The sequence below is a fragment of the Collinsella sp. AM23-17 genome, assembly GCF_003470945.1.
GTDB lineage: Bacteria > Actinomycetota > Coriobacteriia > Coriobacteriales > Coriobacteriaceae > Collinsella > Collinsella aerofaciens_O.
Map to the genome: position 1 here is coordinate 1 of NZ_QRHU01000017.1, position 49,485 is coordinate 49,485.

43 protein-coding genes are annotated in these 49,485 nt (G+C 60.9%); 14 read left to right on the plus strand and 29 right to left on the minus strand.

Features of this window, described 5'->3' with window-relative positions; translation table 11 throughout:
* Window positions 1-137: 137 nt before the first annotated feature.
* From groL to DW645_RS07245, 3 genes are all read right to left on the minus strand, one after another.
* Window positions 138-1,775 carry a chaperonin GroEL gene (gene groL, locus DW645_RS07235; protein WP_006234938.1) on the minus strand — a complete coding sequence of 546 codons (1,638 nt, stop codon included), beginning with the start codon at window positions 1,773-1,775 and terminating at the stop codon, window positions 138-140.
* Between the two features lie 96 nt (window positions 1,776-1,871).
* Window positions 1,872-2,165, minus strand: coding sequence for a co-chaperone GroES (groES, locus tag DW645_RS07240; protein WP_022094351.1), 294 nt, complete (start codon window positions 2,163-2,165; stop codon window positions 1,872-1,874).
* 423 nt (window positions 2,166-2,588) lie between these two features.
* A complete protein-coding gene (locus tag DW645_RS07245) occupies window positions 2,589-4,226 on the minus strand; it encodes an amidohydrolase (protein WP_233540738.1) in 1,638 nt (545 codons plus the stop codon).
* Between the two features lie 168 nt (window positions 4,227-4,394).
* On the opposite strand from DW645_RS07245, the gene DW645_RS07250 reads away from it, so the two are divergent.
* Window positions 4,395-5,858, plus strand: coding sequence for a M20 family metallopeptidase (locus DW645_RS07250; RefSeq protein ID WP_118227078.1), 1,464 nt, complete (start codon window positions 4,395-4,397; stop codon window positions 5,856-5,858).
* A 140-nt stretch (window positions 5,859-5,998) separates the two neighbouring features.
* On the opposite strand, the gene DW645_RS07255 is transcribed toward DW645_RS07250, so the two are convergent.
* The 11 genes from DW645_RS07255 to DW645_RS07300 all read right to left on the minus strand — a co-directional run bounded on the left by DW645_RS07255 (window position 5,999) and on the right by DW645_RS07300 (window position 16,399).
* Window positions 5,999-7,309 (minus strand): zinc-ribbon domain-containing protein, encoded by a 1,311-nt coding sequence (locus DW645_RS07255; RefSeq protein ID WP_158568700.1) that lies wholly within the window; start codon window positions 7,307-7,309, stop codon window positions 5,999-6,001.
* Between the two features lie 150 nt (window positions 7,310-7,459).
* Window positions 7,460-8,482, minus strand: coding sequence for a YitT family protein (locus DW645_RS07260; protein ID WP_117584120.1), 1,023 nt, complete (start codon window positions 8,480-8,482; stop codon window positions 7,460-7,462).
* Between the two features lie 206 nt (window positions 8,483-8,688).
* Entirely contained in the window at window positions 8,689-9,204 is a 516-nt protein-coding gene (locus tag DW645_RS07265; RefSeq protein WP_055251999.1) for an Asp23/Gls24 family envelope stress response protein, read from the minus strand.
* A 44-nt stretch (window positions 9,205-9,248) separates the two neighbouring features.
* Window positions 9,249-9,626, minus strand: a complete 378-nt coding sequence (locus DW645_RS07270; protein WP_231500738.1) for a DUF2273 domain-containing protein — start codon at window positions 9,624-9,626, stop codon at window positions 9,249-9,251.
* Window positions 9,619-10,164 carry an alkaline shock response membrane anchor protein AmaP gene (locus DW645_RS10115; protein WP_233540739.1) on the minus strand — a complete coding sequence of 182 codons (546 nt, stop codon included), beginning with the start codon at window positions 10,162-10,164 and terminating at the stop codon, window positions 9,619-9,621. The genes DW645_RS07270 and DW645_RS10115 overlap by 8 nt, the downstream gene beginning before the upstream one ends.
* 166 nt (window positions 10,165-10,330) lie before the next feature.
* Window positions 10,331-11,137 (minus strand): YebC/PmpR family DNA-binding transcriptional regulator, encoded by an 807-nt coding sequence (locus DW645_RS07275; protein WP_117584122.1) that lies wholly within the window; start codon window positions 11,135-11,137, stop codon window positions 10,331-10,333.
* A 164-nt stretch (window positions 11,138-11,301) separates the two neighbouring features.
* Entirely contained in the window at window positions 11,302-13,485 is a 2,184-nt protein-coding gene (locus DW645_RS07280) for a DUF6020 family protein (RefSeq protein WP_233540740.1), read from the minus strand.
* 76 nt (window positions 13,486-13,561) lie between these two features.
* Window positions 13,562-14,383 carry a prolipoprotein diacylglyceryl transferase gene (gene lgt, locus DW645_RS07285; RefSeq protein WP_118227082.1) on the minus strand — a complete coding sequence of 274 codons (822 nt, stop codon included), beginning with the start codon at window positions 14,381-14,383 and terminating at the stop codon, window positions 13,562-13,564.
* A 108-nt stretch (window positions 14,384-14,491) separates the two neighbouring features.
* Window positions 14,492-14,770 carry a NifU family protein gene (locus tag DW645_RS07290; RefSeq protein WP_035137589.1) on the minus strand — a complete coding sequence of 93 codons (279 nt, stop codon included), beginning with the start codon at window positions 14,768-14,770 and terminating at the stop codon, window positions 14,492-14,494.
* Between the two features lie 170 nt (window positions 14,771-14,940).
* Complete coding sequence (locus DW645_RS07295) at window positions 14,941-15,465, minus strand: dCMP deaminase family protein (protein ID WP_117584124.1); 525 nt, start codon at window positions 15,463-15,465, stop codon at window positions 14,941-14,943.
* An 82-nt stretch (window positions 15,466-15,547) separates the two neighbouring features.
* The gene (locus tag DW645_RS07300) at window positions 15,548-16,399 is read right to left on the minus strand and encodes a type III pantothenate kinase (protein WP_117635703.1); all 852 of its coding nucleotides are present in this window, start codon (window positions 16,397-16,399) and stop codon (window positions 15,548-15,550) included.
* 192 nt (window positions 16,400-16,591) lie between these two features.
* Here DW645_RS07300 and DW645_RS07305 point away from each other — a divergent pair, with 192 nt between their 5' ends.
* The gene (locus DW645_RS07305; protein ID WP_118227084.1) at window positions 16,592-18,295 is read left to right on the plus strand and encodes an OPT/YSL family transporter; all 1,704 of its coding nucleotides are present in this window, start codon (window positions 16,592-16,594) and stop codon (window positions 18,293-18,295) included.
* A gap of 215 nt (window positions 18,296-18,510) precedes the next feature.
* Window positions 18,511-19,650 (plus strand): DUF389 domain-containing protein, encoded by a 1,140-nt coding sequence (locus DW645_RS07310; RefSeq protein ID WP_117756877.1) that lies wholly within the window; start codon window positions 18,511-18,513, stop codon window positions 19,648-19,650.
* Between the two features lie 126 nt (window positions 19,651-19,776).
* Here DW645_RS07310 and DW645_RS07315 read toward each other — a convergent pair whose 3' ends face one another.
* From DW645_RS07315 to DW645_RS07350, 9 genes are all read right to left on the minus strand, one after another.
* Window positions 19,777-20,226 carry a hypothetical protein gene (locus tag DW645_RS07315; RefSeq protein ID WP_118227086.1) on the minus strand — a complete coding sequence of 150 codons (450 nt, stop codon included), beginning with the start codon at window positions 20,224-20,226 and terminating at the stop codon, window positions 19,777-19,779.
* Window positions 20,227-20,496: 270 nt separating this feature from the next.
* Window positions 20,497-21,456, minus strand: a complete 960-nt coding sequence (locus tag DW645_RS07320) for a 3-hydroxyacyl-CoA dehydrogenase (RefSeq protein ID WP_118227088.1) — start codon at window positions 21,454-21,456, stop codon at window positions 20,497-20,499.
* A 415-nt stretch (window positions 21,457-21,871) separates the two neighbouring features.
* Window positions 21,872-26,650, minus strand: a complete 4,779-nt coding sequence (locus tag DW645_RS07325) for a 2-hydroxyacyl-CoA dehydratase (protein WP_118227090.1) — start codon at window positions 26,648-26,650, stop codon at window positions 21,872-21,874.
* Between the two features lie 11 nt (window positions 26,651-26,661).
* Window positions 26,662-27,372, minus strand: a complete 711-nt coding sequence (locus DW645_RS07330; protein ID WP_040358972.1) for a TetR/AcrR family transcriptional regulator — start codon at window positions 27,370-27,372, stop codon at window positions 26,662-26,664.
* Window positions 27,373-27,610: 238 nt separating this feature from the next.
* Complete coding sequence (locus DW645_RS10175) at window positions 27,611-27,736, minus strand: hypothetical protein (protein WP_255413348.1); 126 nt, start codon at window positions 27,734-27,736, stop codon at window positions 27,611-27,613.
* Between the two features lie 474 nt (window positions 27,737-28,210).
* Window positions 28,211-29,068, minus strand: a complete 858-nt coding sequence (locus DW645_RS07335; RefSeq protein ID WP_118227092.1) for an HAD-IIB family hydrolase — start codon at window positions 29,066-29,068, stop codon at window positions 28,211-28,213.
* An 87-nt stretch (window positions 29,069-29,155) separates the two neighbouring features.
* Entirely contained in the window at window positions 29,156-29,269 is a 114-nt protein-coding gene (locus DW645_RS07340) for a P-II family nitrogen regulator (protein WP_233539702.1), read from the minus strand.
* Window positions 29,270-29,328: 59 nt separating this feature from the next.
* Window positions 29,329-30,348 carry a putative ABC transporter permease gene (locus DW645_RS07345; protein ID WP_233540741.1) on the minus strand — a complete coding sequence of 340 codons (1,020 nt, stop codon included), beginning with the start codon at window positions 30,346-30,348 and terminating at the stop codon, window positions 29,329-29,331.
* Window positions 30,349-30,351: 3 nt separating this feature from the next.
* A complete protein-coding gene (locus DW645_RS07350; protein WP_118227094.1) occupies window positions 30,352-30,909 on the minus strand; it encodes an HD domain-containing protein in 558 nt (185 codons plus the stop codon).
* A 228-nt stretch (window positions 30,910-31,137) separates the two neighbouring features.
* On the opposite strand from DW645_RS07350, the gene DW645_RS07355 reads away from it, so the two are divergent.
* From DW645_RS07355 to DW645_RS07380, 6 genes are all read left to right on the plus strand, one after another.
* Window positions 31,138-32,919 (plus strand): 1-deoxy-D-xylulose-5-phosphate synthase, encoded by a 1,782-nt coding sequence (locus DW645_RS07355; protein WP_118227096.1) that lies wholly within the window; start codon window positions 31,138-31,140, stop codon window positions 32,917-32,919.
* A gap of 455 nt (window positions 32,920-33,374) precedes the next feature.
* Window positions 33,375-34,367: a glutamate ABC transporter substrate-binding protein gene (locus tag DW645_RS07360; protein ID WP_117584137.1), complete on the plus strand. Its 993-nt coding sequence runs from the start codon at window positions 33,375-33,377 to the stop codon at window positions 34,365-34,367.
* A 138-nt stretch (window positions 34,368-34,505) separates the two neighbouring features.
* A complete protein-coding gene (locus tag DW645_RS07365) occupies window positions 34,506-35,165 on the plus strand; it encodes an amino acid ABC transporter permease (RefSeq protein ID WP_022094657.1) in 660 nt (219 codons plus the stop codon).
* Window positions 35,162-35,995 (plus strand): amino acid ABC transporter permease, encoded by an 834-nt coding sequence (locus DW645_RS07370; RefSeq protein ID WP_118227097.1) that lies wholly within the window; start codon window positions 35,162-35,164, stop codon window positions 35,993-35,995. Before DW645_RS07365 ends, DW645_RS07370 begins: the two co-directional genes overlap by 4 nt.
* A 36-nt stretch (window positions 35,996-36,031) precedes the next feature.
* Entirely contained in the window at window positions 36,032-36,796 is a 765-nt protein-coding gene (locus tag DW645_RS07375) for an amino acid ABC transporter ATP-binding protein (RefSeq protein WP_118227099.1), read from the plus strand.
* A 51-nt stretch (window positions 36,797-36,847) separates the two neighbouring features.
* Entirely contained in the window at window positions 36,848-37,657 is an 810-nt protein-coding gene (locus DW645_RS07380) for a gamma-glutamyl-gamma-aminobutyrate hydrolase family protein (protein WP_022094660.1), read from the plus strand.
* 105 nt (window positions 37,658-37,762) lie between these two features.
* On the opposite strand, the gene DW645_RS07385 is transcribed toward DW645_RS07380, so the two are convergent.
* The 3 genes from DW645_RS07385 to DW645_RS07395 form a co-directional block, all read right to left on the minus strand.
* A complete protein-coding gene (locus DW645_RS07385) occupies window positions 37,763-38,119 on the minus strand; it encodes an Hpt domain-containing protein (protein ID WP_022094661.1) in 357 nt (118 codons plus the stop codon).
* A 24-nt stretch (window positions 38,120-38,143) separates the two neighbouring features.
* Complete coding sequence (locus DW645_RS07390) at window positions 38,144-40,024, minus strand: diguanylate cyclase (protein WP_118227101.1); 1,881 nt, start codon at window positions 40,022-40,024, stop codon at window positions 38,144-38,146.
* A 211-nt stretch (window positions 40,025-40,235) separates the two neighbouring features.
* The gene (locus tag DW645_RS07395; protein ID WP_117758378.1) at window positions 40,236-41,033 is read right to left on the minus strand and encodes an alpha/beta fold hydrolase; all 798 of its coding nucleotides are present in this window, start codon (window positions 41,031-41,033) and stop codon (window positions 40,236-40,238) included.
* Between the two features lie 219 nt (window positions 41,034-41,252).
* Between DW645_RS07395 and DW645_RS07400 the strand changes: the two genes are divergently transcribed.
* The 3 genes from DW645_RS07400 (at window position 41,253) to DW645_RS07410 (ending at window position 44,154) form a co-directional block, all read left to right on the plus strand.
* Window positions 41,253-42,035: a radical SAM protein gene (locus tag DW645_RS07400; protein WP_233540742.1), complete on the plus strand. Its 783-nt coding sequence runs from the start codon at window positions 41,253-41,255 to the stop codon at window positions 42,033-42,035.
* A 160-nt stretch (window positions 42,036-42,195) separates the two neighbouring features.
* On the plus strand, window positions 42,196-43,083 hold the full coding sequence (map, locus tag DW645_RS07405) for a type I methionyl aminopeptidase (protein WP_118227103.1): 888 nt from the start codon (window positions 42,196-42,198) through the stop codon (window positions 43,081-43,083).
* 135 nt (window positions 43,084-43,218) lie between these two features.
* On the plus strand, window positions 43,219-44,154 hold the full coding sequence (locus tag DW645_RS07410) for a D-2-hydroxyacid dehydrogenase (protein WP_118227105.1): 936 nt from the start codon (window positions 43,219-43,221) through the stop codon (window positions 44,152-44,154).
* A 237-nt stretch (window positions 44,155-44,391) separates the two neighbouring features.
* Here DW645_RS07410 and DW645_RS07415 read toward each other — a convergent pair whose 3' ends face one another.
* The 3 genes from DW645_RS07415 to DW645_RS07425 all read right to left on the minus strand — a co-directional run bounded on the left by DW645_RS07415 (window position 44,392) and on the right by DW645_RS07425 (window position 46,856).
* Window positions 44,392-44,883, minus strand: a complete 492-nt coding sequence (locus DW645_RS07415; RefSeq protein ID WP_118227107.1) for a PIN domain-containing protein — start codon at window positions 44,881-44,883, stop codon at window positions 44,392-44,394.
* The gene (locus DW645_RS07420) at window positions 44,876-45,256 is read right to left on the minus strand and encodes a translation repressor RelB (RefSeq protein WP_118227109.1); all 381 of its coding nucleotides are present in this window, start codon (window positions 45,254-45,256) and stop codon (window positions 44,876-44,878) included. Before DW645_RS07420 ends, DW645_RS07415 begins: the two co-directional genes overlap by 8 nt.
* Window positions 45,257-45,470: 214 nt before the next feature.
* Window positions 45,471-46,856 (minus strand): M18 family aminopeptidase, encoded by a 1,386-nt coding sequence (locus DW645_RS07425; protein WP_195535549.1) that lies wholly within the window; start codon window positions 46,854-46,856, stop codon window positions 45,471-45,473.
* 161 nt (window positions 46,857-47,017) lie between these two features.
* On the opposite strand from DW645_RS07425, the gene DW645_RS07430 reads away from it, so the two are divergent.
* Both DW645_RS07430 and DW645_RS07435 read left to right on the plus strand, forming a co-directional pair.
* Window positions 47,018-48,103 (plus strand): carcinine hydrolase/isopenicillin-N N-acyltransferase family protein, encoded by a 1,086-nt coding sequence (locus DW645_RS07430; protein ID WP_118227111.1) that lies wholly within the window; start codon window positions 47,018-47,020, stop codon window positions 48,101-48,103.
* Between the two features lie 140 nt (window positions 48,104-48,243).
* Window positions 48,244-49,323, plus strand: a complete 1,080-nt coding sequence (locus DW645_RS07435; protein ID WP_118227113.1) for a 6-phosphofructokinase — start codon at window positions 48,244-48,246, stop codon at window positions 49,321-49,323.
* Window positions 49,324-49,485 lie beyond the last annotated feature (162 nt).

The window sequence follows — 49,485 nt, forward strand, 5'->3', positions numbered from 1 at the left end:
CTTCGAGGCCGAGCGCAAAATGGATTCTAAAAAACACCTTGCCAAATAGGAGCCTCTTTGCATGTCCGAGGACGTTCCGGAGAGAAGACCCCGTCACGCCCCCGGATTCCCGGTGGGAGTTCTAGACCTTGTCGGCCTTAGTACATACCGCCGCCCTGCTGACCAGCGGTAGCAGCAGCGATAGCGTCCTCAAGCTGAGTGTTTTTGGGCACATCGGAGACGGTAGCCTCGGTGATGAGGATCAGGCTGGCGACAGAAGCAGCGTTCTGCAGGGTGACGCGGCTGACCTTGACGGGGTCGAGGACGCCCATCTCGATCATGTCGCCCCACTCGCCGTTGGCAGAGTTGAGACCCTGGCCGGCGGGCAGCTCGGCAACCTTGTCGACCACGACAGCGCCCTCAAAGCCAGCGTTCTTGGCGATAGTAGCGACCGGAGCGGTCAGAGCCTTCTTGACGATATCGACGCCGATCTTCTCCTCGGGGTCGTCGATCTCGACAGCATCGAGCGCAGGAGCAGCGTCCATGAAGGCGACGCCGCCACCAGCGACAATGCCCTCCTCGACAGCAGCGCGGGTAGCCTGCAGGGCATCCTCGACGCGGTGCTTGATCTCCTTGAGCTCGGACTCGGTAGCAGCGCCGACCTTGATGACGGCAACGCCACCGGAGAGCTTGGCCAGGCGCTCCTGGAGCTTCTCACGGTCGAAGTCAGAGGTGGTGTTCTCCATCTCGCCCTTGATCTGAGCGATGCGGGCGTCGATGGCCTCCTTGGAGCCAGCGCCGCCGACGACGACGGTGTTGTCCTTGGAGATAGTGACGGACTTAGCGGTACCGAGCATATCGGCGGTGATGTCAGCGACCTTCACGCCCAGCTCGTCCAGGGCAGCCTGGCCACCGGTGAGGACGGCGATGTCCTCGAGGATGCGCTTGCGGCGATCGCCGTAGCCCGGGGCCTTGACGGCGCAGACGTTGAGAGCGCCACGAATCTTGTTGAGGACCAGGGTCGGCAGAGCCTCGCCGTCGATGTCCTCAGCGATGATGAGCAGGCCACGGCCGGCGCGCTGGACAGCCTCGAGAACAGGCATGATGTCCTGAACGCTGGAGATCTTCTGGTCGGTGATGAGGATGTACGGATCCTTCATCACGGCCTCCATGCGGTCGTTGTCCGTGACGAAATAAGCGGAGACATAGCCCTTGTCGAACTGCATGCCCTCGACGGTGTCGATGGTGATGTCGAACGTCTGGGAATCCTCGACGGTGATGACGCCGTCCTTGCCCACGACCTCCATGGCCTCGGCGATCTTCTCGCCGACCTCGGGGTCACCAGCGGAGATGGTGCCGACGGAAGCGATCTGCTCCTTGGTCTCGACCGGCTTGGCCTGCTTCTTCATCTCGGCGACGGCGGCGTTGACGGCCTTGTCGATGCCGCGACGGATGGCCAGCGGGTTGGCGCCAGCGGCGACGTTGCGCAGACCGTCGTTGACGATAGCCTGAGCGAGCAGGGTTGCGGTGGTGGTGCCGTCACCCACGGTGTCGTTGGTCTTGGTGGCGACCTCCTTCACCAGCTGAGCGCCCATGTTCTCGATGTTGTCCTCGAGCTCGATCTCCTTAGCGACGGAAACGCCGTCGTTGGTGATGGTCGGGGCACCGAACGTGCGCTGCAGCGCAACGTAGCGGCCCTTGGGGCCCATGGTGACGGTAACGGCGTCGGCCAGAGTGTTGACGCCCTTGGCGAGCTTGGCGCGGGCATCGGTGTTGAACGTAATGTTCTTTGCCATGGTAGGTAATCCTCCAAAAGAAATGTGACTCGCGTCGCCGCTTCCGAGTCCTATGCGACGATCGCGTTCAAAGACGAATCAGAGATTCTGACGAGACTAGGCCTCGACGACAGCGTAGATGTCGTCGGCGCGCATCAGCAGATACTTCTCGCCGTCGACCTTGACCTCGTTGCCACCGAACTTACCGTAGATGACAACGTCACCGACCTTGACGTCCATGGGGATGCGCTCACCCTTGTCGTTGACCTTGCCGGCGCCAACGGCAACGATGGTGCCGCGCTGCGGCTTCTCCTGGGCGTTGCTGGCGATATACAGACCAGAAGCGGTCTTCTGCTCGGCCTCGTCGGGCTTGACCAGAACACGATCTGCAAGCGGCTTCAAAGACGACATGCTTGTCTCCTCCTTTTTGGGCCGCGTGGTTATGCCACGCGAATTAACCCTTTTTGTTTGCGTACGCGTTGAATGGTACCCACGAATGGCGGGTTATACAACACGGAGTCAAAAAATCTTATTTTTTGGCACTTAGATTTTCTGAATGCCGGGGGATAACCTAACGGTGGCTCCCGGGGCGGACCGGAGGGCATGTAGTTTGCTGCTCTACAGTCCTGCGCAAGACGGAAAGCACATTAAGTGCTTTCCTTTGCGTGCGGAACTCGCGACAAACTTCATGCCCTCCGGTCCGCCCAGGGAGCCAGGTTAACTAATTCGGGCCCGGCATTCAGAAAAGTCAGTGCAGCAAAATGGCGATGCAGATGGTGCGAACAAGAAAGGGGCACGTTGCAGAAACGCGCCCCTTATGGGTGGGGTATGGGGCTAGCGCTCGTAGATCAGGTTGCCGGCTAGGTAGGTGGCTTGGACTTTGGTGGCTTGGAGTTCTTGGGGGTCGATGGTGAGTGGGTTTTGGTCCAGGACTACCAGGTCGGCGTATTTGCCGGGTTCTAGGCTGCCGAGGTTTTGCTCGTCGCCCGCTGCATAGGCGCTGCCCAGGGTGTAGTTGCGCAGAGCCGTTGCCGCATCGATACGCTCGCTCGGCAACCAGCCGCCCTCGGGCCAGTGGCTTTTGGGGTCTTGGCGCGTAATAGCCGTGTAGAGCACGTTCATGCTGGTAACAGGCGTGATGGGGCTGTCGGTACCGAAGGCTTGGCGAATGCCGCGCTGCTTATAGGTTGCAAACGGCCACATGATGCGGCTGCGCTCCATGCCCAAATCGCGCTCGGGGCCGCCCGGATCGAGCGTGATGTGGCAGGGCTGGCTCGAGGCGACCACGTTGAGCTTGCGCAGGCGGTCGATGTCCTCGGGCAGGAGGTTCTCCAGATGCTCGAGTGTGTTATGGCCGTGCTGGGGCAGGCCGTACAGGTCGGCGGCCTCCTCGAAGATATCCAGCGCGGCATGAATCGCACCGTCGCCGATGACGTGGATACGCACAGTGTGGCCGCGCTCCGCAGCCGCCAGAACCAGCTTACGCATGCGCTCGGCAGGAACTGTCAGACGGCCCTGGTCGCCCGGGAAGCGCGGGTTGGTATAGGGCTCAGTGAGGTATGCGGTATGCTCGCTCGACACGCCGTCGAAGAACTGTTTAAAGCCTGGCGCCGAGAGCAGCGCGTTGTTCGCGTAGCGGGTCTGGAGTTCTTCCAAGCGCGACTGGTCATCCAGCAGCGTGGGAAACAGATGGGCGCGGATGCCCAGCTTGCCGGAGGCCTGCAGCTTGTCGTAAACATCGTCGCGAATAAAGTCGCAGCCCGGCATGGGCATGAGCGACATATCGCAGATTGAGGTGATGCCTTGCTCGGCCATACGCTTCATCTGGTCGGCGTAAGCGCTCGCGATGCGGTCCTCGCCCAGCCACTCCAGGCAGCGCGGCAGCAGCTGCATAGCAGCCGCCTCGTGGGCGATACCCGTAAGCTCGCCATTTGCATCTTTGTCGTAACTGCCACCCGCCGGAGGCTCGCTGTCGCGCGTAACGCCGAGCGCCTCGAGTGCGCGGCTGTTGAGCCACAGCGTGTGCCCGTCGCCCGAGTACATAACGCAGGGACGATCGGGAAATGCCGCATCGAGGGAGGCCTTGGTAGGGTGCTCGGGCGGATCCCAGCGGTAATCGCGCCAACCCTGGGTCACGACCCAGGCGTCATCTGGCAAGCCTTTGGAAAACTCGAGCGCATGCTGCACCAATGCTGCCTCGGACGCGCCCATATCCATGAGCATGTACGGCGAGGAGCCAACCGAAGTATGGAAGAAATGCAGGTGCGCATCGTGGAAACCGGGGCAGACAAACTGCTCGCCGTAGTCGATAACCGGCGTGGCGGCAGGCGCGGCGGCAATCACGTCATCGGGCGCACCGACTGCGACGATACGGTCGCCTGCGATGGCAATCGCCAGCTCGCGGGCGGTATCGATGCCGTCTTGCGCGGTAAAGACGTTCTTAGAGCGGATAATCCGATCGATATGTTGCATGGGCATCCCCATCTCTGGCAGGAAATTCAACACCCCCGAGTGTACTCCCCCGCCCTTGTAACAAAACCCCAAGCGGCAAACGGCAACTTTACCAGCCCTAGCGGCAGGTGGCATACTGGAGAGAGCCTGTACGATTTTGCGATCAACCCAGCAAGGAGCAAATCGACCATGACGAAGACCAAGGCACAGCAGATTATGGCGGCGACCGAGGCTCGCGCGGCTGACGACGTCACCGCAGCCATCAAAGATATCGCTACCGAGTTTGAACCCTATATCATCAAGCAGCGCCGCCACTTCCATAAGCACCCGGAGCTGAGCCTTGCCGAGGAGCGCACGACTTCTGACATCGCCAACCAGCTCGACGCCATGAATATCCCCTACGAGCGTCCCCTTAAGACGGGCCTTGTGGCAACCCTTCGCGGCACCGCGCCCGACGCCTATCGCGAGGACGGCACGCCACGCCGCCGCATCCTGCTGCGCGCCGACATCGACGCCCTGCCCGTCACCGAGCAGACCGGCGAGGAGTTTGCCAGCGTCAACGAGGGCTGCATGCACGCCTGCGGCCACGACTGCCACATCGCCATGATGCTCGGCACGCTGCAAATCCTGCGCCATATGACCGACGACATCCACGGCGAAGTCCGCATCGTCTTCCAACCCAGCGAGGAAAACGGCCAGGGCGCCAAGCTCATGATCGGCACGGGCGTGCTCGACGGCGTCGATGGCGCCTACGCCGCGCACATCTGGAGTGAGGTCGACGCCGGCACCGTGAGCTGCGAGCCCGGGCCGCGCATGGCCAATACCGACTGGTTCCGCATCGACGTCCGCGGCACCTCGTGCCACGGTGCCATGCCCCAGCGCGGTCACGACGCCGTTATGGTTGCCGCCGAGATCGTCAACGCTCTGCAGACCATCGTTTCGCGCGAGATCAGTCCCTACGAGCCGGCCGTCATTACCGTCGGCGAGCTGCACGGCGGCACCGCGCGCAACGTTATCGCCGGCACGGCCTATCTCGCCGGCACGGTGCGCACCTACGGAGATTCGACCCACGAGGAAATGCCGGAGCTCATGCGCCGCATCGTGGAGCATACCGCGGCCGCCTTGGGCGCCGAGGCAGAGCTCACCGACTACACCATCGCCAATTACAAGGTCGAAAACGATGCCGCCTCGAGCGAGCGCTGCCGCCAGGCAGTAATCAAATGCCTGGGCCCCACCGGCCAAGGCCATTATCGCGGCACACTCTCGGGTGAGGATTTTTCGGAGTACCTGCGCCGCGTACCGGGCGTGCTCGCCTTTGTTGGCACGCGCAACCCCCAGATTGGCGCCACGTACGCCCAACATTCTTGCTTCTACAAGATTGACGAGTCGGTACTGGCCAAGGGCTCCATGGTGGCCGCCCAATATGCCATCGACTTTTTGGCCGAGCCCACACAAGAAGAGCTCGACGGCCCCACGATTGCCGCGGTCGCCGAGACCAATCCCGACCTGGCAGCCAAACTGCGCTCTGCCAAGGCCACGGCCGCCGAGGCCCGCGACGCCATGCACGATGCCCGCACCGCCCGACACGCCGCAATCAAGGGCATCCACGACGCTCGCGCCGCCGCCCGCCGCGAGGAGAAGCACGACGAGTAGTCGATCCACGACCATCTCGCAGTCATAGCCGCATCGCGATATCAAAGCGGGGGCGGACGCTTCGGCACGTCCGCCCCCGCTTATTTGTCAAGCGCTATTTCTACCGTTTCTACCCCGTCCCCAAATGGCAGGTGGCAGGGTTACTCGTCCTGCGGGTCCTCGTCGGAGCTTGGCGCAGGCTCGGGCTCAGGTGCAGGCTCGGACTCCGGTTCCGGCATGGGCGCGGGCTCGGGCTCAGGCACGGGCGCGGGCTCAGGCTCAGGCTCAGGCTCAGGCACGGGCTCGGGCTCGGGCTCGGGCGCAGGCGCCGGCGCCGCAGCGGAATCGGATACGGGCGCTGCGTCGGCGCTAAAACCAGCCGGAGCAGACTTCTTCTCAAACGGCAGCACAAAAGTCAGGACGTCGTCCTTGTCCTCGTCGGCCCACTCGCTTGCGTAGCGCGCAACCCAATAGCCAACGGCACGATGCTTGAGCATCTTGCCAAAGACTGTGAGGAATACCGTGACAAACGCCGTCAGCACCAAGAACAATACGAGCGTGATGCCACCGCCGGTAACAAGCGCCTCAATAGCCGAAGGACGGTAGTAGTAGCTATACATACCGACAGAGGCAATGGTGCCAAAGACGAGCGTCAGGATCCATGTGACAACGTTGGCGACCAGGCCCGTCAAAAACTCGGGAAGGAACGAAGCGCAGAACAGTTTGGTCTTGTTGTGCTTAAAGGCCGCCCAGACCTTATCGAGCGAAAACGCGCTCTCGACACGACCGGTCACCGCAAAGTGCATCACGGCAATGTCGGCGAACATCTTAAAGAAGACCCCCAAGACCGCCGTGGCAATCATAGCCAGGACAAGCAGGCCAAGCGAGCCAAACAGCGCCGCCTCGAGTGCATAAGAGCCGTAATACGAATACGAGCCCGCGGCGCCAATTACCACGCTCTCCACCAGCGAAAGCACTACACCGATAACGGGAATGGCAGCAATAACCTCGAGCACGACCGAGATAACGCTCGAAAAGACTCCGAGGCCAAACGACGTGGAACGCATGAGTGGACGATCCATACCGTCATCAACCTTGAGCGACAGATCGCGACCCCACTCAATACCAAAGCCGGAACCACACACGCTCGCAATGCAAGCTGCCAAAAAGCCGATGGCAGCTGCAATGCCGCCAATAACGGGAATAAACAGCACGAGTACCGACACAACACAAATCAGCGCCGGTAAAAAGGCAATCTGGCACACGCGCTGCAGCACGCCCGGAGTCTTGGTCATATCCTCAAACGCCTGAGCCACACAGCCCTTGGACGCATTCGCCACGGGCGGTTGCGGAACAAACTGCTGGGGCTGACCCTGAGGGGCAGAGGCTGCGGCACCGGCATTGGGGGCACCACACGCGCCGCAGAACTTGTCGTTATCGCCCATGGGGGCACCACACTGCGAACAGAACATCGAGATCATCCCTTCGTATCTTGAGCGAATCATCTGGATCGCAAACGATGTCTTTGGCATCATTATCACCCAATGTGGGGACAAATACTCCAACATGACGCATTTGCAATGCGCAGGGCGCTATTCGATTGTTTGATGAGCTCGACCGCGTTAGTTCGTTCCGCGGAAACCCTTGCCGACGATCTCGGAGCTGTCGACGATCGTGATAAAGGCACCCGGATCGACTTCGCGCGCATAGCGGCGCAGTTGCACGGCCTCGCGACGGCTTAGCACGCTCATGATCACCGTCACGCACTTGCCCGAGAAAGCACCGTAGCCGCGGCTGATAGTCGCCGTACGGTTGAGATGCTTGACGATAAACTCCTCGACCTTAAGGGGCTCGGAGCAAATGACCGTGCAGACTTTACGCAGGTGAATGCTCTCGATGGCTTTGTCGACCACAAGCGTCTTGGCAAACAGGCCGAGCACGCAATACAGACCGACGCGCGGGCCGTACAAGAAGGCCGCGATGGTCACGATGCCGATATCGACCAGCAGCAGCGCACGGCCGATCTCAAGCGTCGTGCGGCGTTTGAGAATCATGGCGAGGATGTCCGTGCCGCCCGTCGAGGCACCAATATCAAAGACGATGGCGCTGCCGAGCGCCGGCAGAATCACGGCAAAGCACAGGTCGAGCCACATATCGCCCGTCATCGAGACATCGGTCGGAATAAAGAGCTCAAACAGCGAAACATAGGCGGACAGCGCAAACGAGGCAAAGACACTCCACAGGATTGCCTTGCGCTCCAAAAAGATAAAGCCCAGAACGACCAGGACCGCATTGATAATCCACATAAAGACGCCGACGGGCAGGGTCGGGAACAGCGTGGACAGAATGACCGACACGCCCGAGGTGCCGCCAAAAGCAAAGTGATTAGGGGTTTTAAACGCAACGATGGCAAAGGCCGTGAGGATCAGGCCCAAATTGAGCTCGGCAAAAAAGCGCGGAAAGCCCGGCTCCTGGCTGCGCTTGCGACCAGCGCGCTCGCCCCGCTCGATAACATCGCGATCGACCACGCGCTCCATCGGCACTACGGGAGGACGATGCACCTCCTCGGCAGCACGCGACGCCGCCTCTGCCGCAGCGGCCTCAATTGCCCATGCCTTGCTTTCTGTTTCGTGCTCGTCGGCCATTACGGCAACCCCTCGTTAACAATTTGGAAACAATGTGCCCATTAGAGTAACGCGGAACGTGGGGATTGCAACCCTTAGTTAGACGAGCGGTATGACTATATCGGGAGCGTACAAAAACGGCCGGCCACACTTTTGCTTGCGCGGTCGGCCGTTTAATGTTTTCGCAGATAAAACCTGCCAAAACAAACCTGTCCCTTTTTGGAAGGTTATTCGTGCTGGCTGGTGCGGTGCTCGTACTCCTCGGGGGTGATGACATCCTCGATGCGCAGGTTGACGCCCGCCACCTCAAGGCCGGTCATCGCGGCAAGGCGCTCGGTGACACGTGCCTTAACATCGTCGAAGATCGCGGGCGCATAGGCGCCGTACTCGATGATGACGGAGATGTTGACGACCACGCGATTATCGTCGGTGACCTCGACCGTCACGCCCTTGGTCAGATTCTCGGCACCAAACTGCTCCTGCACAAAGTGCATGAGGTTACCCTTCATGCCCAGAACGTGCGGAACCTCGCGGGTGGCCATGGCAACGATCTTCTCGATCACGCCGTTGGAATAGGTCAGCGAATCCTCGGACTCATCCGCTTCCTCGTCGTCCTCATCCGTATCGGACTCGGCCTCGACGAGAGCCTCATCCTCGAGCGTCACATCCTCTGCTTCGGCGACGACCGCCTCGTTCTCCTCGAGCTCGGTATCGGCTACATCGACCTTCGTATTAAAAGCCATGGTTCCTCCTTATGCCTGCCGCGGATGCGACAGTCGAATACATATTAGCGGCCGCTAAACAGACGGCCGAAGAAGTTGACGATCCCGTTCTCGCCGTCGCGAATTTGGCCGATCACAGCGCCGATCAGCACGAAGAATGCAATGACGAGCGTGTCCCACAGGCCCAACGTGAGCACCAACACGGCGAGGATAAAGCCAGCGACGGCACCGAGCGTGGTGTTGGGATGACGCACAGCATAGCTCCAGATGGCAGCGCCCGTACCCTTGATGAGACCCATAGCCTCGTCAAAATCCGCGGCTGCCGCGTCTTGTAACTCGGTTGCCTCTGCTTTGGAATCAACAGGTTCGCTCGCCGACGTGGCGCTCTGGTCAATCGTCAGGCGCGGCGTACGAGCGGTCTTATCTTGATTGGTATCACTCACCGGAAACCTCCACGGTCTGGACGGTAGTCTTGGACGGCAAAAAACGGACACGCGCGGTCGTACCCGGCGTGCCGAGCATGGTGTCGCAGGCCTTCTCGATGCGCTGCTGCATCGAGGTGGCAAGAGCGGCAACGTCCTTATCATCGAGCGCGATGGCCTCGACCTTAAAACGGACGTGCGAATCGTCGGGGCCTTGGACGCGGGCCTCGATATGCTCAACCATCACGCGGTCGTCGCGCTCGGCAGCAGCCCTGGCGCACGAAGAAAGCGCCGCAAGGGTAACCTCGATATTGCACTCCCCCGCCGGATGCACGCAGGACGGCTCGCGACGGGCGAACATCAGGCGGAAAAAGCTCAGCAGTACGCCAAGCGCCACGACGCCGGCGCACACCGTCACGACGATGCGCGGCATGGGGTCGCGCATCAGCAGCATAAAGCGATACGTATACGGCCCCCAAAACTGGCAGACAAGCGTACCCAGCGCCACGATGGTGGCGGCAAGATACACGATCGCTAGGGCTCGTTTGAGTACGCGCACGCGGCGCTCCCTTCAAATCTCGGCTCTCGAAATGCAAAACGGTTCGCATCATTATAAAAGAGCCGGGTCCGGTGCTCTACGCACGCGGATCCGGCTCATCTATTCCACGAGGCTTGCATGCTCGCTTCATTATGCCCAGATATGCACGGCTCAATCCGTGCTGGCGCTACTCCTCCTCGAGGGCAGCGATGACCTCGTCGGTCATGTCCATGGTGCTGTAGACGTCCTGGACGTCGTCGAGCTCCTCAAGACGGTCGATGAGGCGCTGGACCTTCTTGGCGTCGGCGCCGGAAACCTCGGTCGGGGTGGTCGGGACCATGGTGGTCTCGGAGCCCTTGACCTGGACACCCTGCTCCTCGAGCGCCTTGGAGACAGCCATGACCTCGTTGGCAGCAGTCCAGACGATCCACTCCTCGCCGGCATCCTCGTAGTCCTCGCCACCGGCCTCGGCGATAGCCATCATGAACTCATCCTCGTCACCGGCAGCACCGTTGGCGATCATGGTCTCCTTCTTGGCGTTCTCATCCAGGATCTCCTTGGCGACGACGATCTGGCCCTTGCGCTCAAACTGGAAGGCGACGGAGCCGGAGGTGCCCAGGTTGCCACCAGCGTGGGAGAAGGCGGAACGGACATCAGCGGCGGTACGGTTGCGGTTGTCGGTCAGGCAGTCGACGTAGACGGCGACACCGGCGGGACCGTAGCCCTCGTACACGATGTTCTCGTAGACGGCGGCGTCAGCACCCGAACCAAAAGCCTTGTCGATAGCGGACTTGATCTTGTCCTTAGGCATGGACTGAGCCTTGGCCTTGGCAACGGCAGCGGCGAGGCTGGCGTTGTTCTCGGGCAGCGGGTCACCGCCGAGACGGGCAGCAACAGTGATGTTGCGGCTGAGCTTGGAGAAGAGGGCGGAACGCTTGGCGTCCTGCGCGCCCTTACGATGCTTGGTTGTGGCCCACTTAGAGTGTCCGGACATACGTGTCTCCTATCGGTTTCGACCTAAAGCCCAGCGCAGATGCTCGGGCAATATAAACAAACGTCGTTATGATATACCTACTAGCCTGCGAGATAAACCCCAAAATGAAGGCGTCGTGATGATGTCCCCTTTGGTGCAAAGAAACCTGACCCCAATGCACCAAGTTAGGACCAGAGGAAGTCGCTGCGGGTGACGGTGGCGCCGATGGCGAAGGGCATGCAGGCGATGACCGGATACAGGTAGCGCATGTAGGTCGAGCCGTTGCACGGACCAATCAGGCACACGGCGAGCACGCCCAACAGCGGCACCCAGATCGCCAGCGCACGCCATGAATGACGACGCAGCAGGTAGACCACCACGGCAATCATGATCCACACATAGGTGGCCGAGCTCATGGTGAGCGAAATAAACGGGATGCGTTGTACTGCCACGCGATACAGGTTAATCAGGTGGTCGCACCAGCGCACAACCTTGCTATCGACCGGATGGAAGTCGAAGTACTTGAGATTATCGGGGCGCGCCATAATCTCGGCACTGCGCGCCGTGCTGTAGACCCACGCATCGCGGGCACTCGGATAAAAGTAGCCGTAATAGTTATTGATGAGCGCCGAGATATAGCACTCGGGATCCTTTTTGAACATCTGGGCCCATACCTCAAAATAGGCCTTGATGTCCTCCTGCGAGGCGTACTCGTTAAAGCAATTTTTGACGGCATCCGACTTATCCGGGTTGTAGCGGCGGCCCAGATTCTCGTACTTGAGCACACGGTCGATCACGGCACGCTCTTCGTCGGTCACCAAGCCGTCGCAAGGAGCCTCCACGATGGTGCCGTCCTCCTTAACCGTAGGGTTGACGCCCGAGTTGAGGCCGTCGTGCTTTTGGACGAAACGAGCCGTCTGCTGGAACGGAATCGAGAGGATTTCGCGCTTGGAGCCGGGCGTAATGTCGTGCGCCGGCATAAAGACCTTGGTGAAGTACATATTAGAGGCAAGGCAGAGCGCGAGCACCGCGAGAACGCCAACCCAGCGGAAACGCGGGATGGCGCCCGAAGGCGCAGCACCAGTCTGCTTGGCTGCACGACGAGCCACATGCACGTCCCATACGCAAAACGCCGCCGCAATCACGCAGGCCGCCAACGGAAAGACCAGACCGCCATTGCGCAAAAACGTGGAACCCATGGCAGCCAGCGCAAGCAACAGCCAGTCGTGGCGCGCAAAGAGCACGGGCCTCTGTTCGCCCGCACGCTCGGCATTGGCATCACGACGGGGCAAGCCACATGCCACGAGCTTGACGGTCTGTACCAGCAGCACCAAAAACGCGTCGGCAAAGAGCACGTCTTTGGTGAGCAACGCCGCGTAGTTAGAGAACATCGGCATAAACGCAAAGAACAGCAGGATCGCACCGCGAACCGGCAGGCTCACGCCCAGTTTGCGCAGCGACGAAATGGAATAGGCCATGCAGGCAGCCGTGATGACAAATTGAGCGCAGGTATAGATGATGAGGCCCGCGTTAGCGCTGTTGAACAGCGAAAGCCCCAGCTGAACGCACGAGCCGATAATGGCCGTGTGCACTACGGGATGATGCCCGTTGAGCAGCACGTTGGGGTTGAGTAGGCGCAGGTAGTCGCTCGTGCCATTGGGATAGTTGAACCACTGGCGAATCTGCGCACCCGTATCTCCCATAAAAAGGCCGGGCAGCGAAGCGATGAGCGTGGGCGCCCAGGCGATCATAAGCACCAGGAAGGGCCCGGCAAAGGGATGGACCGAGAGCACGGCGTGAGCCACACGCCATACGCGGCCAAAGTGCGCTTCGGAAAACGGAATGCGCCGAGAGCTCAGCCAATCCAGGCACTCAAAAGCCAGATAGAAGGCCACGATCGCTAGGAGCATCCAGCCCGCGCCGCCAATCCAGGCGCAGATGATGCGGGCCTTGTCGCCAAGAACAATCTCGGCCGAGTCGATAAGGTCGTAGCTGCGGCCGAACACCATGCAGATGGCGAAAAACAGCGACGGCAGAATAATCGATGGGCGCCAGGTGTCGCCACGGCCAAAGAACACGTAGCGAAACGGCAGCGTGAGCAGGCAGGCAAGCGCAAGCAGCATGACCGCGTCGGTATGGCCGGCAAACGAGAGGAGCACCTCGTAGCACACGTACAGCATGCCCGAGGCTTTGGGGTCAATCGCCAAGACTGCGTTGCTCGACACCGGGGCGGGATCGATGGAAAACGCCGTGGTCGCCAACAGCGCGAGCAGAAATGCGATGAGCGTCTGCTTGGCGGGGTAGCGCTTAAACCAGACGATGCGGGCAGCGTCGCGCGCAGCCGTTGTGGAGAGATCGGAATCCTTCACAGTCCGAAAGCCTTTCTAGAAACCTATCAAACTCAGCAAAACCACCACAAAGGTGCCTGTGTCCCCTTTGTGGTGGTTAGGCGTCGAGGTAGATGCGCTGGGGACGGTTGCGGTGTCGCGCGAAGATGATGAGCGCCAGGCCGGCGATCACGAGCGGAAGACTCAGCAGCTGCCCCATCGTGATGACGCCGCCCAGCAGATAGCCAAGCTGGGCGTCGGGCACGCGCACGAACTCGACGAGGAAGCGGACGATGCCGTATCCCATCACGAACACGCCCATAAACGTACCCTGAGGCAGCAGCGGCTTTTTGCGGCTGAGCACCTGCAGAATGCAAAAGAGCACGATGCCCTCAAGAAATGCCTCGTAGAGCTGGGAGGGGTGACGCGGCATATCGCCCGCAGTCCCGCCAAAGACCACACCCCAGGGCAGATCGGTCGGCTTGCCCCACAGCTCACCGTTGACAAAGTTGGCACAACGGCCCAGGCACAAGGCCAGCGGCGCGCCGATGACGGCAAGGTCTGCCAAAGTCCATGCGTCGAGCTTATACATGCGGCACACGATGATGCCGCCGATAATACCGCCCACCAAACCGCCATGGAAGCTCATGCCGCCCTCGTTGGTGGCAAAGATCTCGAGCGGGTGCGCCCAGTAGTAGCCATCACCGTAAAAGACGACGTAGAACAGGCGCGCACCGATAATGAGGCCAAAGACCACGCCGACCACGACACTCGTCAGGTCGTCAATCGTGATGTTAAAGCCCCAACGACGCTGCGTGCGGTACATAACGACCGCCGTGAGCAGGGCGCCGACCACGTAGGCCAGGCCGTACCAGTAGATCGTGATGGGGCCCGCCGAGATCGCGACGGGATCAAGCATATGGTAGAGGTCGTTGAGCATATCGATCCCCTGCTCCCTACATACAAATGCGGCCGCGGGCCTTACGCTCGCAGCCGCATATTTGGACGTAACGTCTATGCGGAGCGTACCGTCCGCAGCTTTCGCGTCTTAGAACGGCGCGTACTCGTCGTACAGGTCCTCGGCCTCGCCGGAAGCATTGACCTGCTCAACGCGGGTAACGCCGGGCACATGCTCCTTCAGGATGCGCTCGATACCCATGGAAAGGGTTAGCGAGCTCATGGGGCAGCCGGCGCAGGCGCCCTGCAGCTCCAGCTTGACAACACCCTCGTCGTCGACGCCCACATACTCCATATCGCCGCCATCGGCCTGCAGGTTGGGGCGAATCTCTTCAAGAACCTTCTTAAGCAGCTCTTCGTTAACAGCCACAGGGGCTCCTTTCTCACAATAACGCGGGCACGCCCGCGGACAGGGGCTATGTTACTACAGCCATGTACCCGCTTAGGCGCCAGCCATGCGTGCGGACACGACTTTCACGAGCAGTCAATTTGGGACGGGGCTCTTTTGGCTGTTTTGCCGCCAGCTGGCGTTGGCACGCGCTACTGCCGAGCCTGTCCCCCGGTACCAATCTGGACATCGACGATGACCTGGCGGTAGCTGATGCCGCAGGAGTCGAGAATGCGGCGGCTGATACGGCCGTCATCGGTGTCGGCGTACTTGTTGTCCAGGTAGACAACCTCGCCCACGCCCACCTGCGCCAGGATCTTGGCGCAGTCGTGGCACGGGAACAGCGTGACGTAAACCGTGGAACCCTCGAGGTCCTTGAGCGAGCCACGGTAGTTGAGCACGGCGTTGGCCTCGGCATGGACCACGTAGTTGTGCTTGTCCTGCAGCGGGTCATCGCTCGTACCCCACGGGAAAAAGTCGTCGTTGAGCGCCGAGGGCGTGCCGTTGTAACCCACCGAAAGGATGCGGTGGTTGGTGCTGGCGATGCACGCTCCCACCTGCGTGTTGGGGTCCTTGCTGCGGCGCTGCGCGGCGATGGCCACGCTCATAAAGAACTCGTCCCAGCTAATAACGTCGCGGCGCTTGCCCGACGCGGTTTGATGAAGATCGTCCGACATGGCAGACACCTCCGCAATCGCAATAGTTTGGCCCATTGTAGCAGGTGAAAGGTAGGGGCGCTTATCCCACCAGCCCCTCGCCCTACGCGCGGCGGGGCTTTTGGTTGATGCGGTAGAGCTCGGCGAGACCCCGCAACGTCAGCGCGTCGTCTACCGTCAGGCTATGGCCGACCAGCGCCGCAAGTGCCTCGGCATCGTCGCCGGTAATGACGATGGGCACATCGCCCTCCCCCGCGGCCTTGGTCGCGCGCATCTCGGCAAGCACCATGTCGAGCATTCCGTCGATGCGGGCTACCTCGCCCAAAACCACACCCGAGCGCATGGCCTCACGCGTGTTGCGTCCGATGACGTGCGTTGGCGCCGAGGGCTCAACCTGGGGTAGGCGCGCTGCTGCCGCCGAAAGCGAACGGGCGCCGAGGGCCAGGCCTGGCGCGATAACGCCGCCCACAAAGGTACCGTGCACGTCGATGACCTCGATATTGGTCGTCGTGCCCAGGTCAATCACGATGCACGGCGAGCCGTAGACGGCGCGGGCCGCCACGGCATCGGCGATGCGGTCGGGGCCGATCTCGGCCGGATCGTCGTAGTGCACGGGTATGCCGGTCTTAAGTCCCGGCCCCACGGTGAGCACGCGCCCCGTGCAGGTGCGGGAAAGTGCCGCCTTCCACGGGCGCTCGAGCGCCGGGACTACACAGCTCAGCACGGCCGCGGCGGGTGCAAGCACCCCGGGCACACCTGCATCGGCGGCGAGCGCGCCCATGACCTGCACAAGTCGCATGCGCGCTTCGTCGGCCGTAATGCTCGACGGCGTCGTGATCTCGCATGTCGCAAGCGGACATTCCTGCGCCGCGGCCGAATCCTCTGCAAACAGGCCAAAGCGAATGAACGTGTTGCCCACGTCGACCGTCAATATATATGCGCACCCATTAAGCATCGTCGGCGCTCCTTTCGTCTGCCCAGCAGTATATCGCCTACCTAAACCAGTCATCCCAAAATGACTAGCTTGCGGCTATACTGGTGCGCGGTCGTTTGCGAGCTCACGCGGCGGCCCTTGGTAACCCGACTTCCCGCGCCGTATCCGTAACGGCGCTCCCGGGGGAAGCGGATATACGCAAAGGAGTTTTATATGAGCAATCCCTCGAACCGCGCTTCGATGCGCGGGCAACTCACGCTGCGCGGCGTCGTCATCGGCGTCCTTGGCTGCGTGATCATCACGGCAAGCTCGGCCTACACGGCCCTCAAGATGGGTGCACTCCCCTGGCCGATTATTTTCGCTGCCGTCATCTCGCTGTTCTTCCTGAAGCTCATGGGCAACGCCAGCCTCAACGAGGCCAACGTCACCCACACCATCATGTCCGCGGGCGCCATGGTCGCCGGCGGCCTGGCGTTTACCATCCCGGGCGCCTGGATGCTGGGCTATGCCGACCAGATCAGCTGGCTCGACATGTTTATCGTGGCACTCGCCGGCACCATCTTGGGCCTGCTGGCAACGGCGCTCATCCACCGCCACTTTATCGTGGACGCCGCGCTGGAGTTTCCCACCGGCAATGCCGCAGCTCAGACCCTGCGCGCCACCGAGGCCGGCGGCAAGACCGGCAAGCAGCTCTTTGGCTCCATGGCCATCGCAGGCATCTACAGCGTGCTTCGCGACGCTCTGGGCGTGGTGCCCAGCATGCTGTGCACGCTCAATATCCCCGGCGTGACCTTTGCCATCTATAACTCGCCCATGCTGCTCTCCATCGGCTTTTTGGTGGGCTTCGCCCCGGTTGCCTTCTGGTTTGCCGGCGCGCTGCTAGGTAACTTTGGCATCATCGTGGGCGGCACCGCTGCCGGTCTATTCGACGTTGTGACTGCGCAGGGCATCGTCAAATCACTCGGCATGGGCCTCATGATGGGCTTTGGCGTCGCCGTCGTCCTCAAGGACATCCTGCCGCAGGTCGCCGGCATCGCCCGCGGCCTCGCCGCCGACAGCTCCAGCGACACCGACGAGCAGTCGCTCATCTCGGGCTCGCTTAAGCTCGACGCCGGCATCATCGGCCTGGGTACTGCCGCCATCGCCGTGATCGTCGCCATCGCGCTCGACCTTGGCCCCGTCCCGGCCGTCATCGTCACGCTGTTCACCTTTGTCACCACCATCATGAGCGCGCAGAGCTGCGGCCAGACGGGCATCGACCCCATGGAGATCTTCGGCCTCATCGTCATGCTCATCGTGGCTGCCTTCGCACAGATCGCCCAGGTCAAGCTGTTCTTTATCGCCGGCATCGTGGCCGTGGCATGCGGCCTTGCGGGCGACGTCATGAACGACTTTAAGGCCGGCGCCGTGCTGGGCACCAATCCGCGTGCGCAGTGGATCGGCCAGGCCATCGGCGGCATTGTGGGCGCCCTGGTCGCCGCTGCCGTCATGGTCGCGCTCGTCACCGCCTATGGTCCGGACGCCTTCGGCCCCGACAAGAGCTTTGTGGCCGCGCAGGCAAGCGTGGTCGCCACCATGGTCTCGGGCATCCCGAGCGTGCCGTGGTTCGCAGGCGGCTTTATCGCCGGCATCGTCATGTACTGGCTCGGCATTCCGGCCATGATGATCGGCCTAGGCGTGTACCTGCCGTTCTACATGTCGCTCACGGCCTTCTTGGGCTCCTGCGTCAAGCTCGCCTACGACAAGTGGGCCGCACGCCGCGACGCCGCTGCCGGTCTTTCGGACGAGGAGAAGGCCTCCAAGGATGCCGCCTTCCAGGAGCAGGGCCTGGTCGTCGCCAGCGGCCTGCTCGGCGGCGAGTCCATCGTCGGCGTTATCCTGGCGTTTGTCTCTGTTGGTCTGAGCCTGCTAGGGTAGGCTGAACAACAACGCACCAGCGCAGAGCGCGGGGTCGGAATCAAACCGGCCCCGCGCTTTTTTGTCTATTTGACTCTTATGATCCTCACGGCGTTTTAGCCATGTCGATTGGCCTGACTTCCAGGTCAACAAACCTTGTCTGACACCTCGCCTAACGCGGTGTAGAGTAAAGACGACAGACGCAAGAAGCGGCTCAGAAGCTAAACGAGGTAAGCATGGAACTCGACAAACAACAGATCAAGCGGCTGCGCGAGCGTCATCATCGTCGTCACGGTATACGCCCTGCACACAGCGAGGCCATGGAGAATGCCACCCGTTTCCTTAAGCAGGCGTTCAACATACGCGAGGGACGCGCGCCCTATCACGTGATTCGCAAGCGCTTTGTAAACGGGGCGCGCCTGACTGGCTCACACTTATGCATCCTGATCATTGCCATGTTGATCGCGAGCATCGGCCTCGATATCGACTCGGACATTGCCATCGTGGGCGCCATGCTCATCTGTCCGCTCATGGGCTCGGTCCTTGCCATGGCATACGGCATCGCCACGCTCGACCGCGAGATTGCCGTCGAGGCAATTGCCGGCCTCGCGCTGCAGATGGTCTTTTGTCTAATCACGTCCACGCTGTACTTTAAGCTCTCGCCCCTTGGCACCACCACGGCCGCCATCATCGACAACTCGACACCGACTGTGTGGGACCTTGCCGTCGCGCTCGCGGGCGGCTTTGCGGGCGGACTGGGCAACTCGCGCGACCAGGAACCCGCCACGCTCATCGCCGGCGTGGCCGTGGCGACCGCGCTCATGCCGCCCCTGTGCGCGGCGGGCTATGGCATCGCCATCGCGAGCGGGTCGCTGTTTCTCTCGGCCCTCTACGAGTTTGGCATCAACGTCGTCTTTATCGCGCTGGCGGCCGAAGCCGTACTACTTCTTTTGCGCGTGCCGCTCAAGCGCGACCTCAACGGCGACGGCATTGTGACCGCCGAGGAAAATGCCGAGGTCGATGAGCTGTCACACAAGGTGCGCCGCCGCATCATCGTGGGTACGGTGATCTTTGCCATCCCCTGCATCGTCATGACCGCGGGGTCCATTGGCTCGGCACAGGCCGGCGTGCAGGACGGCTACGGCGTCACCGAAACCACGCGCGAGCTTGCCGCGGTGCTGCCGGGCTTTAAGGATTACACCGTTGCCGTCGAGACCTCGGCCACCGAAGGCGAGGAGGAGGGCCTTGTCGAGCGCGAGGTTGTCGCCCACGTGACGACAAGCGAGGCGCTTGGGGCACACGACCGCCGTGTAGCCCGCAAGCTCATCGACCTCAATGTGCCCGAGCTCGATCGCGTGGAGTTTGATGTGCAGTAATACGCGACGTGGGATGGATGCGCGCAGCCGCGAGTCACGACATGGCGCAGACGTGACGCGGGCCACGAGCAAATAGCGGGGCGCGGTCCATGGCCGCGCCCCCGCTCGCTGATTTATTGCCGTGAATCATCTGTCCGCATCGACATCGCCAGACTCCACTGTAAACGCCGGACCGGTACTCACCAGATAAAAACGGGTCACCCTGGTATCTCTAAATAGGTAGAGCAAGCCCTGATCGCGTCGGCGCGAAATATACGCCACGTGGACCGTACCGAATTCTTCGCCGTTTTCCTTCTTTAATATCAGGATGTTGGGGTCATCCGTACGCTTAAACTGCCCGTCTGTGCAGATTCCGTCTTGGTCGACCAGCTGCCATCGACAGTTGTCCTCCTCAAGAAAAGCCAGGGTTTCCCGACTCGTTTTGTCATCCCGATAGTAACCGTCAATGGCAAAGCCTTCGGAAACGCATTCCTGCATATAGGATGTTTCTCGATTTATAGCAAACTGCCCTGCAGCGCCCAGGAGCACAGCCAGGCAGACCACTGCGAGGGCTATCGAGATAGTACGGCGGTTCATGTCAACCAGCCCGATACTTGTTTAACGGAGTGCAAAACATACTTGGTACCTCCGGTATCATGACGAACGTCACCTACGGCCTGCCGGCAATCATATGTTTACAACATCAAACCATATGGCAACCACTCGCGAGAGGAGTATCGGCGAACGGTGCATTTTTGCGTTCTATTGGCCAAACGTCAACGCGCGCTACGGCTCTTGCTCGACCTATTCAGATCTTGTCGCATACTACCGTAGATCCCCAACGCTTCCGCCCCCAAGAGATCATTTTTAGTACGTAAAGAAGCCCTCGCCCGAGCTTTCGCCCAGCTTACCTTCGTCGAGCATCTTCTTGAGGACGGACGCCATAGCCTTAAAGTTGTAGGGCATCATCATCTTCTTGAGCAGCGGGCTCACCAGGCCCGGCACCTTCTGATACTGCATGACGATGTTGTAGGCCGTCTGGATACCCACCGTGTCGAATACGCGGAACGGGCCCTTGGGAGCGCCGGTGCCACGCGTCCACGCGAGGTCAATGCTCTTGGGGTCGCTCACGCCCGAGACGTACAGGTCAAGACCCGAAAGCAACCACGGTACCAGCATGGAGTTGAGCAGGTAGCCGTTCTTTTCCTTGTTGACGGGCAGGGCAAGCATGCGGATGTCGTTGGCGAAGTCGACGAGCTCGTCGAAGTAGCGCTTGTCGGTTTGGTCCTGTGCCATGACCTCGGTCATGTTGTTCTTCCAGATAGAGTTGGCAAAGTGCAGCGACAGGTACTTCTCGGGACGGCCGGTGTACTTGGCAAAGGTGCTCGGCAGCAGCGTGGATGAGTTGGTCACGATGACGGTCTTTTGCGGCAGAACCGGGGCGAGCTTCTTGTAGAAGTCGATCTTTGCCTGGGTGTCCTCGGCCATAGACTCGATGACCAGGTCGGCGTCGGCCACGGCCTTGGCAAGATCGAGCTCCAGCTTGAGTGTGGAGTAGGCACGCTCGACGGCGGCGAGCGCCGCTTCCTTGTCGAAGGGCTGGGTGCCATCGGCGATACCGGCGCACCACTCGCCCGTACCGTCCGCCATGCCCTCGATTGCCGCGATGTACTCCTTGCGCACGCGATCGATCTTGGGCTGGGTGCGGCCGATGCTGCCCTCGTTGCGCAGCCAAATCGTTACATCAAAGCCGCAGTAGGCAGCCTGAAAGGCAATCTGGCTTCCCAACACGCCGCCGCCGGCAACACAAACGGTCTTGTAGCTCATGGGACGGTCCTCTCTTACGTAATTCCATAGATGTGTATTTATTCAACCGTAAGGATGACGCGCGTTGGGGGTGGGTTCTATAAACGGGCGGTATTTCGCGGCAAACGGCTACATATGTTCATTATCTCAGGGTTCCGAGGGCAGTTTTTGGTGCCACCGAGACGTCATTTTCGGAAGTATGCGGCAAATTCCGGAACTCTTGAGCACATCCTGGTTTTTCGCCAATAAAACCGCAGGTACAGAGCTTGGACATATCAGGTGTGCTCGGCCTATTCAGATTTTGCCGCATACTTCCGAAATCTAAGTTCGCAAAGGGTGATAGTTGGGGCATTTACGCAACATATGTCCAGCAAAAACGGGTGGTAGTCGATACGCTACCGCCCGTTTGTCTCATATCTAGCCCATAGCAGGCCAGTTACTTCTTAATGCCGCGTCCCAGACGCTTGGCGACCGATGTGACGGCCTCCTCGCTGGCCGGCCCGCAGCTCACGCAGTCGTCATGGGCACGCATCTGACCGGTGACCTCGTCCATCGCGAGCGGCGCCACCTTCTCGAGCTTAAAGCCCTTGCCGGCGCGCATGTTTTCCTTGGCCACGCTGATCATGAGCTTAATGCGGTTGAGCTGGTTGACCTCGGACGCACCGGGGTCGTAGTCCACCGCGACAATGTTGCTCTCGGGATGCTGGCGGCGCAGCTCCTTGATCACGGCCTTGCCCACCACGTGGTTGGGCAGGCACGCAAAGGGCTGCGTGCAGATGATGTTGGGCGCACCATGGTCGATCAGGTCGAGCATCTCGGCCGTGAGCAACCAGCCCTCGCCCATGTTGTTGCACACCGAAAGTACCGTACGGGCCTTTTCGGCCATGGTGCCGATGCGCTCGGGCGCCTCGAAGCGGCGGGACTTCTCGAGCATCTCCTCCACCGGCGTGCGCATCCAGTCCACAAGCTTGATGAGCGCTTGCATGCCCGCGCGCGTAGTAGCAGAGCTTCCCAGCTCGTCTTTCTGCAGCTCGGCGTTGCTCATGGAGTAGAGGAAGAAGTCGAGCAGGCCCGGCACCACGGCCTCGCAGCCCTCGCGCTCAATGATATCGACCACGTGGTTGTTAGCCGTGGGATGGAACTTGACCAAGATCTCACCGACCACGCCCACGCGCGGCTTGGTGCCCTCGCCCACGAGCGGCATGGTGTCGAACGCGCGGATAGCCTCGCGGCACAGCTTGGTGTAGTTGTGGCGGTTAAACTTGGGCGCCAGCTTGCGGGCACGCGCCATGTACTCTTCATAGAGCGTGTTGGCGGCACCAGGCGTGGCCTCGTACGGGCGGCAGCGGTAGAGCATCTGCATCATCACGTCGCCAAAGAGCACCGCGTAGACTGCCTGCTTAAGCAGCGCCGGCGTAATCTTAAAGCCGGGGTTGTCTTCGCCGAGTGCCACGGCCGAAAGCGAGATCACCGGGATCTCGGGGTGGCCGCTCTCGCGCAGGGCCTTGCGGATGAGTGCGATGTAGTTGGTGGCACGGCAGCCGCCGCCGGTCTGGCTGATGACCACGGCGGTCTTGGACAGGTCGTACCGACCGCTCTCGATGGCCTCCATAATCTGGCCCGTCACCAGAATCGACGGGTAGCAAATGTCATTGTTCACATAGCGCAGGCCAGCCTCGACGGCATCGTGGTCGGTCGAGGGCAGCAGCTCCAAGTTGTAGCCGGCACCGCGGAACACCTCTTTGACCAGGTCAAAGTGGATCGGCGCCATCTGCGGGCACAGGATGGTGTAGCCCTCGTCGCGCATCTGCTCGGTAAAGGGCACCTTGGGCCATGCGGTCGAGGCGCTCTCACGCTGTGCCTCGAACGTGTACTTGCGGCTCGCAAACGCGGGGGCATCCGTGGAGGGCGCCACCGGCGCAGCGTCGCCCTGCTCAAAGACCTTGCCCGCAGCCGTGGCCTCGGCCAAGCGCTCGGCCTCCTGGTCCTTGAGTGCCGCCATGAGCGAGCGGATGCGAATGCGCGCGGCGCCCAGGTTGGACACCTCGTCGATCTTGAGCACGGTGTAGATCTTGCCACTGGCCTCCAGGATCTCCTGCACCTGATCGGTGGTCAAGGCATCGAGGCCGCAGCCGAAGGAATTGAGCTGGATCAGGTCCAGGTCGTTGCGCATCGTCACAAAACGGGCGACGGCGTACAGGCGGCTGTGGTACATCCACTGGTCGACGACGCGAATCGGACGCTCGGGCTTTACCAGATGCGCGAGCGAATCCTCGGTAAAGACCGCAAAGCCAAAGCTCGAGATAAGCTCGGGCAGGGCGTGGTTGATCTCGGGGTCGTTATGGTAGGGACGACCGGCGAGCACGATGCCGTGACCGCCGTGGTCCTCGACCCACTTAAGAGCCTCCTCGCCCATGGTCTGGATGTCCTCGTGGAAACGCGCATCGGCCTCAAAGGCAGCGTTGACGGCGGCATCGACCTCGGAACGCGTGATCTTGGGCCCGCGCACGCGGCCGCGCCCGGCTTGCGCATCGGCCACACGGTCGACGGCGAGCACCTGGTACAGACGGCGCTTGAGCTCGGTCTTATCGTGATAGGGCACGAACGGATACAGGAACTCGATGTTCTGCTCGCGGATCTCGTCGATGTTGAGCGCCAACGCGGTGGGGTAACTCATGACGATGGGGCAGTTGTAGCAGTTACCGGCCGTCGGGTCCTCTTTGCGCTCCCAGCGCACGCACGGCATCCAGATAAAGTCAACGTCGCGGTCGATAAGGTTCATCACGTGGCCGTGGCTCATCTTGGCCGGATAGCACACGCTCTCGGACGGCATGGACTCGATACCCGCCTGGTAGGTCTTCTTGCTCGACTGGTCGGACAACTGCACACTAAAGCCCAGGCGCGTAAAGAACGCGTGCCAGAAGGGGTAGTTCTCGTACATGTTGAGCGCACGCGGGATACCCACGGTGCCGCGCGGGGCCTCGTCGGGGCTCAGCACCTCGCGGTTAAAGAGCAGCTCGTTTTTCTTTTTGAAGAGGTTGGGGGCCTCGGTCTTCTGCTTTTTGTGGCCGGCACCCTTCTCGCAGCGGTTACCGGTAATGAAGCGCCTGCCGCCGCCAAAGTCGTTGACGGTGAGCTGGCAGTTGTTGGAGCAACGGCCGCAGCGGACATGCTTTTGCGTCACGGTGAGGTGCGCGATATCCTCAGCCGAAAGGATGGTCGAGGTGCCGTCGGCGCCGGCGCGATCGCGGGCGAGCAGGGCCGCACCGTAGGCGCCCATGCAGCCGGCGATGTCGGGGCGCACGGCATGCACGCCGGTGAGCTGCTCAAACGCGCGCAGCGTGGCATCGGACATAAAGGTGCCACCCTGGACGATCACCTGACTGCCGATCTCCTTGGGGTCGCGCAGCTTAATGACCTTGAACAGGGCATTCTTGATGACAGAATAGGACAGGCCGGCAGCGATGTCGCCCACCGTGGCGCCTTCCTTTTGCGCCTGCTTAACGCGCGAGTTCATAAAGACCGTGCAGCGGCTGCCCAGGTCGACGGGGGCCTTGGCATGGATGGCGGCGTCGGCGAACGCGCGCACGTCCATGTTCATAGAGACGGCGAAGCTCTCGATAAAGCTGCCGCAGCCCGACGAGCAGGCCTCATTGAGCATGATGTGCTCGATGACGCCGTCCTTGACGCGCAGGCACTTCATGTCCTGGCCGCCAATGTCCAGAATGAACTCGACGCCGGGCAGGAACGCCTTGGCGCCGCGCAGGTGCGCGACGGTCTCGATCTCGCCGGAATCGGCCTTGAGAGCCTCGATGAGCAGCGCCTCGCCGTAGCCCGTGGTGGTCACGTGGCCGATGGTGCAGCCCGCGGGGATGTGATTGTAGAAATCGGCCATGATGACCTTGGCCGTGCCCAAAATGTCGCCGTTGTTGTTGCCGTACCAGGTGTGCAGCAGCTGACCGTCCTCGCCCACGAGTGCGGCCTTCATGGTGGTGGAACCGGCGTCGATGCCGATGAACACGCGGCCGGTGTAGCCGTCGAGCTTGCCCTTGGGGACGACCTCGGTGTCGTGGCGGGTCTTGAACTCGGCAAAGTCCTCGTTGGTGGCAAAGAGCGGATCCAGACGCTCGACCTCGGCACCCTGCGTGTCGCCCAGGGCATCGATGGCCTCGATGAGCTGCGGGAACGTGCTGAGCTTATTGGACTCGTGCGCCATGGCGGCGCCGCTCGCCACAAACAGGTGAGCGTTTTGGGGCACGATACGGTGCTCCTCGTCTAGGTTGAGCGTGAGGTAGAAGCGGTGACGCAGCTCGGAGAGATACTGCAGCGGGCCGCCCAGGAAGGCGACGTTGCCGCGGATGGGACGGCCGCACGCCAGGCCCGAGATGGTCTGGGTCACGACGGCCTGGAAGATGGAGGCGGCCACATCCTCGGGGCGGGCGCCCTCGTTGAGCAGCGGCTGCACGTCAGTCTTGGCAAAGACGCCGCAGCGGCTGGCGATGGGATAGATGGTGGTGGCGTTGGCCGCGAGCTCGTTGAGGCCGCTGGCATCGGTGTGCAGCAGGGTTGCCATCTGGTCGATGAAGGCGCCCGTACCGCCGGCGCAGGTGCCGTTCATGCGCTGCTCGATGCCGTTATCGAAGTAGATGATCTTGGCGTCCTCGCCACCCAGCTCGATGGCGACATCGGTGGCGGGGATAAGGGTCTCGACGGCGCGCTTGCTGGCGATGACCTCCTGGACAAACTCCAGATCGAGCCACTGGGACAGCAGCAGGCCACCCGAGCCGGTGATGGCGCAGGTCATCTGCGCCGTCGGTAGCACGGTCGCGGCCCCCTCGAACAGGTCGCGGGCGCAGGCGCGGACGTCGGTGTGATGGCGCTGGTACTTGGCATAGACGATCTGGTTGTCGTCGTTGAGCACGGCGAGCTTGACGGTGGTGGAGCCCACGTCTATGCCCAGATGCAGGTTGCCGCGGGCGACCTCGGGGTTGAAGATCGCGCCTTCGGGGGCGTGGGCGGCGGCTACGGGCTCGGCGGCGGCGGGCTCGCTAGCAACGGACGTCTCCCCTGCCGTGTTCTTGGCATCGGCAACTGCCTCGGCGACCTTCTCGGCAGCGGCAGTCGCGGCCTTCTGCGCGGCATCCACCACGGCGGGCGCGGCCTCGCGTGCGGCAGCGACCATACGGTCCTTAATGCCCTCGACGAGTTTGCTCATTGTCTCTCCTCTTAGTTGTTGGACTCGACGGTTGCGGCGGTGTCGGCCGCGTCCTCAAGCTGCAAGTTCAATAGCTTCATGCCGTATTCCGGCACGTTGATATCGATGGGTTGGCCATACAGGTCACCAGGGCGCACAAAAGCGAGCACCGTCATAATGCGCGCCATGGCCTCGGGCGATTCGGTGAGTCCACGCTCGAACCAGCGCTGAATCATGCCGACCTCGGCACTCACGACGTAGGTAACGTAGTAGTCAAAGAACGTGCCCAGCGCCAGGCCCAAAATGCCCGTCTGCGCACGCGGCACCACAGCCTCACGCGCGGTGTCGATAATCCTTTTAATGAAGGCCTGGTCGCCGCCCGGACCCAGCAGCGCACCGATTAAGTCGCGGTTGGCCGCAAGATAACGCAGCAGCTCAACCGAACCGGGCGCCGGCTCGAGCTCATCGATGTTGTGATAGAGATCGGGCAGCTGAGCTGCAGTGATGAGCTCAATGCGCTCACGAATCTCGGCCAGCAAGCCGTCCTCGATTTGATTGATAAAGTCGGGAATATCGCGGTAGTGCGAATAGAACGTGCGGCGCGTAAGACCGGCGCGCTCGGTGAGCGACGCAACGTTAATGCGCGAAAGGTCGCCGCTTTCGGCAAGCTCGCTGGCAAGTGCCTGGCGAAGGGCACGCTGCGAGCGAAGGGATCGGCGATCGCATTTCTCGAGCTGGGACAAGCGTCCTCCCTGTTACTCAACCTGTGCACTATTGCACAGTGCGAGTATTATTGCACACCGTGTGCATCAACACGTAAAGGCAATATTTAGAATGTGACGAGGGGGCAGTCCCTTTGTCACATCCCACGGCGGCATTACCGATTGTCCAAAATGTCGTTCGTGGGTAGAATAGTGTCGACGGCAGCCCAAGTTGTAGCTAGCTGGGCAGCGCCGTTGTTTGCATTAGGGGGTCAACGCCTTAGCGGCGGCGACCCCTTCTGTTACGCTTCGAACGCTGCTTGAGTGCCTCGAAAAGGCCGACAAGCGCCGTGAAGAACGAGACCATGGCGGTCAGAAGTCTCACGAAATCAATCAAATCGGTCATGGGCATCACCTCCCATCAGATGGAGGGCGCTGCCCGGCACATGGGACTGCCGTCAACGATACCGATTCTATCAAAGCGCAGTTAGATATGCGTATGTTTGTTCGCATTTCAGAAGATCAGAGCTCGGGTATTGCGAAGGAACAGTTCCTTTGCCATACCCGAGCTTGTCGCCGAACTGCCACCTACATTTTTCGAGTTATTCGGCCACGCTACTGGTTCTGTAGTATAAATGCACCGTCGGGATTATCTGAGGGTTTTTGTCCTTATTTGAGCGTATACATGCCCATTTGCGCACTTACGTCACCGAATCAAACACCATTAGAGGCATGAATGTTCCCGAGAGGGCATCTTTAGCCATTTAACGACCTCCGACAGGCCGAATAACTCGAAATTTGTTGGTGGCGAAAGCGTAATAGTCCTATACGCCAAAAGCCGGTATCCCCCATGTGACAAAGGGACAGTCCCTTTGTCACATTATTCGATGACAGTGTGAGAGTTCTGCTTGCGCATGGTGGCGAGCATGTGTTTGGGAACGGCGTGGACCATGCAGCTGCCGATGGTCGCGCTCGCGGCGGCTTTAGCTGCATCGCTAGCGTTTTTGGTCGCGTAGCTGTGGCGGAAACGCTTGAGCATGGCGATGTCGTTTCCGCCGTCGCCATAAACCGCAACCTCGTCCTCGGCAATGCCGTAGTAGCCCGCCAGCCAGGCCACACTCTCGCCCTTGTTGCATGCCACGTCCGTGATCTCGAACATCACCGGATCGAACGGCGCGTTGACCACGCGGTCCGAACGCTCGGCAAGATACGCCTTAAGGTCGCGCTCCAACTCGGGCGAGATCACGCGACAATTGATCTTGCATACATCGTGACGCAAGATATCGCCGATCGACTGATCGAAATACTGTTCCTCGTGGTACCCGCCACGCGCACGCATACCGCGCATCACGATGCGCTTGATAGGACTGTCCCTTTTAAAGCCCGCCTGGTGCATCTCGAACGAGCCGCTCGAGAACATGCCATCGGGCGTGGAGCAATCAAAGCAAATGTCCGGAAACTCCTTGAGCAGCTCCTCGGTAATCTGCGGATCGATAGTCCAGGTCTTGAGCACCTCTCCATGGCTGTCGCGCACGATGGAGCCGTTAGAGCAGCAGGCGTCAAGCGCCAGGCCCGTAAAACCATGCTCGCCAATCGGCAGCGTCGAGCGCCCGGTCGCGGGAACCACATGCAGACCAGCCTCGGTCAGCTCACGAATGGCACGGCGGATGGTCCCGTCTGCCTCGTGCAGGGCGTTCAGCAGCGTTCCGTCTAAGTCACTCGCGAACATCTTGATCATGAGCGTGCCTCTCCTTCGTCTGCACGATATTGTAGACGAGAACGGGCGTGCCCCAAGAGAGGCACGCCCGTCAGGCGAAAGATTGTCCTACACCGCGGCGGGGCCGTGCTCGCCGGTGCGGATGCGGATGACTTCTTCGACCGGCTCGACCCAGATCGTGCCATCTCCAACGGTGCCGTAATCTTGGAAACGGAGCGGCAACGGACGCGAAACCAACGGGAAATACGCAAGCAAGGGAGCCGTGAGCGCGCCCGTCCCAGCTAGCGCCGGAACAGCTCGCGGGCTCGGTCGCGGAGGTCGGTAGCTCGGATGACGCCCTCGTAGCGATTGATGCGCAGACGCGGGAAGGCGTTAAAGAAGCGCAGGTCACGACGGCTGAGCGACACACTCGGCACCGGACGGCTCATGCGCTTGCCGGCAAGGCGACGACTGAGCGACGGACGCGGCATGCTCGGCGCGACATCGGCAACGCGGCGGGCAGCGAGCGCCAGGCCGCGAGCACCATCCGAGATAAACGTCGGCATCGAAGCCTTCTCGCGCAGGGCATCGAGCGCGGCGTCACCCAGCTCGGCCAGCCACGCGTTAACGGCACGGCTACGGATGTGCGTCTGTGCCACCGAGTCAATCGTAGAATCGGGAATACGTTCGAGCATTGAGTCCGAGGCATCGGCAAGCGACTCATTGATGCGGTCGGCAAGGTCGGCCCGGACGCGCTCCAGCTGATCAGACAGACGCCGCCAGCTCGCCAACGAGCACACCGCGTCGACCATCATCGCGACCGCGACGATAAAGGCGGACAGCCGCACAATCAGCACCGGCAGATGGCCAAGCAGCCCCAGCAATGCCGGCTCCACTAAACGGCAAATGCACAGTGCACCCAGGCCAAACGCGCAGGCCCAGTACAGGCAGATGCGTCCGTGCAGGTTAAACGGCAGATGCGAGTAATCCCAAAACCGGGCACCCGTCGTTTTTTCCAACAGCACGCCCACGCTATATTCGATCACGCTGCATACGAGCGCGGCAGCGACAAACTGGCTCGAGGCGTCTGGGATTCCATGCAGCAGCAACCAGCACGCAATGCCGCCCGCACCGTAGATGGGACAACACGGCCCTAGCAAAAAGCCGCTGTTGGCAAAGCATCCGTGGTTGAGCATGGCGCAGACTGTCGACTCCCATACCCAGCCGCAAAAACCGTAGAAGGCAAACGAGAGTACCAGCGCCGAGAGCGGACAGGCGGCAAGCGTCGCGCCGTCAAATGCCATGCCGATCGCGGTTCCCACCGTCTACCCACTCCTCTTTTCGTTCGATTCTTTGCTCGAGCCGTCGCTCGGGCCCTCGTTCAAATCGTTCGCGCCGCCTTTGCGCGGCAGACGGCCGGCAATCGTCTCGCGCAGCGCGCACCATTTATCCGCCAGGCACACAATCCATGCCTCGCGACACGTCGGCGGCACCGGCACCAGCGGAAACATATGCCGTACGATAATATTCCGCTCGCGCGGCGTCAGCTCAAAATCTTCCTCCGCACGCGCCAAGGCAAAAAACGGGTGGCGAAAGCCATGCAGCCGATGGCTTGGGTCGGGATCGTGCCAGTCATAGAGAAAGTAATCGTGCAGCAGGGCCCCGCGCAGCAGCGATAAGCGGTCGACGGAGATACCGACGCGGCCCAGGCGCTCGGCAAAGGACAGACTTGCCCGCGCCACCGAGGTCACATGCGTATACACCGTCACATCGCCATGCTGGATAAACTCGCGCGTCAGGTCCAGACGGCCCGCCTGTGCCAGTTGACGGGCAGCATGGTCTACTTCGCACGCGATTTTCTCGGCACGAACGGTATCGGACATGCGGCCTCCTTCCGGCGGCGCTCGGCGGCAAGCCACAGCCTGCACGCAATGAATAAAATCATCATGGAACTTATCAGTATGGCATCGGACAAAACGTTTTGCCCCACCAGTTGGCGAATTACCGCGCCGCCGTCACATATCAAACGCCAAAATGTGCGAGACTGTCTTGTGCAATTGTGCCGGCCGAGGGAGTGCCGGCGCACGATTCGCATGGAGTAACCCACAACGATGCTGCTTACGCAAACGACAACGCCCGAGGACGTCAAGGCTCTCGATCGCGCCGAGCTTCCGCTGCTCTGCGGCGAGATCCGCCACGCCATCCTCGAAAGCTCCGCCGCCGTCGGCGGGCACGTTGCCCCCAACCTGGGCGTCGTTGAGCTTACGGTTGCGCTTCATCGCGTGTTTAACTCCCCCACCGACAAAATTGTCTTTGACGTGTCGCACCAGACCTATGCCCACAAGGCGCTGACTGGGCGCGCGTACACTTATATCGACCCGGCACGCTACGGCGAGGCCTCTGGCTTTGCCAATCCCGACGAGTCCGAACACGACCTGTTCGCCATGGGCCACACCTCCACATCGGTGAGCCTGGGCTGCGGCTTGGTGCACGCTCGTGACCTGGCGGGCGATGCGTACAACGTCATCACCATCATTGGCGACGGTTCGCTTTCGGGCGGTCTGGCGTTTGAGGGCTTTAACAATGCCGCCGAGCTCGACAGCAACCTGATCATCATCGTCAACGATAACGACCAGTCCATTGCCGAGAACCATGGCGGCCTGTATCGCAATCTGGCCGAGCTGCGCGCCAGCAACGGCACCTGTGAGCGCAACGTTTTCCGCGCGATGGGGCTCGACTACCGCTATCTGGACGCCGGTAACGATGTGTTGGCCCTAGTCGACGTGCTGCAGGAACTGCGCGATATCGATCATCCCATCGTGCTGCACGTCTCCACCGCGAAGGGCAAGGGCTTTGAGCCGGCCCAGAGCGACCCCGAGCGCTGGCATCATGTAGGTCCGTTTGACATGGCGACTGGGCGCAAGCTCTGCCCGGGCCATCCGAGCGAGCCTGCGCCGCGCACCTATGCCGACATTACGGGCGAGGCCCTGAGCGCTGCCATAGAGCGCGATCCGCAGGTTGTGGGCATCACGGCCGCAACGCCCTACATCATGGGCTTTACGCCCGAGCTTCGCGCCGCGGCAGGCAAGCAGTTTGTTGACGTGGGCATTGCCGAGGAGCACGCCGTGACCTTTGCCACCGCGCTTGCGCGCTCGGGCGCCAAGCCAGTCTTTGGTGTGTACGGCACGTTTTTGCAGCGCGCCTACGACGAGCTGTGGCACGACCTGTGCCTCAACGACGCCCCCGCAACCATCCTGGTATTTGGCGCGTCGATCTTTGGCACCACATCCGAGACGCATCTCTCGTTCTTTGATATTTCCATGCTGGGCGGTCTTCCCAACATGCACTACTTGGCGCCGGCCTGCATGGAGGAATATCTGTCCATGCTGAGCTGGTCGCTCGATCACCGCGAGCATCCTGTGGCGATTCGCGTGCCCGGCATTGGCCTGGTAAGCCGCCCCGACTTGGCGCCTGCCGAGGACGCCGATTACGGTGTCGCGCGCTACAACGTGGTGCGCCAGGGCCGCGACGTGGCCGTGCTCGCGCTCGGCGATTTCTTTGAGCTGGGCGAGCACGTGGCAAATCGCTTGGCTGCCGAGTACGGCATCGAGGCCACGCTCGTCAACCCTCGCTTTGCAACCAAGCTTGACCGCGAGTTCCTCGACAGCCTTGCCGCCGAGCATCGCGTTGTCGTCACCCTCGAGGACGGCATCTTGGACGGTGGCTGGGGCGAGCGTGTCGCGTGCTACTTGGCCTGCACGCCCGTGCGCACGCGCACTTTTGGCATCGCCAAGGGCTTCCCCGACCGCTACGACCCCAACGAGTTGCTCGCTCAGAACGGCATGACGGTCGAGAACATGGCCGCCGAGGCCGTAAGGCTACTCAACGAGTAAAAAACCTCCGCAAGGGAAGCACCCCTGCGGAAGTTTTTATTTTTGAGCTCAACTATCTCAATCTGTAACATCTAGGGCCCGAATCCCCGTCTAACTGTTACAGATCTAGATAAGACGTCTTAGTTCCAAACCTTTGTCTCGATCTGTAACAGATAGAGACCTTTTGGCCGTCTACCTATTACAGATCGAGACATTCGAATTCCCCTGAAGAGAAAATCTCAATCTGTAACAGTTACTCGGCAAAAATGGCTGCAGATGTTACAGATTGAGACAAAGCAGCGAGACAGGCCACCACATCTGCAAGAACCACCACAAAGGTGCCTGTCCCTTTTTGGTAGGAAGAATTACCCATAAGGTAAGTATGTTTCTGAGTTATTTCGTGTTGACCCATTTGAGCGCGATAGGGTATAACTCTACTCAACCGCTAGGGATTTTATTGAGAAAGGTGTTCTACCATGAGCAAGAACCTCTCCCAGCAGGTCGTTCTCGACCGCCGCGGCTTCGTTGCCGCCACCTTCGCAACCGTCGCCGGCCTTGGTCTTGCCGGCTGCTCCGACACCAGTGCCGAGGCCGACAAGGGTTCCGCCGGTTCCTCCAAGAGCTCCGAGGATACCGAGGTTTCCGCCACGCTCGACGCCAAGGCATTCGACAAGCTCGTCAACGACGGCCCCAAGGCCGATGATGACGCCATCGCCGCCAGCACCTGGGCTACGGCCGTCAAGGCTGCCGGCGTCTTTACGATCGGTGGCGTCCAGACCTCCACGCTCTTCTCCCTCCTCAACGAGAAGGACGGTCAGACCCGCGGCTTCGACGCCGGTATCGCACAGCTCCTGTCCAACTACATTCTGGGCGAGAACAAGGTCGAGATCACCCAGGTGACCTCGGACACGCGCGAGTCCGTCCTGCAGAACGGCCAGGTCGACGCTGTCTTTGCCACCTACACCATCACTGACGAGCGCAAGAAGCTCGTCTCCTTCGCCGGTCCCTACTACTACACCCAGCAGGCCATCCTGGTGCTCGCCGACAACGACGACATCAAGAGCGTCGACGACCTGGCCGACAAGAACGTCGCCGTCCAGTCCGGCTCCAACGGCCCCGCCATCCTGGAGGAGTTCGCCCCCAAGGCCAGCCAACAGGAGTTCAAGACCGACGAGGAGGCCCGCCAGGCACTTCAGCAGGGCCGCGTTGACGCCTACGTCATCGACAACAACATGCAGCAGAGCGCCCTGGTCCGCGAGCCCGGCAAGTACAAGATTGCCGGCAAGCCCTTCGGCAGCAAGGAGCCCTACGGCATCGGCCTGCCGCTCGATTCCGACGGTGTCGCCTTTGTCAACGACTTCCTTAAGAAGATCGAGGATGACGGCACCTGGACCGAGCTGTGGCAGATCTGCATTGGCGACCGTACGGGCGACACCAATGTTCCCGAGCTGCCCGAGATCGGCGCCTAGGCAGCGAGCCTAGTAACGGCCGCTACGAAACCATACGGAAACGCACGATGTGCTTTATTGCGCTAAACTGTTTCCTCACTGAGTTGTCGGGGCTTCCGTACACACGGGAGCCCCTTTCCTTACCGGCGGGAGGTCCGCATGAGTCTCTCCGAGCTCTGGTCGCTCTATGGCCAGAACTATATCGACGCGCTGCTAGCAACCTGGGGCATGACGCTTGAGTCGTTTGCCATCGCCATGGTGCTGGCCGTCGCCGTCACCGTGATGCGCGTGTCGCCGCTCAAGCCGCTGCGCGTCTTTGGCGACCTGTATGTCCAGGTCTTCCGTAACATCCCCGGCATCGCGCTGCTCATTATCGTCGTCTACGCGCTGCCGCCGCTCAAGGTCGTCCTGCCCTACCGCACCTGCGTCATCGTCGCCACAGTGCTCTTGGGTTCTGCCTTTGGCTCCGAGAACTTTATGAGCGGCATCAACACCGTCGGTGTCGGCCAGGTGGAAGCCGCCCGCTCGCTGGGCATGAGCTTCAGCCGTATCCTCGCCAAGATCGTGATTCCGCAGGCGCTGCGCTCGAGCGTGCTGCCCATGACCAACCTCTTTATCGCCGTCATGCTCACCACCGCGCTCGGCAGTCAGGTGCCGCTTAAACCGCAGGAGCTCACCGGCGTGGTGAGCTACATCAACACGCGCTCGCTCGGCGGCGTCGCCGCGTTCTTCATCTCGGCGCTCGGCTACCTGGGCACGGCCTTTGTGGTGAGCCACATTGGCAACTATATCGATAAGAAGGTGAGGATCCTCCGATGAGCAAGCACTCCACCTCTGCGCTCACCATGCGCGATGCGCTCTACGAGGCTCCCGGCCCCAAGATGCGCGCCAAGATTCGCGTCGGCACCGCCATCTCACTTGTTGCCGTGGCCGCGCTCATCGCTCTGGTACTGCAGCGCTTTTACGTGACCGGCCAGCTTTCGGTCCATTACTGGTACTTCTTTACGCACCTCACCACCTGGAAGTTCCTGCTTGCCGGTTTTGAGGGCACCGTTAAAGTCGCACTCACCGCCGGCGTCATTGCGCTGGTACTGGGCTTAGCCCTTATGCTCGGCCGCACCAGCGACATTAAGCCGCTGCAGCTGGTCTGCCGCGTGCTCACCGATTTCTTCCGTGGCGTGCCGAGCCTTCTGTTCATCTACTTCTTCTTTTTGGTGCTGCCCCAGTACAAGATCGCACTGCCGTCGTTTTGGATGCTCACGCTTCCCGTCGCGCTCGCTGCGGCCGGCGTACTGGCCGAGATCTTCCGTGCCGGCGTCAATGCCGTGCCGCGCGGCCAGGTCGAGGCCGCCCAGGCGCTCGGTCTCTCCAAGGCTAAAATCACCTTTAAAATCGTGCTGCCGCAGGCCATTCGGTTTATCATTCCGTCGTTGATTTCGCAGCTTGTGGTCGTCGTCAAAGACACCACCGTCGCCTACGTGGTGAGCTACCCCGACCTTATGCAAAACGCCCGCGTGCTCATTACCAACTACGACGCCCTCGTGTCGGTCTACCTAGTGATCGCGGTCATTTATATCCTCATCAACGTCGCAATCAACAAGGCCGCTGTCTACGTTTCGCGCAAGACCGGCGCGACCATCATTCGCTAACGATTTACCATTTCGAGTCATAAGGAGCCGAGCACCATGGCACAGAGCACTTCTTCTACCGGTAATCAGCCGCTGATCGAGCTCAAGCACGTCGATAAGCACTATGGCGATCTGCACGTCCTCAACGACATCAATCTCTCGGTCGACCGCGGCGAAGTCGTCGTCGTGATCGGCCCCTCGGGCTCGGGCAAGTCGACCATGTGCCGAACCATCAACCGCCTGGAAACCATCGACTCGGGCGAGATCCTCATCGAGGGCGAGCCTCTGCCGCAGGAAGGCAAGGATCTTGCCCGCATGCGCGCCGAGCTGGGCATGGTGTTTCAGCAGTTCAACCTGTTCGCGCATATGACGGTGCTGCAGAACGTCATGCTGGGGCCGGTCGACGTGCTGGGCGTGTCCAAGGAGGAAGCTCGTGAGCGCGCCATGGACCTGCTGAGCCGCGTGGGCGTTGCCGAACAGGCCGACAAGGTGCCCGCTCAGCTCTCGGGCGGCCAGCAGCAGCGCGTGGCCATTGCCCGCTCGCTCGCCATGCAGCCCAAGGCCATGCTCTTCGACGAGCCCACGAGTGCCCTTGACCCCGAGATGATCAACGAGGTGCTCGAGGTCATGGTCCGCCTGGCCCAGCAGGGCATGACGATGATCGTCATTACGCACGAGATGAACTTCGCCAGCCGCGTTGCCGACCGCGTCGTGTTTATGGCCGACGGCCAGATCGTGGAAACCGGCACGCCCGACGAGTTCTTCGACCACCCCAAGACCCAGCGCGCCCAGGACTTCCTCAACTCCATCAAGGGCCACTAACCAGACCGCCCACCCGCCAGCCATGCCCATCCAAACTCGAAAGTTACACCTATGATCGGAACCCACACCTCATCGTCCTACACTCCGCACGTCGACGTCGACCCCGCTGACCGCCCGCTTATCCTGGTAGCACCACGCTGGGAAGAAGCGAAGCCCTATTTGAGCGAGACGCTCTCCCCCAACGAGGAGATTGCGAGCGTATTTGTCGACGCCATTCTTGCCGCCGGCGGTCTGCCGCTGCAGATGTCCATTACCGAAGACGTCGACGTTATCCGTCATTACGTGGAAATCGCCGACGGCATCGCCATTCCCGGCGGCCCCGATGTCAATCCCAAACGTTGGGGCGATGATCGACCCTACGACCCCACCCTCTGCTGCGAGATCCGCGATAGTTTTGAGTTTAAGCTGGTCAGCGAGGTGCTCCGTGCCAAAAAGCCGCTCTTTACCACCTGCCGCGGCACGCAACTGCTCAACGTCGCCACCGGCGGCACCCTGTGCATGGACGTGCCGAGCCTGGGCGCGCGCGAGGGCCGCACGCAGTGGCGCCATACCCACGTGCTCAACGACCCTGTGCATCCTGTCGAGGTCGTGCCGGGCTCGCTGCTGGAGCGCGCGGTTGGCGGGCACAGGCTGATCCAGACCAACTCCGCACATCACTGCTGCGTCGATCGTCTGGGTAAGAGCACGCGCTTGGTCGCCAAGGCAACCGACGGCGTTCCCGAGTGCATCGAAGTCGAAGGCCAGCCGTTCTGTCTGGGTGTGCAATGGCATCCCGAGTACACCTGGCAGACGCTCGAGACCGACTTTAACCTGTGGAAGTCGTTTGTCGAGGCGGCGGCCAAGGTAAAGCAGACCCGCTAGTTCGCGAACCGCATAACAGATAAGGGCGCCCCGCCGGCCACATGGTCCGACGGGGCGCCCTTTTGCCTATACGCGACAGGCGCGCAGCCCAAGGCTCGCAAGCTCTTATTCGGCCGTCTCGCGCAGGGCCGACATCGTAGCCGCATATTGCTGCTGCAGCGCATGCATCCCCTCGCGAGCGCCGTCAACGGCATCGGCGCCGCGCAGCGCCTCGGTCACCACGACCGCCGGCTCGTACAGATTATCGAATCCCAGGTTCTGGCTCACGCCCTTGAGCGTGTGCGCTGCCATAAACGCACCTTCGGCGTCTCCCGCCGCCATGGCGGCCTCCAGCTTGTCCATGCTCTCGTCATCCAAAAACTTGAGGGCAAAGCGGGCGAGCATTTCCTCGCCCATCAGCCGAGCGCACGCGTCATCATAATTGGCGCCGATCTTCTCATACGCCTCACGCATGGAAATCATGGATTAAAAACTCCTTTGGTCAAACTAAATCGTGGGAAACGCGACAACGTCGGCGGGGCGTGCCAACGTCTCGGCAATTTGGTCTTGCACCTCAAGCAGACAATCGAGCAGCAGCGGGTTAAAGGTGCCGCACTTACCGTCCAGGATCATCTGAATTGCCTCCTTGTGCGGGATAGCGTCCTTGTACACGCGCACGCTCGTCAGAGCATCGTACACGTCGGCCACCGAAACCACCTGTGCGGCAATGGGAATTTCGTCGCCCTTAAGGCCATCGGGATAACCCTTGCCGTCCCAGCGCTCGTGATGCCAACGCGCAATCTGGTACGCATATTCCATAAGCGCATTGCCGGCGTGATGGCTACCCAGCTCAAGCAGCATGTCGGCGCCGATCGTGGTATGCGTCTTCATAATCTCGAACTCCTCGGACGTAAGGCGCCCGGGTTTGTTGAGAATCGCATCGTCAATCGACATCTTGCCGATATCGTGCAGCGCCGAAGCCAGGGCAATCGTGGAGCGCTCCTCATTGTCAAGGGAAATGGTGTCGCTACGCTGGACCAGACAGCCAAGCAGCAGCTCGGTCAGCTTTTCGATGTTCGTAACGTGCCTGCCGCTCTCGCCGTTGCGAAGCTCCATGACGCCAGCCATGATGTCGATGAGCATGCGACTGTTCTTGACACGCTCGTTGTACTGCTGGGACAGCAGGCTCGTCAGACGGCGCTGTTTGGCGTATAGGCGGATGGTGTTGCTTACACGGCGGCGCACGACACGGGAGTCAAACGGGCGGTTGATATAGTCCGAGGCGCCCAGCTCGTACGCGCGCAGAACCATATCATCGGAATCTTCGCTCGAAATCATGATGACAGGCAGATTGTCACTAACCGATCGGCGCGACAGACCGGCCAGCACCTCAAAGCCGCTTATGCCCGGCATGACAATATCCAGCAGCACGAGCGACAACTCATCACCATAGCGGTCGACCATGTCGAGCGCCGTACGACCGTTGTCGGCCTCGAGGATGCAATACTCGTCCTTGAGCATCTCGCTGAGAATGACTCGGTTCATCTCGGAGTCATCGACAATAAGTACCAAAGGCTTTTCGCTTTGGAAGGCCTCGATGGAATCGGCATCGGTCACGACCGTACCGGCTTTTGCCTTAGCGCGGCTCAGTAACTGGACAGCGCGGCCAACGCCCTCATCGACCGTCTCGCCATGAATGCGAACGCCACCAACACATGCCGTCAAGCTCACGTACTCATGGCCCGGAATAATCGTGGAATGAACGGCATCGGACACCTGATGCAGGCGACGGGTGAAGTCATCGGAGGGAATATTGGGCATGACAACCACAAACTTGTCGCAGCCATAGCGCACAAGCTCGTCAGTCGAACGAATTCCGCTGCGTATGGCTGTCGCCACAGCACCGAGCGCAAGGTCGCCGGCATGACGGCCACACGTATCGTTGAAGGCCCTAAAATCATCAACGTCGATCATCGCAACGCCGGCATTCATGCGGGCGCTACGGAGCTTTTCCTCGTAATATCGGCGATTGTGCACGCTCGTCAGCACGTCGGTGTAGACAAGGTCCTCTTTTGCAGCCTCTTGCCCATCGATCGGACGCACCATCAGCAAGACGTGAGGCTCGCCCTCGACCTTCAGAGGGCGTAGACGGGCGCGGTACTCAGTGCCATCATTGAGCAGTTGCTCCGACACCTCATCGGAGTCTGCCAAAGCCTCAAGACTCGACTGACGCAGACAAGGGCAGCGATCGCCGGCGAGCAAGCAGTTAGGCTCGCTCTTAATCTGATCGGCCGACAGCAAACGCACCACGGGGTAGTTCTTCGCGACACGGGCGACCTCAGCGGCAGCCTCCTCGTCGGTTAGATTGACCTCGTGATTATTGAGCATATGGGGCCCTTTCGATAGTTTCGCATGGTAGCGGTGGGTTCCAAATGCTACAAGGGTAACACCTTGTCGATGCAGGTAAGTACGTGAATGCTGTTACATTTTTATGAGTTGGCAGGCGGCGCGATTGAAGTCGCAGACGTGAGGTTTTGAGCACATTTGTTAACACGGCCGAAACGTTTGCGGGTGAAGCCTGCTTTGGCCATTGCGGGTGTTAGAGCCCCAGGATGCCACGGACAGCCCGGGCAGCCGCTGCCGGGCGATCGCGCAGACCGTTATGCGCGCCCGGGATCGTCACGAGAGGGCAATCGAGATATTCGGCAGCCGCTCGCGTGCCAGCCTCGCGGGGCGTGCCAATCGAGAGCTCGCCCAGGAGCACGGCGGCCACCGTTTTTGACGCGCGAACGCTATCCCAATCGGGAACGCAGGTCATAGTAATCCCGTATTCATTGGCCATGAAGCAACGACCATTGCGCAGGGCATGTTTGGCTTCCGCTTCGGTCGTTCCAGGAGCCTCGGGGTCCAAGTCGCCGAGGGCTCCCAAGAAAAGCCGGAGCGCCCTTGAAACCTTTCCAGCCGCAATCATATCGAGCAAAACCGGGGCTGCGCCCATGCCGACGCCTTCGGCCGACACAGCCGGCTCATGCAGAATCGCACGGGCGACGAGATGGGGTTCGGTACGAAGAAGCTCCAGCGCCACCAACGTACCGGCGCTGTGCGCAAGCACATTTGTCGGAGCGCCAACGTGTTCGATCACGGCTTGCAGATCGGCGGCCTGAGCGGCAAGATCATAGCTGCCGTCTGCCGCATCGCTGCTGCCACCACAGCCGCGGCGGTCGTAGGCAATTACGCGGTAGTTGCGACTGAGCTCACAAGCGATGCCGTCGAAAAATGTGCCGTCGACACAAGCGCCGTGCACGCACACCAAGGCAGGAGCATCAGGCGACACATCCGGGTCGGCATATTCGCGACAGGCAATCGTGGTGCCCGCATTCTCGACCGTAAAATCCATGTTGTGCCCCCATCATCAATGCTCATCCAGTTGCACGTCAGCACGGTTGGATGGACCCGCATTGCTTTACACCTTGTTAACAGATTAACTTTACCCGACCCGAGGCTTTTCATGGCACGGCATCATGAGCGACGTGAAAAAACGAAACTTGTAAAGCAAGAGCCCACACCTTGCTTTGGAGCCGATGCTATGCTTAGGCACAATTGTCTTGAGGAGCATATGCCTGTGTCTACGTTTTTGAATGCCAGCCCCATCTTTGGGCCCGTTCGCAGCCGTCGCCTTGGTCTCTCGCTCGGCGTCAACATGATGCCGGCCAGCGGCAAAATCTGCACGTTCGACTGCATTTACTGCGAAAACGGCCTCAACGCCGAGCGCCCCTGCCGCGAGCCGTATAACACGGCTGCCGTGGTGCTCGATGCACTCGAGGCAAAGCTGCGCGAGATGGCAGCCGAGGGCGAGCTCCCCGATGTGATCACCTTCGCAGGCAACGGCGAGCCCACCGCCGCACCGGAGTTTCCGCAGGCCATTGCCGGCGCCGTCGCGCTGCGCGACGAGCTTGCCCCAAACTCCAAGATCGCCGTGCTCTCCAACGGCACGCGCGCCGACCGCCCCGAGGTGCACGACGCGCTCATGATGGTCGACGACAACATTCTTAAGCTCGATACCGTCGACCCGGCGTTTATCCAGCTGCTCGACCAGCCCGTTGGCCCCTACGACGTCAAGCACCAGATTGAGACGTTCGCAAGCTTTAACGGTCACGTTATTATCCAGACGATGTTTTTGAGCGGTGAGTACCGGGGCAAGCCCATCGACAACACCGGCGAGGAGTACGTTGCCCCCTGGCTCGCGGCGCTTGAGCGCATTCGCCCGCAGGAGGCGACCATCTACACGGTGGCGCGCGAAACACCGATCGCCGGCCTTGCCAAAGCAGTGCCCGAGGTACTCGACGCCATTGCCGCGCGCGTGCGCGCCCTCGGTATTCCCTGCCAGGTGAGCTACTAGCAAAACCACGCAGCGGCTAGTGCCCGCCATCCCGCCCCATCAGTTGCGGTGATATAGTTCCTATTTGTGCTGTTAAACCGCTTAAATCGGAACTATATCACCGCAACTTTTATGGCCGCGTGCGTGGGCTATACTAGCTGCGAATGAAAGGAAGTTAGCCATGTATGACAAAGGACCCGTGCCCGGCCGCAACGACGCTTGCTGGTGCGGCAGCGGCAAGAAATACAAGAAATGCCATAGCGCCTTTGATGAGCGCCTCGAGCGCTTGTGGGAAGAAGGCTGGGAGGTTCTGCCTCGCACGCTCTACAAGACTCCCGCCGATATCGAGGGCATCAAGCGCTCGGCAGCCATCAACGTGGGCGTGCTCGATTATGTGGGCGAGCATATCGCCGCAGGCATGACCACCAACCAGATCGACCAGATGATCTACGACTACACCGTCGAGCACGGTGGCACGCCGGCCGACCTCAACTACGAGGGCTACCCCAAGAGCGTGTGCACCTCGATCAATGATGTGGTCTGCCACGGTATCCCCTGCGATACGGACGTGCTGCACGAGGGCGACATCATCAACGTGGACTGCTCCACGATCTTGGACGGCTACTTTAGCGATTCGAGCCGCATGTTCTGCATCGGCAAGGTCTCTGCCGAGCGCCAGCGTCTGGTCGACGTCACTCGCGCCAGCGTGGAAGCGGGTCTAGCCGCCGTCAAGCCATGGCTACCGCTGTCCGTGATGGCCGAGGCCGTGCAAAAGACGGTCGAGGACGCCGGTTTTAGCGTGGTGCGCGAGTACGGCGGACACGGCATTGGCAAGGAGTTCCACGAGGACCCGTTTGTAGGCTTTACCACCGAGGCGCCCGATGTGGACACCATCATGGCTCCGGGCATGGTCTTTACCATCGAGCCCATGGTCAATGCCGGAGCGCCCGACATCAAGATTAGCAAGGGTGACGGTTGGTGCGTGCGCACCAAGGACGGCAGCGATTCGGCCCAGTGCGAGGTACAGCTCGTAGTGACCGAGGACGGCTACGAGCTGCTGAGCTGGTAGCCGCACGGACGCCGGGCGCTCATGGACTTATAAACCGTCCATGAGCGCCCGGCGCTTTATTTAAGCGTTTTGCCTGATAAAACCTGCCAAAATAAACCTGTCCCTTTTTGGCAGGTCAAGCGGAGAGGACTGCTTGTGAACATCCTGGTTTTGTTGCCCGTCAACGACCGCCATCGCGCAATTCTTGAGTCGAGCGCTCCGGGCGAGAACTTTATCTATACGAGCGCCGACGCCATCACGCATGAACAAGTCGCCAACGCCGACGTGATCTTGGGCAACATAGACCCTGCCCTGCTTACCGCATGCGAGCACCTCCAGCTACTGCAGCTGCAGACCGCGGGCTATGACGACTACCTTGCTGCCGGCACCGTGCCGGCTGACGCCAAGCTGTCTTGCTCGGTGGGCGCCTACGGCCAGGCCGTGAGCGAGCACATGTTTGCCATGGTGCTGTCAATGATGAAGCGCCTGCCCGGCTACCAGGACCTGCAGCGCGAACATCGCTGGGAGGACTTGGGCCCGGTCACCTCGCTCAAAAATGCCAACGTGCTGGTGCTGGGCGCGGGCGATATCGGCGGCCACTTTGCCACGCTCTGCCGCAGCATGGGTGCGCACGTCCGCGGCATCAAGCGCCATCCGCTCGTCTATCCCATTGTGTTTGAGGACATGGACGGCATGGATGCCCTGTCCGAGCGCCTAGCCGAGGCCGACATCGTCGCATCCTTTATGCCCAGCACACCCGAGACCCGCGGCCTGGCGAACGCCGAGTTCTTCGCCGCGATGAAACCGGGCACCTTCTTTGCCAACGGCGGCCGCGGCGATCTTGTGGTCGCCGACGACTTGGTTGCCGCCCTGGAGTCGGGACATCTCGCCGGCGCCGCGGTCGACGTCACCGACCCCGAGCCGCTGCCTGAGACAAGCCCACTGTGGGATGCACCCAACATGCTCATCACGCCGCACGTCTCCGGTTGGTTCCACCTAGAGGCCACGCTCAATAACGTGGTCGACATCGCCGCGGAGAATCTGCGTCACCTGCAGGCCGGTGAAACCCTGCGCTGCTGGATCGAGCACTAAGTATTACGCCGTTCTAACGAACGGCGTAATGAGCCGACGCTGCAAGCCCGTCTGGACGGCAATCTGCCTTTCAACTTCGGCGGCATGACCAGAAGGTCAATGCCGCCTTGTTTCAAGGCACCTTGCTCGCCCAGACGGGCTCTCGCTGACTTTTGTTCGACCTGTAGGGACTGGCTGGCGCGGCCCTGCCTGGGGGCATTCGCTGACTTTTGTTCAACCTGCGGGGTCTTCAAATTGCTAGAGCGTTGCTAAGTAATTCTTTGCGTCTTCTACACTCATTGCTGCGACGGGCGCATGCGAACAGAGCTTGACATCGTTGGTGACCAGGAGATCTGCTTGAGCACGTATTGCTGCCGCAATGATTAAATCGCCTTCGTAATCGCTATGGAGTTCACGCTGCCTGCTCGCCATCCATATATCGCTCAGGTCACAGGGCACTGGCGTGGCAAGCTGCGACAGCACGCTAAGACAATCCCATGCAAGCGAAGTCGCCGCCGCAGCGGCATACGGGGAAAGCGAACCGTGCTCTCGCCGATACCATGCCTTATGTTCGCTTGAAATCAAATAGAACAGGTCTTTGGACGATGTCGCCGCATACAGCAAATCTACCTGCGCCGTGCACGCATCGCGTAAAAACTCAATCGCCACCGAACGACCACGTCGTGAGGGAATGAAGTAATCGAGCCATACGTTGGTGTCGACCAAGATGCGCTTTGGAGTCTCACTCATAGAGCCAGCTCATCTCCTCGCCATAGCGATCCGCATAGGCATTCCGTTTGAGCTCTTCGTCGTCCGATGGCTGAGCCTTGACCATATCGATTCCCGACTCACAGCAAGCGGCAGCGAACAGCTTCGACCCCTGATCCATGAGCTCGAGCTTACGTTTGGCGGCCTTTTCGCGCTCGCGCTGTTCCGCCCGGGCACAACTGGGCAGCAGGATATCCTCGAGCGCACCGGGGCGATCGGCCAGCGACGCTGCAAGCTGCCAGAGCGCTCGCACCGCTTGGCTCGGCGTCATACCGGCCTTGGAGAGAGCGGCGTCCCCACTCCTTTTAAGATCGGCATCGAGACGTACGTTGATCTGAGCGGCTGTTGTGGTCATAACCCCTCCTTAATACTTCAAAACTATCATAAAACTCTATGGTAGATACGTAAAGCATGTATAGCATTTATAAGCATTAGCCGTACTCTGTACACAAAAAGCCGCCGAGGCACACTGCACCTCGGCGGCTACGCATCACCAATCCAGTTCGGTTTCACCCTTTGCATTCGCCCAGATAAAACCTGCCAAAATAAACATCCCTTTTTGGCAGGTTTTAGAGCTCCACACTTTCGGCGCCGTTGATGGTTAGGTTGCGCTCGTAGAAGGCGGTGAGGGCGCGGATAGCGTACATCACGTCGCGCACGCCGCCGGTCTCGTAGCTCGAGTGCATGGCAAGCTGCGGCAGGCCCACGTCCACGGCATGCATGCTCGCCTGCATATTGGACAGATTGCCCAGGGTAGAACCGCCGGCCATATCGCTCTTGTTGGCAAAGGCCTGCGTGGGCACGTCGGCGTCATCGCAAATGGCCTGGAACACCGCGCGGCTAAAGGCGTCGGTGCAGTAGTGCTGGTTGGCGGCCTCCTTGATGACGATGCCGCCGTTGAGTACCACCTGATTGCGGGCATCGCACTTCTCGGCATGGTTGGGGTGCACGGCATGTGCATTGTCGCAGCTTACAAGCATCGAGGCGGCAAGTGCGCGGTGGTACGACTCGTCGTCAAAGCCCAACGATCCGTTGATGCGGCGCAGCGCGTCGGCCAAGAACGTCGACATGGCGCCCTGCTTGGTCTCGGAGCCAACCTCCTCATTATCAAAGCAGCAGAAGACCGAAACGTCGTGCGCGTTCTCGGCACCCAAAAATGCCTGCAGTGAGGTGTAGGCGCAGGCCAGGTCGTCGAGCTTGGGCGTCGAGATGAACTCGTCGGCCCAGCCCCAAATGCGCGCATCCTGACGATTGACCAGGAACAGATCGCGGCCCAGGATCTGCTCGGGCTCAACGTCCAGTTCGTCAGCGATCAGGGCGTCAAAATCTCCCTGCTTAAGGTCACCGGCGCTGATGAGCGGGCACAGATCAATGGCTCGGTTGGGAGCAAAGTCCTCGTTAACGCCGCGGTTCATGTGGATGGCAAGGCTCGGGATAATAGCGACCTCGCGCTCGGTGGCAAGCAGGCGGCTCTCAATACGGTCGCCCTCGCGCACCAGCACGCGTCCGGCCAGCGCGAGCGGACGATCAAACCAGGTGTAGTCGATCATGCCGCCGTAAGCCTCGGTGTTCAGGCGCAGCGTTTCGCCCGCGCCGTCAAGCTCGGGCACGGCCTTGACCTTAAACGTCGGCGAATCGCTGTGCGACGCCGTGAGCTGAAAATGATAGTCGCCGGCAACGCCGTCCTCGCCCCACGTAGCAGCCAGGTCCTCGCCCACCTTAAAGGCAACAACGCTCGAGGTATTGCGCTGCGTGTAATAACGCCCGCCCGGCTCGATATCCCACGCCGCGTTCTCGGGCAGGTAGGTAAAGCCTGCCTCGTCGAGCTCGGCCATAATGGTCGCCGCCGTATGGAACATGCTGGGGCACGCCTCGATAAAGTCGATAAGGTCGTTAGCGGCCTCGATATCATCGGCCGTCACATGCGCGCGCTCGGGCGTTTCCTGATCCGTCATGCTCTCCCCTTTCACTGGGTTGATGGTTCCCTCCAGCATACCCCGCCGCGCCAGTGCCGTGCCTTTCATTCCATGTTTAATCCCGCGCCGCTCGCCAAGTTGAGCCATCATGCCCGCACTCCTTTTGCGACAATTACGCTAACAGGACGAAAGGAGCCGTCATGAAGCCACGTAACATTGCCATCGCCTGCGGTGTCGCGGGAGTCGCCGTCGGCCTTGCCGCTGCCACCGGCATCGTTTATCACAAACAAATCAAGTCCGCCGCGTCACTCAAACGCTTGACCGGCTACGCGGATGGCTATGACCTGTACGCAATCGACATCGCCTACGACTACGATCTTGATCGCATCATCGCCGCTGGTGTGCGCGACGACCAGGCCTACATCGATGCCGTGGTGGCGCAGGTGCTGCCCGGTGTGCCGGCACATGTCCAGGCGCCCCAGTTTGCCTGCAGCGCTTTTGTCGCCGTAGATGCCGAAGGCCGCGTGCGCACCGGTCGCAATTACGACTTTAAGGACGACACCTCGGCGCTGCTGGTGCGTAATCACCCGCGCGGCGGCTATGCCTCCATCGGCGTTGCGGCCCTTAACAACCTGGGCGATAACACTCCGCTTGACTCCGTCGGCGGACGCGCTGCGGCGTTGATGGGCCCGTTTGCCCAGCTCGACGGTGTTAACGAATGTGGCGTGTCCATTGCCGTGCTCACCCTGGATTCCAAACCCTGTGACCAGGACACGCAACGCCCCGTCATCAATACCTCGCTCGCCATCCGTCTGGTGCTCGACCGTGCCGCCACCACGCAAGAGGCCGTCAACCTGCTTTCTGCCTACGACATGCACGCCATGGCCGGACGCGACTACCACTTCTTTATCAACGACGCCGCCGGTGACGCGCGGGTGGTGGAGTGGGATCCGCGCGATCCCAACCGTGCATGCAAGGCGACGCCCGTACGCCAGGTCACGAACTTCTACGCCTGCTATGGTGACGAGGTGCTCCCCAACCAAAAGAATGGCGAGCTGGGCCATGGCAAGGAACGCGCCGTCGCAATCGCCGGTGTCCTTGACGCCCGTGCCGGCGCCCAAGACGAGGCAGTCGCTTGGAAGGCCCTACGCGCTGCGGCGCAAGAGCCCAATCCGGAAGACATCACCAGCAACACGCAGTGGTCGGTCGTCTTTGACAACACCGAGCCCGCTGCCGCCGTCACGCTGCGCCGCCACTGGGGCGACGTCGACGCCTTCACGCCGTAAGGAGCCAGGCCCGTCGACCTTACGCTCGCCTGACGTTGCTTACATTTCTATACGCTTGAGCTAACACGTTTTACCCCTGTATCAACAGTGTGCGGGGGTAAACTTATGCGCATGTTATAACTTGCCCGGAAGGATTCATCATGCTCAGGATCGGTCTTCTTACCAGTGGCGGCGACTGCCAAGCGCTCAACGCCACCATGCGCGGCATCGTCAAAACGCTTATAACCAATAGCGAAGAGCCTATCGAGATCTATGGTTTTGAGGACGGCTACCAGGGCCTTATCTACAGCAGGTTCCGTGTCATGACGCCCGCCGATTTTAGCGGCATCCTCACCCGCGGCGGCACCATCCTGGGCACGAGTCGCACACCGTTCAAGCGTCTGGATACCCCCGAGACCGATGGTGTCGAGAAGGTGCCGGCGATGGTCCACACCTATCATAAGCTGCAGCTCGACTGCCTGTTTATGCTGGGCGGTAACGGCTCCACCAAGACCGCCAACCGCCTGCGCGAAGAGGGCCTCAACGTTATCGCCCTGCCCAAGACCATCGATAACGACACCTGGGGCACCGAGCTGACGTTTGGCTTTACGAGCGCCATCGACGTCGCCACCAAGTGCATCGACGACATCCACACCACTGCCTCGAGTCACGGCCGCGTGTTTGTCATCGAGATCATGGGCCACAAGGTCGGTTGGATTCCGCTGTATGCCGGCGTCGCGGGCGGCGCGGACGTCATCCTGATTCCCGAGATCCCCTACGACATGGATAACGTCATCAAGACCATCGAGCATCGCATGGAGACCGGCAGCCGCTTTACCATCGTAGCCGTCGCCGAGGGCGCCATCTCCAAGGAGGACGCGGCACTGTCCAAGAAGGAGTACAAGAAGAAGCTCGCCGAGCGTACGAGCCCGTCGATTGTCTACGACATCGCCAAGGAGATCGAGGCCAAGACCGGTCGCGAGACCCGCGTCGCCATCCCCGGTCACACGCAGCGCGGCGGCCAGCCCGACGCTCAGGACCGCATCTTTGCGACCCAGTGCGGCGTCGAGGCCGCGCTTGGCTGCCTGCGCGGCGAGTTTGGCTACATGATTGCCCTGCGCGACGGCAAGATGTGCCACATGCCGCTCGAGGAGGTCGCCGGCAAGCTCAAGTATGTCGACCCCCAGAGCGACCTGGTGCGCGAGGCCAAGGCGTTGGGCATCAGCTTCGGCGACGAATAGCCTCGGCTGGAACCGCCCCCATCGGAGCCCCAGGGCTTACCTCCCAAATCGTCCTCGGACATGTCAGGACCCCGCCGTGCGCTTCGCGCGGCGGGGTCCTTCCGTCCTGACGCTCCTATTTGGCAAGGTGTTTTTTAGAATCCATTTTGCGCTCGGCCTCGA

What these genes read in the sequence shown, in the direction of transcription:
- groL (WP_006234938.1), bottom strand. Translation starts at nt 1,775, where the DNA reads ATGGCAAAGAACATTACGTTCAACACCGATGCCCGCGCCAAGCTCGCC.
- groES (WP_022094351.1), bottom strand. Translation starts at nt 2,165, where the DNA reads ATGTCGTCTTTGAAGCCGCTTGCAGATCGTGTTCTGGTCAAGCCCGAC.
- DW645_RS07245 (WP_233540738.1), bottom strand. Translation starts at nt 4,226, where the DNA reads ATGCAACATATCGATCGGATTATCCGCTCTAAGAACGTCTTTACCGCG.
- DW645_RS07250 (WP_118227078.1), top strand. Translation starts at nt 4,395, where the DNA reads ATGACGAAGACCAAGGCACAGCAGATTATGGCGGCGACCGAGGCTCGC.
- DW645_RS07255 (WP_158568700.1), bottom strand. Translation starts at nt 7,309, where the DNA reads ATGTTCTGTTCGCAGTGTGGTGCCCCCATGGGCGATAACGACAAGTTC.
- DW645_RS07260 (WP_117584120.1), bottom strand. Translation starts at nt 8,482, where the DNA reads ATGGCCGACGAGCACGAAACAGAAAGCAAGGCATGGGCAATTGAGGCC.
- DW645_RS07265 (WP_055251999.1), bottom strand. Translation starts at nt 9,204, where the DNA reads ATGGCTTTTAATACGAAGGTCGATGTAGCCGATACCGAGCTCGAGGAG.
- DW645_RS07275 (WP_117584122.1), bottom strand. Translation starts at nt 11,137, where the DNA reads ATGTCCGGACACTCTAAGTGGGCCACAACCAAGCATCGTAAGGGCGCG.
- lgt (WP_118227082.1), bottom strand. Translation starts at nt 14,383, where the DNA reads ATGCTCAACGACCTCTACCATATGCTTGATCCCGTCGCGATCTCGGCG.
- DW645_RS07295 (WP_117584124.1), bottom strand. Translation starts at nt 15,465, where the DNA reads ATGTCGGACGATCTTCATCAAACCGCGTCGGGCAAGCGCCGCGACGTT.
- DW645_RS07300 (WP_117635703.1), bottom strand. Translation starts at nt 16,399, where the DNA reads ATGCTTAATGGGTGCGCATATATATTGACGGTCGACGTGGGCAACACG.
- DW645_RS07305 (WP_118227084.1), top strand. Translation starts at nt 16,592, where the DNA reads ATGAGCAATCCCTCGAACCGCGCTTCGATGCGCGGGCAACTCACGCTG.
- DW645_RS07310 (WP_117756877.1), top strand. Translation starts at nt 18,511, where the DNA reads ATGGAACTCGACAAACAACAGATCAAGCGGCTGCGCGAGCGTCATCAT.
- DW645_RS07315 (WP_118227086.1), bottom strand. Translation starts at nt 20,226, where the DNA reads ATGAACCGCCGTACTATCTCGATAGCCCTCGCAGTGGTCTGCCTGGCT.
- DW645_RS07320 (WP_118227088.1), bottom strand. Translation starts at nt 21,456, where the DNA reads ATGAGCTACAAGACCGTTTGTGTTGCCGGCGGCGGCGTGTTGGGAAGC.
- DW645_RS07325 (WP_118227090.1), bottom strand. Translation starts at nt 26,650, where the DNA reads ATGAGCAAACTCGTCGAGGGCATTAAGGACCGTATGGTCGCTGCCGCA.
- DW645_RS10175 (WP_255413348.1), bottom strand. Translation starts at nt 27,736, where the DNA reads ATGACCGATTTGATTGATTTCGTGAGACTTCTGACCGCCATGGTCTCG.
- DW645_RS07335 (WP_118227092.1), bottom strand. Translation starts at nt 29,068, where the DNA reads ATGATCAAGATGTTCGCGAGTGACTTAGACGGAACGCTGCTGAACGCC.
- DW645_RS07350 (WP_118227094.1), bottom strand. Translation starts at nt 30,909, where the DNA reads ATGTCCGATACCGTTCGTGCCGAGAAAATCGCGTGCGAAGTAGACCAT.
- DW645_RS07355 (WP_118227096.1), top strand. Translation starts at nt 31,138, where the DNA reads ATGCTGCTTACGCAAACGACAACGCCCGAGGACGTCAAGGCTCTCGAT.
- DW645_RS07360 (WP_117584137.1), top strand. Translation starts at nt 33,375, where the DNA reads ATGAGCAAGAACCTCTCCCAGCAGGTCGTTCTCGACCGCCGCGGCTTC.
- DW645_RS07365 (WP_022094657.1), top strand. Translation starts at nt 34,506, where the DNA reads ATGAGTCTCTCCGAGCTCTGGTCGCTCTATGGCCAGAACTATATCGAC.
- DW645_RS07370 (WP_118227097.1), top strand. Translation starts at nt 35,162, where the DNA reads ATGAGCAAGCACTCCACCTCTGCGCTCACCATGCGCGATGCGCTCTAC.
- DW645_RS07375 (WP_118227099.1), top strand. Translation starts at nt 36,032, where the DNA reads ATGGCACAGAGCACTTCTTCTACCGGTAATCAGCCGCTGATCGAGCTC.
- DW645_RS07380 (WP_022094660.1), top strand. Translation starts at nt 36,848, where the DNA reads ATGATCGGAACCCACACCTCATCGTCCTACACTCCGCACGTCGACGTC.
- DW645_RS07385 (WP_022094661.1), bottom strand. Translation starts at nt 38,119, where the DNA reads ATGATTTCCATGCGTGAGGCGTATGAGAAGATCGGCGCCAATTATGAT.
- DW645_RS07390 (WP_118227101.1), bottom strand. Translation starts at nt 40,024, where the DNA reads ATGCTCAATAATCACGAGGTCAATCTAACCGACGAGGAGGCTGCCGCT.
- DW645_RS07395 (WP_117758378.1), bottom strand. Translation starts at nt 41,033, where the DNA reads ATGGATTTTACGGTCGAGAATGCGGGCACCACGATTGCCTGTCGCGAA.
- DW645_RS07400 (WP_233540742.1), top strand. Translation starts at nt 41,253, where the DNA reads ATGCCTGTGTCTACGTTTTTGAATGCCAGCCCCATCTTTGGGCCCGTT.
- map (WP_118227103.1), top strand. Translation starts at nt 42,196, where the DNA reads ATGTATGACAAAGGACCCGTGCCCGGCCGCAACGACGCTTGCTGGTGC.
- DW645_RS07415 (WP_118227107.1), bottom strand. Translation starts at nt 44,883, where the DNA reads ATGAGTGAGACTCCAAAGCGCATCTTGGTCGACACCAACGTATGGCTC.
- DW645_RS07420 (WP_118227109.1), bottom strand. Translation starts at nt 45,256, where the DNA reads ATGACCACAACAGCCGCTCAGATCAACGTACGTCTCGATGCCGATCTT.
- DW645_RS07425 (WP_195535549.1), bottom strand. Translation starts at nt 46,856, where the DNA reads ATGACGGATCAGGAAACGCCCGAGCGCGCGCATGTGACGGCCGATGAT.
- DW645_RS07430 (WP_118227111.1), top strand. Translation starts at nt 47,018, where the DNA reads ATGAAGCCACGTAACATTGCCATCGCCTGCGGTGTCGCGGGAGTCGCC.
- DW645_RS07435 (WP_118227113.1), top strand. Translation starts at nt 48,244, where the DNA reads ATGCTCAGGATCGGTCTTCTTACCAGTGGCGGCGACTGCCAAGCGCTC.